The organism is Janthinobacterium sp. 1L-D-8-B-C4 (assembly GCF_057291295.1).
This window is the reverse complement of record NZ_JBXAVX010000003.1, coordinates 284,626-342,296: the sequence shown is the minus strand read 5'-3', so window position 1 is coordinate 342,296 and position 57,671 is coordinate 284,626. Positions and strand designations below refer to the sequence as shown.

General features: G+C 63.3%; 49 protein-coding genes (2 of these 49 only partly in view). 18 read left to right on the top strand and 31 right to left on the bottom strand.

Annotated features, from left to right (window positions below):
- The 9 genes from AC0Z42_RS07420 to AC0Z42_RS07380 all read right to left on the bottom strand — a co-directional run.
- Nucleotides 1–145, bottom strand: the 5' end (the start) of a protein-coding gene (locus AC0Z42_RS07420; RefSeq protein WP_485467587.1) for a chemotaxis protein CheB. Its footprint begins 2,468 nt before the window's first position; only the first 145 of its 2,613 coding nucleotides appear in the window; it begins with the start codon at nt 143–145; its stop codon lies beyond the left edge, outside the window.
- 137 nt (nt 146–282) lie between these two features.
- The gene (locus tag AC0Z42_RS07415) at nt 283–1,713 is read right to left on the bottom strand and encodes an efflux transporter outer membrane subunit (protein WP_485467586.1); all 1,431 of its coding nucleotides are present in this window, start codon (nt 1,711–1,713) and stop codon (nt 283–285) included.
- Nucleotides 1,710–4,946, bottom strand: coding sequence for an efflux RND transporter permease subunit (locus AC0Z42_RS07410; RefSeq protein ID WP_485467585.1), 3,237 nt, complete (start codon nt 4,944–4,946; stop codon nt 1,710–1,712). Before AC0Z42_RS07410 ends, AC0Z42_RS07415 begins: the two co-directional genes overlap by 4 nt.
- Nucleotides 4,943–8,071, bottom strand: coding sequence for an efflux RND transporter permease subunit (locus AC0Z42_RS07405; RefSeq protein ID WP_485467584.1), 3,129 nt, complete (start codon nt 8,069–8,071; stop codon nt 4,943–4,945). The genes AC0Z42_RS07410 and AC0Z42_RS07405 overlap by 4 nt, the downstream gene beginning before the upstream one ends.
- Entirely contained in the window at nt 8,068–9,459 is a 1,392-nt protein-coding gene (locus tag AC0Z42_RS07400) for an efflux RND transporter periplasmic adaptor subunit (RefSeq protein ID WP_485467583.1), read from the bottom strand. Before AC0Z42_RS07400 ends, AC0Z42_RS07405 begins: the two co-directional genes overlap by 4 nt.
- Nucleotides 9,460–9,867: 408 nt before the next feature.
- Complete coding sequence (gene sppA / locus AC0Z42_RS07395) at nt 9,868–11,742, bottom strand: signal peptide peptidase SppA (protein WP_485467582.1); 1,875 nt, start codon at nt 11,740–11,742, stop codon at nt 9,868–9,870.
- Between the two features lie 56 nt (nt 11,743–11,798).
- Nucleotides 11,799–13,277, bottom strand: a complete 1,479-nt coding sequence (locus AC0Z42_RS07390; RefSeq protein ID WP_485467581.1) for a sodium:solute symporter — start codon at nt 13,275–13,277, stop codon at nt 11,799–11,801.
- A 118-nt stretch (nt 13,278–13,395) separates the two neighbouring features.
- Complete coding sequence (locus tag AC0Z42_RS07385; RefSeq protein WP_485467580.1) at nt 13,396–15,345, bottom strand: PhoX family protein; 1,950 nt, start codon at nt 15,343–15,345, stop codon at nt 13,396–13,398.
- 206 nt (nt 15,346–15,551) lie between these two features.
- A complete protein-coding gene (locus tag AC0Z42_RS07380) occupies nt 15,552–16,763 on the bottom strand; it encodes an MFS transporter (RefSeq protein WP_485467834.1) in 1,212 nt (403 codons plus the stop codon).
- Between the two features lie 132 nt (nt 16,764–16,895).
- On the opposite strand from AC0Z42_RS07380, the gene AC0Z42_RS07375 reads away from it, so the two are divergent.
- Nucleotides 16,896–17,129 (top strand): DUF3820 family protein, encoded by a 234-nt coding sequence (locus AC0Z42_RS07375; protein WP_485467579.1) that lies wholly within the window; start codon nt 16,896–16,898, stop codon nt 17,127–17,129.
- On the opposite strand, the gene AC0Z42_RS07370 is transcribed toward AC0Z42_RS07375, so the two are convergent.
- On the bottom strand, nt 17,126–17,866 hold the full coding sequence (locus tag AC0Z42_RS07370; protein ID WP_485467578.1) for a hypothetical protein: 741 nt from the start codon (nt 17,864–17,866) through the stop codon (nt 17,126–17,128). The two genes, AC0Z42_RS07375 and AC0Z42_RS07370, sit on opposite strands and share 4 nt — an antisense overlap.
- A gap of 82 nt (nt 17,867–17,948) precedes the next feature.
- Entirely contained in the window at nt 17,949–18,332 is a 384-nt protein-coding gene (locus AC0Z42_RS07365; RefSeq protein ID WP_485467577.1) for a glutaredoxin domain-containing protein, read from the bottom strand.
- A 124-nt stretch (nt 18,333–18,456) separates the two neighbouring features.
- Between AC0Z42_RS07365 and AC0Z42_RS07360 the strand changes: the two genes are divergently transcribed.
- The 5 genes from AC0Z42_RS07360 to AC0Z42_RS07340 all read left to right on the top strand — a co-directional run bounded on the left by AC0Z42_RS07360 (nt 18,457) and on the right by AC0Z42_RS07340 (nt 23,373).
- Nucleotides 18,457–18,963 carry a sigma-70 family RNA polymerase sigma factor gene (locus tag AC0Z42_RS07360; RefSeq protein WP_485467576.1) on the top strand — a complete coding sequence of 169 codons (507 nt, stop codon included), beginning with the start codon at nt 18,457–18,459 and terminating at the stop codon, nt 18,961–18,963.
- Nucleotides 18,964–19,953: a FecR domain-containing protein gene (locus AC0Z42_RS07355; protein ID WP_485467575.1), complete on the top strand. Its 990-nt coding sequence runs from the start codon at nt 18,964–18,966 to the stop codon at nt 19,951–19,953.
- Between the two features lie 78 nt (nt 19,954–20,031).
- Nucleotides 20,032–22,461, top strand: coding sequence for a TonB-dependent siderophore receptor (locus AC0Z42_RS07350; RefSeq protein ID WP_485467574.1), 2,430 nt, complete (start codon nt 20,032–20,034; stop codon nt 22,459–22,461).
- A 100-nt stretch (nt 22,462–22,561) separates the two neighbouring features.
- Nucleotides 22,562–23,032: a hypothetical protein gene (locus AC0Z42_RS07345; protein ID WP_485467573.1), complete on the top strand. Its 471-nt coding sequence runs from the start codon at nt 22,562–22,564 to the stop codon at nt 23,030–23,032.
- An 8-nt stretch (nt 23,033–23,040) separates the two neighbouring features.
- A complete protein-coding gene (locus AC0Z42_RS07340; protein WP_485467572.1) occupies nt 23,041–23,373 on the top strand; it encodes a hypothetical protein in 333 nt (110 codons plus the stop codon).
- Nucleotides 23,374–23,381: 8 nt separating this feature from the next.
- Here the strand turns inward: AC0Z42_RS07340 and AC0Z42_RS07335 are convergent, their stop codons facing one another.
- On the bottom strand, nt 23,382–24,584 hold the full coding sequence (locus tag AC0Z42_RS07335) for an MFS transporter (protein ID WP_485467571.1): 1,203 nt from the start codon (nt 24,582–24,584) through the stop codon (nt 23,382–23,384).
- A 99-nt stretch (nt 24,585–24,683) separates the two neighbouring features.
- On the opposite strand from AC0Z42_RS07335, the gene AC0Z42_RS07330 reads away from it, so the two are divergent.
- Nucleotides 24,684–25,592, top strand: a complete 909-nt coding sequence (locus AC0Z42_RS07330; RefSeq protein WP_485467570.1) for a LysR family transcriptional regulator — start codon at nt 24,684–24,686, stop codon at nt 25,590–25,592.
- A 63-nt stretch (nt 25,593–25,655) separates the two neighbouring features.
- Here the strand turns inward: AC0Z42_RS07330 and AC0Z42_RS07325 are convergent, their stop codons facing one another.
- Entirely contained in the window at nt 25,656–27,812 is a 2,157-nt protein-coding gene (locus AC0Z42_RS07325; protein ID WP_485467569.1) for a putative bifunctional diguanylate cyclase/phosphodiesterase, read from the bottom strand.
- Nucleotides 27,813–28,000: 188 nt separating this feature from the next.
- A complete protein-coding gene (locus tag AC0Z42_RS07320) occupies nt 28,001–28,939 on the bottom strand; it encodes a LysR family transcriptional regulator (RefSeq protein WP_485467568.1) in 939 nt (312 codons plus the stop codon).
- Nucleotides 28,940–29,103: 164 nt separating this feature from the next.
- On the opposite strand from AC0Z42_RS07320, the gene AC0Z42_RS07315 reads away from it, so the two are divergent.
- The 5 genes from AC0Z42_RS07315 to AC0Z42_RS07295 all read left to right on the top strand — a co-directional run bounded on the left by AC0Z42_RS07315 (nt 29,104) and on the right by AC0Z42_RS07295 (nt 33,582).
- Complete coding sequence (locus AC0Z42_RS07315; RefSeq protein ID WP_485467567.1) at nt 29,104–29,805, top strand: pirin family protein; 702 nt, start codon at nt 29,104–29,106, stop codon at nt 29,803–29,805.
- A gap of 88 nt (nt 29,806–29,893) precedes the next feature.
- The gene (locus AC0Z42_RS07310; RefSeq protein ID WP_485467566.1) at nt 29,894–30,292 is read left to right on the top strand and encodes a DoxX family protein; all 399 of its coding nucleotides are present in this window, start codon (nt 29,894–29,896) and stop codon (nt 30,290–30,292) included.
- 181 nt (nt 30,293–30,473) lie between these two features.
- Nucleotides 30,474–31,127, top strand: a complete 654-nt coding sequence (gene ribA / locus AC0Z42_RS07305; protein ID WP_312434360.1) for a GTP cyclohydrolase II — start codon at nt 30,474–30,476, stop codon at nt 31,125–31,127.
- A 68-nt stretch (nt 31,128–31,195) separates the two neighbouring features.
- Nucleotides 31,196–32,602, top strand: a complete 1,407-nt coding sequence (locus tag AC0Z42_RS07300) for a S1 family peptidase (protein ID WP_485467565.1) — start codon at nt 31,196–31,198, stop codon at nt 32,600–32,602.
- Nucleotides 32,599–33,582 (top strand): FHA domain-containing protein, encoded by a 984-nt coding sequence (locus AC0Z42_RS07295; RefSeq protein WP_485467564.1) that lies wholly within the window; start codon nt 32,599–32,601, stop codon nt 33,580–33,582. Before AC0Z42_RS07300 ends, AC0Z42_RS07295 begins: the two co-directional genes overlap by 4 nt.
- A gap of 72 nt (nt 33,583–33,654) precedes the next feature.
- On the opposite strand, the gene AC0Z42_RS07290 is transcribed toward AC0Z42_RS07295, so the two are convergent.
- Both AC0Z42_RS07290 and AC0Z42_RS07285 read right to left on the bottom strand, forming a co-directional pair.
- On the bottom strand, nt 33,655–34,326 hold the full coding sequence (locus AC0Z42_RS07290) for a CCXG family PEP-CTERM protein (protein ID WP_485467563.1): 672 nt from the start codon (nt 34,324–34,326) through the stop codon (nt 33,655–33,657).
- Nucleotides 34,327–34,515: 189 nt separating this feature from the next.
- Nucleotides 34,516–34,662: a hypothetical protein gene (locus tag AC0Z42_RS07285; protein WP_485467562.1), complete on the bottom strand. Its 147-nt coding sequence runs from the start codon at nt 34,660–34,662 to the stop codon at nt 34,516–34,518.
- A gap of 137 nt (nt 34,663–34,799) precedes the next feature.
- On the opposite strand from AC0Z42_RS07285, the gene AC0Z42_RS07280 reads away from it, so the two are divergent.
- On the top strand, nt 34,800–35,138 hold the full coding sequence (locus tag AC0Z42_RS07280) for an MmcQ/YjbR family DNA-binding protein (protein WP_485467561.1): 339 nt from the start codon (nt 34,800–34,802) through the stop codon (nt 35,136–35,138).
- A gap of 12 nt (nt 35,139–35,150) precedes the next feature.
- On the opposite strand, the gene AC0Z42_RS07275 is transcribed toward AC0Z42_RS07280, so the two are convergent.
- Nucleotides 35,151–35,453, bottom strand: a complete 303-nt coding sequence (locus AC0Z42_RS07275) for a hypothetical protein (RefSeq protein ID WP_485467560.1) — start codon at nt 35,451–35,453, stop codon at nt 35,151–35,153.
- Between the two features lie 61 nt (nt 35,454–35,514).
- Nucleotides 35,515–36,684, bottom strand: a complete 1,170-nt coding sequence (locus AC0Z42_RS07270) for a PQQ-dependent sugar dehydrogenase (protein WP_485467559.1) — start codon at nt 36,682–36,684, stop codon at nt 35,515–35,517.
- Between the two features lie 164 nt (nt 36,685–36,848).
- Between AC0Z42_RS07270 and AC0Z42_RS07265 the strand changes: the two genes are divergently transcribed.
- The 5 genes from AC0Z42_RS07265 to AC0Z42_RS07245 are packed head-to-tail and all read left to right on the top strand — an operon-like array spanning nt 36,849 to nt 44,658.
- Nucleotides 36,849–38,000, top strand: a complete 1,152-nt coding sequence (locus tag AC0Z42_RS07265) for an efflux RND transporter periplasmic adaptor subunit (protein ID WP_485467558.1) — start codon at nt 36,849–36,851, stop codon at nt 37,998–38,000.
- 10 nt (nt 38,001–38,010) lie between these two features.
- Nucleotides 38,011–41,148, top strand: coding sequence for an efflux RND transporter permease subunit (locus AC0Z42_RS07260; protein WP_485467557.1), 3,138 nt, complete (start codon nt 38,011–38,013; stop codon nt 41,146–41,148).
- Entirely contained in the window at nt 41,148–42,575 is a 1,428-nt protein-coding gene (locus AC0Z42_RS07255; RefSeq protein ID WP_485467556.1) for an efflux transporter outer membrane subunit, read from the top strand. Before AC0Z42_RS07260 ends, AC0Z42_RS07255 begins: the two co-directional genes overlap by 1 nt.
- An 18-nt stretch (nt 42,576–42,593) precedes the next feature.
- A complete protein-coding gene (locus AC0Z42_RS07250) occupies nt 42,594–43,274 on the top strand; it encodes a winged helix-turn-helix domain-containing protein (RefSeq protein WP_485467555.1) in 681 nt (226 codons plus the stop codon).
- Nucleotides 43,267–44,658, top strand: a complete 1,392-nt coding sequence (locus AC0Z42_RS07245; protein ID WP_485467554.1) for a HAMP domain-containing sensor histidine kinase — start codon at nt 43,267–43,269, stop codon at nt 44,656–44,658. The genes AC0Z42_RS07250 and AC0Z42_RS07245 overlap by 8 nt, the downstream gene beginning before the upstream one ends.
- Here the strand turns inward: AC0Z42_RS07245 and AC0Z42_RS07240 are convergent.
- From AC0Z42_RS07240 to nuoH, 13 genes are all read right to left on the bottom strand, one after another.
- Complete coding sequence (locus AC0Z42_RS07240) at nt 44,614–47,628, bottom strand: patatin-like phospholipase family protein (RefSeq protein WP_485467553.1); 3,015 nt, start codon at nt 47,626–47,628, stop codon at nt 44,614–44,616. The genes AC0Z42_RS07245 and AC0Z42_RS07240 overlap by 45 nt on opposite strands.
- Before the next feature lie 183 nt (nt 47,629–47,811).
- Nucleotides 47,812–48,324 carry a 2-C-methyl-D-erythritol 2,4-cyclodiphosphate synthase gene (gene ispF / locus AC0Z42_RS07235; protein ID WP_485467552.1) on the bottom strand — a complete coding sequence of 171 codons (513 nt, stop codon included), beginning with the start codon at nt 48,322–48,324 and terminating at the stop codon, nt 47,812–47,814.
- A gap of 13 nt (nt 48,325–48,337) precedes the next feature.
- Entirely contained in the window at nt 48,338–49,051 is a 714-nt protein-coding gene (gene ispD / locus AC0Z42_RS07230; RefSeq protein ID WP_485467551.1) for a 2-C-methyl-D-erythritol 4-phosphate cytidylyltransferase, read from the bottom strand.
- Nucleotides 49,052–49,061: 10 nt separating this feature from the next.
- Nucleotides 49,062–49,757, bottom strand: a complete 696-nt coding sequence (locus tag AC0Z42_RS07225) for a hypothetical protein (protein ID WP_485467550.1) — start codon at nt 49,755–49,757, stop codon at nt 49,062–49,064.
- Nucleotides 49,758–49,776: 19 nt separating this feature from the next.
- The gene (locus AC0Z42_RS07220; RefSeq protein ID WP_485467549.1) at nt 49,777–50,334 is read right to left on the bottom strand and encodes an NUDIX domain-containing protein; all 558 of its coding nucleotides are present in this window, start codon (nt 50,332–50,334) and stop codon (nt 49,777–49,779) included.
- Nucleotides 50,335–50,391: 57 nt separating this feature from the next.
- Nucleotides 50,392–50,718: a DUF2818 family protein gene (locus tag AC0Z42_RS07215; protein WP_485467548.1), complete on the bottom strand. Its 327-nt coding sequence runs from the start codon at nt 50,716–50,718 to the stop codon at nt 50,392–50,394.
- A 3-nt stretch (nt 50,719–50,721) separates the two neighbouring features.
- Nucleotides 50,722–52,224: an NADH-quinone oxidoreductase subunit NuoN gene (nuoN, locus tag AC0Z42_RS07210; protein ID WP_485467833.1), complete on the bottom strand. Its 1,503-nt coding sequence runs from the start codon at nt 52,222–52,224 to the stop codon at nt 50,722–50,724.
- Between the two features lie 17 nt (nt 52,225–52,241).
- Nucleotides 52,242–53,741, bottom strand: a complete 1,500-nt coding sequence (locus AC0Z42_RS07205) for an NADH-quinone oxidoreductase subunit M (RefSeq protein ID WP_485467547.1) — start codon at nt 53,739–53,741, stop codon at nt 52,242–52,244.
- Nucleotides 53,742–53,770: 29 nt separating this feature from the next.
- Nucleotides 53,771–55,873 (bottom strand): NADH-quinone oxidoreductase subunit L, encoded by a 2,103-nt coding sequence (gene nuoL / locus AC0Z42_RS07200; protein ID WP_485467546.1) that lies wholly within the window; start codon nt 55,871–55,873, stop codon nt 53,771–53,773.
- A gap of 46 nt (nt 55,874–55,919) precedes the next feature.
- Nucleotides 55,920–56,228, bottom strand: a complete 309-nt coding sequence (nuoK, locus tag AC0Z42_RS07195; protein WP_065310662.1) for an NADH-quinone oxidoreductase subunit NuoK — start codon at nt 56,226–56,228, stop codon at nt 55,920–55,922.
- Complete coding sequence (locus tag AC0Z42_RS07190) at nt 56,225–56,854, bottom strand: NADH-quinone oxidoreductase subunit J (protein ID WP_308925415.1); 630 nt, start codon at nt 56,852–56,854, stop codon at nt 56,225–56,227. The genes nuoK and AC0Z42_RS07190 overlap by 4 nt, the downstream gene beginning before the upstream one ends.
- A 65-nt stretch (nt 56,855–56,919) precedes the next feature.
- Nucleotides 56,920–57,408: an NADH-quinone oxidoreductase subunit NuoI gene (gene nuoI, locus AC0Z42_RS07185; RefSeq protein ID WP_065310660.1), complete on the bottom strand. Its 489-nt coding sequence runs from the start codon at nt 57,406–57,408 to the stop codon at nt 56,920–56,922.
- 14 nt (nt 57,409–57,422) lie between these two features.
- Nucleotides 57,423–57,671, bottom strand: the 3' portion of a protein-coding gene (nuoH, locus tag AC0Z42_RS07180; RefSeq protein ID WP_485467545.1) for an NADH-quinone oxidoreductase subunit NuoH. It continues 834 nt past the right edge of the window; the window shows 249 of its 1,083 coding nt (coding positions 835–1,083); the start codon falls outside the window, past its right edge — the gene reads right to left on this strand; the stop codon is at nt 57,423–57,425.

Below are 57,671 nucleotides of genomic sequence, written 5' to 3'. Positions count from 1 at the left end.
GCGGCACCTGCGACAGGAAAGCGACAATCGGATCGAGTCCGCCGGCCGAGGCGCCGATGGCCACCACGGGAAAAGTGATGAAGGACGGCTCAACCACGGTAGGCAGACTGTCGGCCCTGGCTTTACTGCGTTTGCTGGTTATCATCGTCTGCAAGATAGCCGCCACGGCAATGCCACGGCCGGCAATTAATAATCTTGCATTCTATCACCCCATTCTTGCGCCACATACGCCTGGATCAGGTGAATCGGGCGCCACACAAAGCGGCGCCAGCATCGCCAGTTTTACTGTGGCGCCGGGGCCTGCCAGCCGCCCCCCAGCGCCTGGATCAGCGCCACCGCCGTGGTCTGGCGGTCGGCCTGCGCCTGCACCAGCTGGCGCCGCGCCGACAGGGCCGTGACCTGCGCCGTCACCACGTCGGTATAGCCGACCTGGCCGGCGTTGTAGCGGTTCAGCATCTGCTGCTCCACTTCATCGGCGGCCGCGGACGCCTGGCGGCGCAGGTCGATCTGTTCGGCCAGCGCACGCGTGGCCGACAACTGGTCTTCGACCGTGCCAAAAGCCGTCAGCACCGTCTGGCGGTAGCGCGCCACGGCTGCTTCATGGCCGGCCCTGGCCGCATCCACGCTGGCGGTGGTGGCGCCCGCGTTGAACACGGTCTGCGCGGCCGACAGGCCCAGCGACCACAGGCTCGACGAAGCGTTGAACAGGTCGCCCACTTTGCTGGCGCCGGAGCCGTACGACCCGGTCAGGTTCAGGCTCGGGTAATAGGCCGAGCGGGCAATGCCGATCTGCTCATTGGCCAGCGCCACGCGGCGTTCGGCGGCGGCGATATCGGGCCGGCGCTGCAGCAAGGTCGACGGCACGCCCACGGGAACCTCAGGCACGGTGATGGTCCACGGCGCCACGGCAAGCGCAAAATCGGACGGCGCGCGGCCCAGCAGAATCGCGATCGCATGTTCTAGCTGGGCCCGCGCGCGCACCTGGCTGGACAGGTCGATCTGCGCATTGGCCAGCTGCGTCTGCGCCTGCAGCAAGTCCGATTTCGCCGCAATGCCGGCACTGAAGCGGTTGCGCGTGATGTCGAGCACGCGCTGGTAGCCTTCGATGGTGGACGTGAGCAATGCGATCTGCGCATCGCTCTGGCGCAGCGAAAAATAATTGATGGCCAGCTCGCCCTGCGCCGACAGGCGCGCCGCGGCCAGGTCGGCGGCGGACGCTTGCGCGGAAGCGTCGGCGCTGGTCACGCCGGCGCGCAGGCGGCCCCAGATATCGGGCTCCCACGAGGCGCCCAGCGCGGCCCGGTAGTTGTTGCTGGTCTGCTGCTCGCCGCCACCGCCCGAACGCGTGCCGCTGCCGGTCAAACTGACGCTGGGGAACAGCGAGGCGCGCTGTTCGCGCACCAGCGCGCGCGCCTGCTCATACGAGGCGACGGCGGCGGCCACGTTCTGGTTCGAGATGTCGATGCTGGCGGCCAGCTGGTTCAACTGCGTGTCGCCGAACAGGGTCCACCAGGGGCCGCGCTCGAGGGTGTCGGCCGGCGCGGCAGGCTGCCAGCCAGCCGCCTCCTTGAACGCCAGCGGCGCGGCAGTCGCTGGCACTTCATACACGGGGCTGACGGCGCAGCCAGCCAGCAAGGCAAAAGCGGCCAGCGCCAGAGCGTGCAACGGCAGGCGTGCGGGAACAAAGAACGTACGATGTTTTACTTGACTCATGATTGTGTGCTCGGGTTATCTGGCCCAGGAATGCGGCTCAATTGCTGCTCGTCGGCGCTGCGCGTGCGCAGTTTGTCGAGCAGGATGTAGACCACCGGGGTGGTCAGCAAGGTCAACAACTGGCTGGCAATCAGGCCGCCGATAATGGCGACCCCCAAGGGCTGGCGTAGCTCGGACCCCTCGCCAAAGCCGATCGCCAGCGGCAAGGCGCCCAGGGCCGCCGCCAGCGTCGTCATCAGGATCGGGCGGAAACGCAGCAAACAGGCCTCGCGCACCGCCTCGATCGCTGTCAGCCCGCGCGAACGCTCGGCCTCCAGCGCGAAGTCGATGATTAATATAGCATTTTTCTTGACGATGCCGATCAACAGGAACACGCCGATCAGGGCGATGATGGAAAACTCCATGCGGAACATCAGCAGCGCCAGCACCGCGCCGACGCCGGCCGACGGCAGGGTCGACAGCACGGTAATCGGATGTATCAGGCTTTCGTACAGAATGCCCAGCACGATATAGATCACCACAATGGCCGCCAGGATCAGCAGCGGCTGCTCCTTGTTGCTGTCTTGGGCGCTCTTGGCCGACCCCTGGAAACTGCCACGCACATTGACCGGCATGCCGATTTCGGACTCGGCCTGCGCCACGGCCGCCTGGCCGTCGCCGAGCGTATAGCCATCGGACAGGTTGAACGACACGGTAGTGGCCAGCTCGCCGCCCTGGTGGTTGATCGAGGTGGCCGTCGAACTTTCGGCAAAGCTGCTGAACGACGACAGCGGCACCATCGTCGCCAGGGTGGTCGACAGCGCCGTGCCACTCGACGGATCGCGCGCGGCCGTGGTGTTCGAGGTGGTGGCGGTGACCGCCGAAGTCACGGCCGAGGTGGTAGTGGTTGTCGCGGCCGCATTCGAGGCCGGCACATACACCGAGCGCAACGCCTCCGGGCTTTGCGCATAGCGCGGCGCCACTTCCATGATCACGTGGTACTGGTTCAGCTCATCGTAGATGGTGGCCACCTGACGCTGGCCGAAGCTGTTGTACAGCGCATTGTCGATGTCGCGCACCTGCACCCCCAGTTCGGTGGCGCGGTCCTTGTCGATCGAGACAAAGGTCTCCACGCCATTTTCCGCCTGGTCGGTATCGACGTCGATCAGGGCCGGCTGCGACTTCATCTGGTCGGCCAGCTTCGCCGCCCATTTCTTCAGGTCGGCCTGGTTGTCGCTGATCAGGGTGTACTGGTAGGTCGAATTGCTCGACCTGCCGCCCATGCGCAGGTCCTGCACCGGGTTCAGGAACAGCGAAATGCCGGTCACCTTGGCCAGTTGCGGGCGCAGGCGGGCGATCACCGCCTGGCCCTTGTCGGTGCGCTGCGACGCCGGTTTCAAGTCGATGAACATGAAGCCGCCGCCCGCCCTGCCGCCGCCCGTAAAGCCCACCACGGTGGCCACTGCCGGATCGTCCTTGATGATATTGACCAGTTCACGCAGCTTGCCCTGCATGGCCTGGAACGAGATGCTCTGGTCGGCGCGCATGCCGCCGTTGATCTGGCCGGTGTCCTGCTGCGGGAAAAAACCCTTGGGCGCGGCCGCGAACAGGTACACGTTCAGGCCGACCACGAACACCAGAATCGTCATCACCAGCGCGGCGCTCGACAAGGCCCAGTCCAGGCAATGTTCATAGCCCTTCAGCAGCTTGTCGAAACCGCGTTCGAACCAGCGCGCGATGGCGCCCGGCTGCTTGTGCTGCTCGCCGCTTTTCAGCAGCCAGGCGCACATCATCGGCGTGGTGGTCAAGGAAATGACCAGCGAAATCATTACCGCCGCCGACAGGGTCACGGCAAACTCGCGGAACAAACGTCCCACCTGGCCGCCCATGAACAGCAGCGGAATGAAGACCGCCACCAGCGACAGGCTGATCGACAGCACGGTAAAGCCGACTTCGCGCGCACCGAGCAGCGCCGCCTTGAAGCGGTCCATGCCGGCTTCGATATGGCGCTGGGTGTTTTCCAGCACCACGATTGCGTCATCGACAACAAAGCCGGTGGCCACCGTCAGCGCCATCAGCGACAGGTTGTTGAGCGAAAAGCCCAGCATGTACATCACGCCGAAGGTGCCCAAGAGCGACACAATCGTGGCCACCGCCGGAATGATGGTGGCGCGCACGCTGCGCAAAAAGGCACTGACCACCAGCACCACCAGCACGATCGACAGGATCAAGGTGAACTCGATCTCGTGCAGCGAGGAGCGGATCGAATTGGTGCTGTCGGACGCCACCTGCAGCTTGATGTCGCCGGGCAGCTGCGCCTGCAGTTGCGGTAGCAGCGCGCGCACGCCGTCGACCGTGGCGATCACGTTGGCGCCGGGCTGGCGCGTGATCAGCACGATCACGGCCGGGTCGCCATTGAACAGGCCCAGGGTATTGTTGTTCTCGACGCCGTCCTGCACTTCGGCCACTTCATCGAGGCGGATCGCGGCGCCGTCGCGCCAGGCTACCACCAGGCTGCGGTAGTCGGCAGCGCTGCGCCCGCCCGAGGCGGAGCTGGCGCCCGAATAAATCTGCAGGCTGCGTTCGTCGCCGGTGACCGCGCCTTTCGGGCGATTCGCGTTGCTGGCCTGGATCGCGGCGCGCACGTCTTCCATCGATACGGCATAGTGGTTGAGCTGGTACGGCAGCAGTTCCACGCGCACCGCCGGCAGCGAACCGCCACCAAGTTCCACGTCGCCCACGCCCTTCACTTGCGCCACTTTCTGCTGCACCAGGTTTGACACCGCGTCATAGATCTGGCCCGGCGTGCGCGTCTTCGAGGTCAGCGCCAGGATGATCACCGGCGCATCGGACGGATTGGCCTTGCGGTAGGTCGGATTGCTGCGCAAGGTGGCCGGCAGGTCAACGCGCGAGGCGGCAATCGCCGCCTGCACTTCGCGTGCGGCCGCATCGATCTTGCGGTTCAGGTCGAACTGCAGGTTGATGCGCGCCGAGCCGGTGCTTGACGACGAGGTCATTTCGTTCACGCCCGAGATCACGCCCAGGCGCCGCTCAAGCGGCGTGGCCACCGAAGAGGCCATGGTGTCCGGGCTGGCGCCAGGCAGGCTGGCGCTGACCGAAATAGTCGGATAATCGACCTGCGGCAGCGGCGAGACGGGCAGCACGAAAAACGCGCCGATGCCCGCCAGCGCGATGCCGATGGTCAGCAGCACCGTGGCAATGGGCCGCTTGACGAAGGGTTCGGACAGATTCACGCGGCGCTCCCTGCCGGCGGCTGGTCACCCGGCTTGTCCAGATTGACGCCATCCTTGCGCTTGCCGGCAAAACGGCGGCCCAGGCGGTCAAAGCCCAGGTAGATCACCGGCGTGGTAAACAGGGTCAGCACCTGGCTGACGATCAGGCCACCAAAAATCGCCAGGCCCAGCGGACGGCGCAACTCGGCGCCTTCGCCCCAGCCCAGCATCAGCGGCACGGCCGCAAACAGCGCCGCCAGGGTGGTCATCAAAATCGGCCGGAAGCGCAGCAACGCCGCCTGGTGGATCGCTTCCTGCGGACTCTTGCCTTCGTCGCGCTCGGCCTCGATGGCAAAGTCGATCATCATGATGGCGTTCTTTTTCACGATGCCGATCAAGAGGATGATGCCGATAATGCCGATCACGCCCAGGTCCTGGCCCGACAACATCAGCGCCAGCAGCGCGCCGACGCCGGCCGAAGGCAGGGTCGACAAAATCGTCAGCGGGTGGATATAGCTTTCGTACAGCACGCCCAGCACGATATACACGCACACCACGGCGGCCAGGATCAGCCACAGCTGGTTCGACAGCGAGTTTTCGTACGCGCCGGCGGCGCCCAAAAAGGTCATCGTCACCGAGGCGGGCAAGGCGATGTCGTGCGCCGCCGCGCGGATCGCATCGACCGCGCTGCCCAGCGCCACGCCCTTGGTGGTATCGAAACCAAGCGTGGTGGCCGGGTACTGCGCCACGTGCGTGATCTGCAGCGGCGACTGCTTTTCGGTAATCGTCGCAAACGCCGACAGCGGCGTCGACTTGCCCGAACCGGTGCGTACCTGCAGGTCGCCCAGGTCGGCCGGCGTGGTGACGATGCCGGGCTGCGCTTCGAGAATCACGCGGTACTGGTTGGTCTCGGTGAAAATCGTCGAGATGATGCGCTGGCCAAAGGCGTTGTACAGCGCGTCGTCGACGGTGGCAGTGGTGACCGACATGCGCGCCGCGCTGTCGCGGTCGATTGCCACGTTGACGGCAGCGCCGGTGGCGCCGGCGTCGGTGGTGACGTTGCGCAGCTGCGACTTTTCACGCATGCGCGCGGCCAGCTTGTTGGCCCACTCGGTAACGATGGCGGTGTTCGCGCCTTCGAGCGAGACGCGGTATTGCGTCGGGCCCGATTCGGCATCGATGGTGAGATCCTGCGTCGGCTGCAAATACAGCGTGACGCCGGCCACCTTGCCCACGCGGTTGCGCAGGCGGTCCATGATGTCGTCCTGGCTGTCGCTCCTCGATCGCTTCAGGTTGATCAGCATGCTGCCCGTGTGGAGCATGGTGTTGTTGGCCGCATCGACGCCGACCAGGGAACTCAAGGTTTCGACGTCCGGGTCTTCCAGAATGGCGCTGGCGGCCGCCTGCTGCAGGCTGGCCATGCGTTCATACGAGACGGCTTGCGAGGTTTCGATGCGCGCCTGCAGCTGTCCCGTGTCCTGCGTCGGGAACAGCCCCTTGGGGATCGTCATGTACAAGATCACCGTCAGGATCAGGGTGGCCAGCGCCACCAGCAGGGTCAAGCCCTGACGCTTCAGGACCCACACCAGCGCATGGTCGTAGCGCACAATCACGCGGTCGAGGAAAGCCTGGATACGCTGGCCGGTGGCACCGATCTTTTCATCGGCATGGCTTTTCAGCCAGCGCGCCGACATCATCGGCACCAACGTGAGCGACACCACGGCGGAAATCAGGATGGTAATCGCCAGGGTCATGGCGAATTCGCGGAACAAACGCCCTACCACGTCGCCCATGAACAGCAGCGGAATCAGCACGGCGATCAGCGAAACCGTCAGCGAGATAATGGTAAAGCCGATCTGCGAGGCGCCCTTCAGCGCGGCGGCCATCGGCGTTTCGCCCTCTTCGATATAGCGCGCGATGTTCTCGATCATGACGATGGCGTCATCGACAACAAAGCCGGTGGCGATCGTCAGCGCCATCAGCGACAGGTTGTTCAGGCTGTAGCCGAGCAAATACATCACGCCACAGGCGCCGATCAGCGAGATCGGCACCGACAGGCTGGCGATCACGGTGGCGCGCAGGCTGTGCAAAAAGGCGAAGATCACCAGCACCACCAGCAGCACGGAGGCGAGCAGTTCGAGTTCCACGTGTTCGACCGAGGCGCGGATGCCCGTGGTGCGGTCGCTCAGCACGTCGAGCTTCATGGCCGCAGGCAAGCTCGTTTGCAGCTCGGGCAACAGCGCCTTGATGGCGTCGACCGTCTTGATCACGTTGGCGCCGGGCTGGCGCTGCACGTTGAGGATGATGGCTGGCTGCTTGCCGGCCCAGGCGCCCAGGCGCGTGTTTTCGGCGCTGTCGACCACGTTGGCCACATCAAGCAGGCGCACCGGGGCGCCGTTTTTATAGGTGATGATCAGGCGCTTGTAGTCTTCGGCCGTGACCAGCTGGTCGTTGGCGTTGATCGTAAACGAGCGCGACGGGCCGTCGAAACTGCCCTTGGCGCTGTTGACATTGGCGGCCGCAATCGCGGTACGCAGGCTGTCCAGGCCCAGGCCATACGAGGCCAGCAGCTTGGTATCGCCCTGGATGCGCACGGCCGGGCGCTGGCCGCCCGACAGCGACACCAGGCCCACGCCATTGACCTGGCTGATCTTCAGCGCCAGGCGCGTGTTGACGATATTTTGCACCTGCGTCAGCGGCATCGTGTCAGAGGTAATGGCCAGGGTCAGCACCGGCGCGTCGGCCGGGTTGACCTTGGCGTAGACCGGTGGCGCCGGCAAATCGGTCGGCAGCAGGGAACCGCCGGCATTGATCGCAGCCTGCACTTCCTGCTCGGCCACGTCCAGGGTCTGGCCCAGGGTGAACTGCAGCGTGATGATGGAGACGCCGGCCGCGCTGGTCGAACTCATGCGCTGCAGGCCGGCCATCTGGCCGAACTGGCGCTCAAGCGGCGCGGTGACCGTCTGGCCCATGACTTCGGGGCTGGCGCCCGGATACAGCGTCTGCACTTGGATGGTCGGGAAATCAACCTGCGGCAAGGCCGCCAGCGGCAGGAACTTGAAGCCCACCATCCCGGCCAGCACGATGGCCAGCATCAGCAGCGCGGTGGCGACCGGCCGCTTGATGAACGGGGTCGATGGACTCATTGCGCCGCACCCTTCGCTGGCGTGGCGGCCGGCGCGGTCGCCGGCGCAGATGCTGCCGGTGCAGACGATGCTGGCGCACCTGCGGCACCTGCAGCACCGTCAGCGTGCTGGCGGCGCTGGCGGTGTTCGCCACTCGCGCCACGCGCGCCCTGGCCCTGGCCGGCTGGCTTGTCGCCGGCCAGGGTGACTTTCGCGCCTTCCTTCAGGCGGTCGGCGCCTTCGGTGATGACCTTCTCGCCCGCTTCCAGGCCGGCGCGGATTTCCACCATGTCGGTGGTGGCCTGGCCTCGCGTGACGATGCGCACGGTGACGGTCTTGTCCTCTTTCAGCACGTAGACAAAGTCGCCGTTGTTACTGTGGCGCAGCGCGGTGACGGGCACCAGCACGGCGCCCGTGATATTGCCCATCTCCAGGCGCACATTGACGAACTGGCTGGGGAACAGCGCCATCTTGTCGTTCGCGTAGCGGGCCTTGGCGCGCACGGTGCCGGTCTGCACGTCGACCTGGTTGTCGAGCGCCGTCAGGCTGCCCTTGTCGAGCGTGATGCTGCGCGTGCGGTCCAGCGCCAGCGCCGGCAGCGCGACATTCTGCGCCTGGCGTTCCTGGATGGTCTGCACCTTGTCCTGCGGGATGGCGAACTGCACGTCGATCGGCGACAGCTGGGTGATCACCACCACGCCGCCGGCGTCGCTGGTGCTGACCAGGTTGCCGATATCGACCACCTTCAGGCCGGCCCGGCCGCTGATCGGCGAGACCACCTTGGTGTAGCCGAGGTTCAGCCTGGCCGTGCCTTCGGCGGCGCGGTCGGTCATCACGGTGCCTTCGAGCTGCTTGACCAGCGCGGCCTGCGTATCGACGTCCTGGCGCGCGATCGAATCCTGGCCCAGCAGGGTCTGGTAGCGCTTCAGGGTCAGGCGCGCGTTTTCCAGCTGCGCTTCGTCGCGCTGGCGCTGGCCGGACGCCTGCATCAGGGCCATCTCGAATTGCGCCGGGTCGATCAGCGCCACCACCTGGCCGGCCTTGACCATCGCGCCCTCCTTGAACTTGAGCTCCTTCAGGATGCCCGACACCTGCGGGCGCACCGTCACGGTCGACGCTGCGGTGACGGTGCCGAGCGCGTCGAGGACTACCGGCAGATCGGACTTGACGGCCGTGGCCACGCCGACGGTGGTCGACGGACCGCCGCGGCGCGCACCGCCAGGACCGCCAGGACCACCAGGCCCGCCGGGGCCCATGGCGCCGGCGCCGCCCGGCGCGCTGGCGCCCGAATGCGTCAGATACCATGCGCCGCCACCGAGGGCGGCCATCACGGCCAGGGCAATCACCGTACCGACGATCCTGGAACGGCGGCTGCGCCGCGCGGGGGTTGGGGTTATCTGCGTATCCATCGCTTATCCTTTTATGAGCCGCTGGCACGGCGTAGTTTTTGAGCGCGCACCGAGTCGGTTCACTCTGGCAGGCGCTGGTTTTTCGGGTATTTTTTACAAGATTAACGGGGAATCAAGAGCTGAAAATCAGCTGAAAAAACATCGTTCTCCATCGAGCGAGGACTCTAGCATAGTCATGTAACTGTTTCATTTCTGTCTGAAACAATTGCGCCTGAAAACAGGCCGCGCTGCACCCTGCAATATCAGCAGGCATCAGGCTTTCAAGGCGGTACGCAGCTGCGCCGGCAATGTGCAGGCAGATACAAATTCGCTACAAATCTCCGGCGGCCTTTACCCGCCTTTACAGACGCCCAATAAAAACAAGCCGGACAAAGCCGGCTTGAGGTAAGACACAGATGAGGATACGTCTTATTTACTACCCATCGGATCGGTGCACAGGCAATGCGTCAGCGCCATGAACGGCTTGCGTTCGCTGGTGATACCGGAGAGCCAGCTAAGGTCGCTGGCGATGCCCAGCGCCGCCTGGGGTGGCAGGCCGGTGGCAGCCAGGCCCAGTTTCACGTGTTCGCCAAGGCCCAGCGAGGCCATCGCCCTGGCGCCAAACATGCCGATCACGCGGTCGACGGTCGACGTTTCGCGCTCGATATACGCCACGCGGTAGTCGGCGCCCAGGTTGGCCCGCTTGGCAGCCGAAGCCAGCGCATCGCGGTAGCTGCCGATGCGGTCGACCAGGTTGCGGTCCTTGGCCTGCAGGCCGGTCCACACGCGGCCCTGCGCCACTTCGTTGATTTTCTCGGGCGTGGTCTTGCGCGCCTTGGCGGCGATATTGATGAAGTCGCCGTACACATGGTTGATCGAACCCTGTATCACTTGCGCGAAGCGCGGGTCGAGCGGGCGCAGCGGGTTGCCGGCGTCGGCCAGCCAGGTGGTCGGCGCGCCGGCCGTGTGGATGCCCAGCTTGTCGATGACTTTTTCGGCCGTCGGCAAGATCGCGAACACGCCGATCGAACCGGTAATGGTGGCCGCATCGGCAATCACTTCATCGGACGAAGTGCTGATCCAGTAGCCACCCGAGGCGGCCACGTTGCCCATCGAGACCACCACTGGTTTACCGGCGGCGCGTGTCAGCTCCAGTTCGCGGCGGATCAGCTCCGAGCCAAACGCGCTGCCGCCGGGCGAATCGATGCGCAGCACCACCGCCTTGATGGCCTTGTCTTCGCGCGCCTGGCGGATCAGGCGCGAGGTGGACAGGCCGCCGATCGAGCCGGCCGGCGCCACGCCGTCGCCGATTTCGCCGGAGGCGATCACCACGCCGACGGCGTCGCCGACCATCGCCGGGTGCAGGCGGGCCAGGTAGTCGCTGTAGCCGACCTGGCGGAAGTTGTTGCCGTCCGCGTCTTTCGCGCCGCGCTCCATCATCAGCTTGCGGATCTCATCGCGCGTTTTCAGGCCGTCGACCAGCTTCGCGTTCAAGGAGGCCTTGGCGATATCGCCGCCGGTCGCTTCCAGCAGTTGCGGCAGGTTGTCGATCGCGGCCATGATGGCGCCGGCCGGCAGCTTGCGGGCTTTTTCCACGTCGGTGGTGTAGGTGGTCCACAGGCCGTTGTTCAGGTAGCGGTCCGCTTCGGCCGCCGCGTCCGACGGGCCGTTGGCGATAAACGGCTCGGCAAAGCTTTTGTAGGTGCCCACTTTGAGCAGGTTGACCGTCACGCCGACCTTGTCGAGCGCGTCGCGGTAGTAATTGCGGTAGCGGCCAAAGCCTTCGATCATCACGCCGCCCATCGGATGGACGAATACCTCGTCGGCTTTCGAGGCCAGCAGGTACTGGCGCTGGTTGTAGCTCGAACCCCAGGCCGTGACCTTCTTGCCGCTGGCGCGGAAGCGTTCAATGCCGGCCCCCACTTCGCGCAAGGACGCCAGGCCGCCGCCTTCGAGCTCATCGAGCAGCAGCACCATCGCGCCCACATTCTTGTCCTTGGCGGCCGTATCGAGCACCGCCAGCACATCGCGCAGCTGCACGGTTTTTTTCACGTCGCCGCTGACATTGGCCAGCACCGCTTCGCGCACGCCGCCCGGCACCTCTTCCACCAACGGACCTTGCAGGTCCAGCACCAGCGTGGTCTTTTCCTGCAGGGGCTTGGCGCCGCCGCCAAAGATGGCGATCAGGATGGCGATCACGATCAGCAGGAAAATCAGATTGAAAACGGCGCGGCGCGTGGCGTCGAGCGCGCGCCAGAAGGCGCCAAAACCGCGGCGCAGCGGAGGAAACGGGTTCAGTGACATTGATTGATGCTCCGTAGAGGGTGAGCTGAAAAAAATCAATATAACTGAAATCCGTATCAATAGTCCTGTTTTGACAACTGCGCCCCGCCCTTTTGCGCCGGCGTGGAAATCAGGAACAGCCCGGCCAGCACCAGGACGCCGTTCAGTATCAGCAGTTCCAGGCCGATGCGGTAATGCGCAAACAGCAGCGATTGCTCCTGCTCGATCAGTGCGCACAGCAGCGGTCCGGCCAGCGCCACCACAGGCACCCAGCGGTCGCGCACGCCGCGCCGGCTCAACAGGCCAAACGCAAAGAGACCCAGCAGCGGCCCGTAGGTATAGCTGGCCAGCTTCAGAATCACCCCTATCATGCTGGGGCTATCGATCCATTTGAAAGCCATGATCAGCAGCAGGAACAGGGCAGTAAAAGCCAGGTGCACGCGGCGGCGCCAGCGCATCTGCATGGCCGGATTCAAGTCCTGCCGGCGCTGCAGGCCCAAAATATCGATGCAAAAGGTGGCTGTCAGCGCCGTCAGCGCGCCGTCGACGCTGGGGAACAGCGCGGAAATGAGCGCAATGAAAAAGATCAGCTGTACCGCCGCCGGAAAATGCCCCAGCACCACCGCCGGGAACAGCTTGTCGCCGGTCGCCGTAACGCCGGCCAGCGGCGCATACAGATGCAGCAGGCCGCCCAAGAACAAAAACAGCAGCAGCACGCCGGTCAGCACCACCGTCAGGCTCAACATGTTCTTTTGCGAGTCCCGCAAGGTGCGCACCGAGATATTCTTCTGCATCATCTCCTGGTCCATGCCGGTCATCGCAATCGTGATGAACATGCCGGCCACGATATGCTTCCATACGAAGGCCGGGCTGTCCGGATCCAGGGTGAACATGCGCGCCAGCCCCTGCGCGCGCATGCGCTCCAGGCTGTCGATCACGGAAATATCCATCTCGCGCAGCAGGAACACGCTGCAGATCACCAGTCCGGCCAGCATGCAGGCCGTCTGCAGGGTATCGGTCCAGACGATGGTCTTCACGCCACCCTCGTATGTATACAGCAAAATCAGCAGCAGCACCACGGACGCAGTCAGCCAGAACGGCACGCCAAAGCTGTCAAGGATGGTCGCCTGCAGGATATTGACCACCAAATACAGCCGCGCCGTCGCCCCCAGCAAACGAGACAGGATAAAGAACGCCGCCCCGCTCTGGTACGAGCGCCGCCCCAGCCGCAACTCCAGGTAGCGATAGATGGAAGTGAGCTGCAGCCGGTAATACAGCGGCAGCAGAATAAACGTGATCGCCAGGTAACCGAGTACATAGCCGATCATCAGCTGCACATAGCCAAACCCGTCACGCCCCACCGCCCCCGGCACGCTGATAAACGTCACGCCGGTCAAGGTGGTGCCGACCATGCCGAAGGCGACCAGCATCCAGTTGCTGTCCTTGTTCCCGATAAAAAAACTGTCATTGGTGGCATGGCGCGAGGTGCGCCAGGCCACGCCGAGAAGGATCAGGAAGTAGGCGAGGACGACGGAGAACAGGATGGCGGGGGACATGGGGGCCGGCGGCAAAGATGAACAGGGGCGTGAATATACAACAAAGCGCCCGCCTCCTTGCGAAGACGGGCGCTTTTTAGTTGCCCTGCCGGTTCACCTCGGCATCAGATGCAGCAGCTTATTTCGACAGTTTAATCTGCGACAGCTCCGCCGTCAGGTAGCCGACCGCGCCACTGAACTTGTTGTTGTAGTTGGTGTTGATCATGATGTTGATCTGGTCCTTCAGCGCCGATGGCAGCGTCGGGAAGCGGTTCCATTCGTCGCCTGGGTGCTGGAAGTTGCTCATCACGTAGGTCCAGCCATTGATCTCGTCAACCGCATGCAGGCCGGTCGATTCCGCGCCGGCCGGGCACGACAGCAGGCGTTCCAGCTTCTTGGTGTCGACGTTGTAACCCCACAGGAAGTTGTTCAGGTGGTTGCCGCTGTCCTCGCCGATAAACAGGGTGCGCAGTTTTTCCGAGAACTTCAGGTTGTCGGGGCTGGCGATCTTGTCCGGGTTGGCGGTATTGCCCAAGGCGTCGCCGGCGATGTCTTCGCCGGCGATCAGCACGCTCGATTCGCTCGGCACCCATTCGCTGTCGATGGCGGCGCCGGTGTCGTCCTTCTGGCCGCCGGCCAGCTTGTGCGAGACCACGGCGCCCGCCACCAGCTTCTTGAACTTGACGTTGTTGCCGGCGACGTACCCCGAGCCGCCTTCGACCATCGAATCCTGGATATTGGCATACGCCGAATAGGCAATCTTGTCCTTGGCGTTGACCGTCGTGCCTTCGTTCTTGGTAAAGGCCATGCTGCCGCCCTTGAGGGCTGCGTAACGGTGGGTTTCCAGAAAGGCGGCGGCTTTTTCCTGGCCGGCCTTGACGCGGACCCAGGCGGTTTTCTTGTTCAGCACGATCTTCGTGTAGCTGGTGTCGTTCGGATCGGTCAGGGTCGAATCCATGATGTCGGTGGCCTTGATGCCGCCGTCGACCAGCGCCTTGATCTCGGCGTGCGTCGCATGGCCGAGCTTGACCCATTGCAGCTTGCCGGTGGTGGTCTCGGTCAGCTGGCTGGTGTATTTGGCGACGTACAAGGTGCCGCCTGCCGCCAGGTCGGCGGCCTTGTCGGCCACGAACATGAACAGGCCGCCATTGGTGTAATCGTCGCCGCCGAGGATGGTGCGCTGGTCGGGCATGACCTGCACCAGTTCGCGCGAGTAGCGGCCCAGGCAGTAGTGCTTCTTGATGCTGCCGGTGCCGTCCGGGTTGACGGAGACCTCTGGCAGGTGGCCGTAGTCATACGGATTGGCGGTGGTGGCATTGCCGAACACGTTCGTGCTGAACTGTTTGAGCACGGCCAGGGTCTGGCCGCCCAAGCCCTGGTCGAAGGCATCGGGTTCGTACTCTTCGCTCGACAGGTGGGTGTTCCATGGCGACAGGCTGGCGCCGCAGGTAATCCACAGGCCTTTGACCGACGAGGTATCGACGTTATGGTATTTCACCATCGACAGCTTGCCGGTGGTCTGGTCCTGGTCCAAGGTCAGCACGGCGATCGGCGACGGCAAGGTGCCGTAGGTGGATGCGCCGGCCTGGTTCAGCGAGTTGTATTCAAACTGCACCACGGCAAACACCGGCTTGCCCTTGACGCCGGTCACGGTGGCGTTGGCGACCGTCAACATCGAGCTGCCGTCCGGCGAGTCCGAGAAGAACTGGCGCTCCCTGCCTGGCACCGAACTGTCGATGATGGGCTGGTTCTTGATGTCGAAGTAGCCGCCCGCGATCACGCTGCCGCCCTTGCCGTCCGGCACGCGGTCACCGGTCAGGAAGAACGGCTGGTAAGCCAGGTTGTAGCTGTTGCTGCTGCCATCGCTGAAATTGACCTTGAGCTTCGAGCCGACGGTGGTGGTGGCCAGCGCGGCAGGCGCGCTGGCCGCTGGCGCAGCCATGCCGGTGAATTCCGCCGTGGTAAACGTCGCAACCGGGGTGCCGGTGCCCGTGCCTGGCGTGGTCACCGGAGGCAGGTCGTTATTTGAGCTGCCGCCACAACCGGACAGGAAGGCGCTGACGCCGGTCAGGCCGGCCAGAGGCAGCATGGGGGCGCCGGCAAACAGTTGCAACAGGCGACGACGGGTAGACTCAGGAGCATAATTCGACATTTTTTGTTTCTTCCGTTATAAATAAATATCGTGGGACAGACCAGCTTGAATACGAGGCCGGATGATAAACAAGTAATATTTCAACTTGATGACCTGCCCATGCAAAAATTCGGAAGAGACGGAGAGCCGGAGTTTACGCTGTCTTAATGACGTGTGGCATGCAGCAATTTTTCGCCAGCCACCCCTACCGATATCGGATGCAAACGATCGAGCCGGCCACTCCACGCCGTCAGGCCGAACGCCCCCAGCACCACCAGCGCACCGATCCAGCCGGTATGGACCAGGCCCAGGTGTTCGACGATCAGGCCGCCACCCCAGGCGCCACCGGCAATGCCCAGGTTGAAGGCGGCGATATTCAGGCCCGAGGCGACATCGACGGCGCGCGGCGTGAAGTGTTCCGCTTGCTGCACCACATACACTTGCAGGCCAGCCACATTACCGAAGGCAACCGCACCCCACAGCAGCACGGTGATGATCACCAGAATCGGGTGCGGCGCGGTAAAGGTCAGCAGCAGCAATACAAGGGCGAGCAGCAAAAAGATCAGTTTCAGGGCCTGCACCGGACCGCGCTGGTCGGCCAGCTTGCCGCCCCAGATATTGCCGAACGCGACCGACACGCCATACACCAGCATCACCAGTCCCACGGCGCTGGCGCCCAAGCCGGCGACTTGCTGCAGGATCGGCGCCAGATAGGTAAAGGCAATGAACGAGCCGCCGTAGCCGACCGCCGTCATGGCGTACACCAGCAGCAAGCGCGGCTGGCCCAGTACCTGCACCTGTTGCAGCAGGGATGCCGGTTTGCTGTGCGCGATGGTGGAAGGCACGTACAGCAGGCTGCCGATAAAGGCGACCAGGCCCAGCGCGGAGACGGCCAGGAAAGTTTCGCGCCAGCCGAAGTGCTGGCCGATAAAGGTACCCAGCGGCACGCCGGTGACCAGCGCCACGGTCAGGCCGGTAAACATGATGGCGATCGCACTGGCGGCTTTTTCTTTCGGCACCAGCGAGGTGGCAATCGTCGAGCCGATTGAGAAAAACACGCCGTGCGCCAGGCCGGTCAGGATGCGGGCGATCACCAGCGTTTCATAGCCGGGCGCTTTCCAGGCCAGCAAGTTGCCTAGCGTGAACAGCACCATCAGGGTCAGCAGCAAAGTCTTGCGCGGCACCTTGCCGGTCAGTGCGGTGAGCACCGGCGCGCCGATGGCCACGCCGAGCGCATACAGGCTGACCAGCAAGCCAGCCGACGGCAGGTTCACGCCCAGGTCCTGCGCGATGGTCGGCAGCAGACCGACAATGACGAACTCGGTGGTGCCGATGGCAAAGGCGCTGATGGTCAGCGCCAGCAGGGCAATGGGGATATTGAACATGGAAAACTCCGATAAAGTTGATAGCACGCAGTATCGGAGTTTTCTTTGTTTCGAAAAATACCTCGCCGGGCAGAAGATACTTGCGCCGATATCAACAATTACCGAATCTGATAAAATACGCTGATGAATTCAGACAAACTGGCGCTGCTGCTGACGCGCGAAATGCCATATGGAAAGTATCAGGGACGGCTGCTGGCCGACCTGCCCGGCCACTACCTGGGCTGGTTCGCGCGCGAGGGTTTCCCCTCGGGCGAACTGGGCAGTTTGATTGCGCTGATGTACGAGCTCGATCACAACGACTTGCGCGGCCTGCTCGATCCGCTACGTCCGCCGGGCTGGAAACGCAAATACGATTAGCTGGAAGAGGCCACGCTTTTCGCCTGCGCCGCCTTGGCCAGTGCCGTGGCATAGGCTTCGTAGACGCCGAAGATCTGGTGCACCAGCTTGCTGCCGCCGGCCAGCACGGCGCCTGTCAGCACCACATCGACGGCAATAAAAGCGCTGTACTGGTCCTGCACCGACAGCGGCAGGCCGGATGCCGAAATCGGCGTCAGCACCATGATCTGGGACAGGAAGCGAAAGCCCACGGCCGAGGTGATCATGCCCAGCGCCAGGCCGACCAAGGTGGTGGCCTTGATGGTTGCCACGGTGTACGGCAGCAAGGCTTTTTCCTCGGCGTCAACGTTCAGGTCCGCTTGCTCGATTTGCTGGCGCGCATCGTCCAGCGCGGTGGTGATGGCGGTCTTGCGGTCGTCCAGCGGGTCAGGCGTGCCGTTGAGTTCGGCCAGCAGATCGCTGACGCGGCGCTTCAGGCGGCCACGCTGGGCCTGCCAGTAGGTGATCGCCTGCTGGTGCGCGGCGACCTCGGGCGGCGCCCACAAGGACACGAATACTTCGATCATGCGCTCGACAAACAGGGCCACCAGCAGCATGGAGCCGAAGATGCCCGGCACCAGCGCCGTGAAATTGGACTGGAACGCCAGCGCGCCGGCCTGCCAGCTTGCCGCCAGCGCCACCGCCGCCACGCACAGCAGCGCGCATGCCACCATCAAGCCCTTGCCCGTCCTGCCTTGCACGCCCTCGTCATTTGCCATGGTTCGCCTTTCGCCTTGCGGCATGAAAAGCTGAACTATAAGCAATGATGACGCGCATGATTGTCACGCATTGTCACGCAGATTAAAACTGGCGCACTTTTTTCGCCAGCATGGTGGACAGCTCGCCTGACGTCACCAGCGCCTGCAACTCGCTGGCGCCGCCGACCAGCACGCCGTTGACGAACACCATCGGGAAAGTCGGCCAGCCGCTCCACATCTTGAGCGCGTTGCGGCGATGCCACTGGCTCAGGTAGCTGCCGTACTGCAAATACGTATAGGGCGTTCCCAGCACGTCGAGGATCTTGCGCGCCTTGCGCGGAAACGGATTGAGCGCCATGCCGACCACCACCACCTGCTGCGCGGCAATCGCCGCCTGCACTTCGCGCACGATGTCGCCATGCTTGCCGCCTATCGAGGCACGGGCGGCGGGATGGATCTGGGTTTCGTCGAGAATGGCGCGGGTCATGGAAGTCCTGTGGGGAAGGCACGTTGCGTGCGGATCGCGCATTGTAGCCTGCGGTAGCGGGCAGTAGCGCGGCACGGTGGAGTTTGCTACAATAATGAGAATAATTCTCAATCAACTATTTACCATGACTGCAGGCACGGCCTCCGCTCTTCTTACCGACATGGTCAGCCAGAACCACGGCTGGCTATTGGGCTGGTTGCGCGGCAAACTGGGCAACGCCTTCGACGCCGCCGACGTGGCCCAGGATACCTATGTGCGCGTGCTGGTCACGGGCCGGATGCCCGAGCAGGCCGAACAGTCGCGCGCCTACCTGGTGCGCATCGCCAAGCACCTGGTGGTGGACCTGTACCGGCGGCGCCGCCTTGAACATGCTTACATGGAAGCGCTGCAGCACCTGCCGCCGGCCCATCTGCCTTCCGTGGAAGAGCGCACCATCATGCTTGAAACCCTGTGCCAGCTCGACGCCGCCCTCGACCGCCTGCCGCTGCGGGTGCGCGAAGCGTTCCTGCTGTCGCAGTTCGATGGCCTGACCTACAGCGCGATCGCGCAGCAGCTGGAAGTGTCGGTTGCCTCGGTGCGCAAATACATGTTGCAGGCCGCGCAGGCCTGCTTTGCCGTGATGGCTGCCTGATTGAACGGCGCCACCGACAGCGCGTCGTCCGAACTGCATCAGCAGGCCCTGGCCTGGCTGGTGACAATGTGGTCCGGCGAAGCGACAAACGAAGAACGGCAGGCTTTGAATCGCTGGCGCCAGGCGTCGGCCGCGCATGAACAGGCCTGGCAGGCGGTGCAGCAGATGCAGCAGCGCCTGCGCAGCGTGCCCGCCAAAACCGCCGGCCCGGTGCTGCGCGCCGCTTCCCGGCGCACCAGCCGGCGCGCGGTGCTGCGCGGCCTGGCGCTGCTGTGCGGCGGCGGCGCGGCGTTGCAGGCCGTGCGCGAGACCGAAAGCTGGCATGCCATGACGGCGCAATACAGCACCGCCACCGGCGAACGGCGCGACATCGTGCTGGCCGACGGCAGCCGCATTGCCATGAATACCGCCACCGCGCTCGACGTGCGCTTCGATGCCGGCCAGCGCCGCATCAACCTGCATCGCGGCGAAATCATGATCACCACCGGCAAGGATCACGGCGTGCCCTACCGCCCTTTCGTGGTCCACACGGCGCACGGCACGGCGCGCGCGCTGGGCACGCGTTTCGTGGTCTGCCAGCATGGCGAACATACGCAGGTGCAAGTCTATGAGGGTGTGGTGGAAGTGCGGCCACGCCTGCACCCGGCAGCGTTGCAGCGCCTGGCGGCAGGCAGCCAACTGCGCCTGAGCGCGCAGCTGGCCGGGCAGGCCCAACCGCTGGCACTTCTTGAGCCGGCCTGGCTGGCCGGCGAACTGGAAGCCGAACAGATGCGCCTGCAAGATTTCCTGGCCGAACTGGCGCGCCATCGGCCCGGCGTGATTGATTGCGATCCGGCCGTGGCGGACCAGCTGGTCTCGGGCATCTACCCGCTGGGCGACACCGACAAGGTGCTGGCCGCCCTGGTGCAGGCGCTGCCGGTACAGGTGCGCTACCGGACCCGCTACTGGGTCACCGTGCAGGCCATCGAAAAAAACAGGCAAAAGCAGTAGCACTTTTTTCTTTTCATACGGGATATCAAGTATCACCCCTATCTTGAACTGAAAAGGACCACCTGCATGCCGCACCCAATGTCACCGTACCCCCTGCGCCGCATGGCCCAGGCCGTTTTGTTCGCCGCATTGTCGATGGGCGCTGGCGCAACGCTGGCCCAGTCGCCGGCAGAAGCCCGGCGCCATGTCGAGATCGCCGCAGGCACGCTCGACAGCGCGCTGAACCGCTTTGCCAGCAGCACCGGCATCCTGCTGGCCATCGACGGCAAGCTGACCGCCGGCAAGACCAGCGGCGGCCTGAACGGCGACTATACCGCGCAGCAGGGCCTGGCCGCCTTGCTTGAAGGCAGCGGGCTGGAAGCCGTGGCCCAGCCGAACGGCGCCTATGCGCTACGCAAGGCGATCGCCACCCAGGCCGGCGCCATGCCGGAACTGGTGGTCACCAGTACGGCCGACACCTCGTCCATCGACCGCGTGGTGATCACCGGCGCGCGGAACGGCAACGACCTGGCGGGCGGAAGAGTGGCGCGCGCCGGCGGCCTGGGCGTGCTGGGCTTTGCCGACGTGATGGATACGCCGTTCAGCACCACCAATTACACCGCCCGCATCCTTGAAGACCAGCAGGCGCGCACCCTGGCCGACGTGGTCGTCAACGAGGCATCGGTACGCACCATGACCTCGACCGGCGGCTTCAGCGAAGACTTCCAGATCCGCGGCTTCAACGTCACCAGCGGCGACGTGGGACTGAACGGCCTGTACGGCCTGACCTCGTCGAACCGCATGCCGACCGCCTTCATGGAGCGCGTCGAAGTGCTCAAGGGGCCAGGCACCCTGATGTATGGCATCAGCCCGAATGGCAGCATCGGCGGCAATATCAATGTCGTTACCAAGCGCGCCAGGGATGAACCCATCACCAGCCTCACAGCCACCTATGAAAGCGCGGCCCTGCTGGGCGGCTACCTGGACGTCGGCCGCCGCTTCGGTCCGGACCAGGCCTGGGGCGTGCGCTTCAATGGCGCCTACCGCAAGGGCGACACCAATATCGACGGCGGCAAGCAGGAATTCGGCCTGGTGGCGCTGGCGCTGGACTACCGTTCCGACGCCCTGCGCTGGTCGGTCGACAGCTACGCCCAGCGCGAAGATACCGACAACTTCCGCGCGCAAACGGGCTTCCGGCCCGGTATTACCCGCTTGCCGAAAGCGCCTTCCGGCCACCGCGCCGTGTATGCCGGCGCCGACCTGGCGCTGCGCGACGCCACCATCGCCTCGCGCCTGGAATACGACCTGTCGTCGCAGATCATGCTGTACGCCGCGGCCGGCTACCACTATGGCGCCAGCGAGCAGGACTTTCCGTCGGCGCGCGGCGCGGACGGCATGGATGAACTGGGCAACCTGCGCGTCAGCAGCGCCTGGTACGACGCCGCAGCGCGCAGCAAGACCGGCGAAGTGGGTGCCCGCGCACGCTTCAACACGTTGGGCGTGAAACATCTGCTGTCGCTTTCGGCGTCGCGCCTGGAACAGGAAGCGGGCAGCTTCTACCTGGCGGCGCCCGCCAGTACCCGGCTAGACTCGAATATCTATGCGCCGGTGCCCGTGTACCAGGTCAGCGGCGAGCGCCTGTCGCCGACCAAGACCTCAGAAACGCAGCTGACCAGCATGTCGCTGACCGATACCGTATCGTTTGCCGACGGCCGCGTCATGCTGACAGGCGGCCTGCGCCAGCAAAAGGTGCAAGCGCAAAACTTCAGCGCCGCCGGCGCGGTCACCAGTTCGTACAGCGAAAGCGCCATCTCGCCGATCGCCGGCGTGGTGGTGCGGGCGCTGCCGAATGTCTCGTTGTACGGCAACTTCACCTCGGGCCTGACGCGCGGCTCGTCAGCGCCGGCCACCACCGCCAATGCGGGCGAGGTGTTCGCGCCGTTCAAGTCAAAACAGTACGAACTGGGCGTGAAGATGGAACACAATCAGGTCATGACGGGCGTGTCGGTGTTCCAGATCGACCGGCCGAACGCCATCACCGACCAGGTCACCAATATCTACAGCATGGACGGCACCCAGCGCAACCGTGGCCTGGAACTGTCCGCCGTCGGCGAAGCCATGCGCAACCTGCGCCTGATGGCCAGCGCCACCGTCTACGACGCCACGCTGAAACGCTCGGCCGGCGCGGTCAACCAGGGCAAGGATGCGATCGGCGTGCCCAAATACACGCTCAACCTGGGCGCCGACTGGGACGTGCCGGGTGTGAGCGGCCTGAGCGTCAATGCGCGCGCCATCCATACCGCCGCCACGCCTTACGATGTGGCCAACACGCTCGATATGCCGTCGTGGACACGGGTCGATGCCGGCGCGCGCTACCGCACCACCATCATGGGCAAGCCGGTGGCCTTGCGCGTCAGCGTGGAGAACCTGTTCAACAAGAACTACTGGCTGTCGAGCAGCACCCTGCTGACCGTCAGCACGGCGGCAGCAGCGCGCACCTTGCTGCTGTCGGCGCAGTTCGACCTGTAAGCCGTCAGCGTGCGCCGCCTTGTCTATCGGGCGGCGCGTGTCCAGATGTTGCATTAGAATTTTTGCATTGATAACACGACCCCTGCCCGGGCATCCCATCATGATCATGCAAAAATTTCTCGGCGTCAGCGCAACCGCGCTCCTGCTGGCAGCAACGGTTGCGCCAGCCGGCGCGGCAAACGGCAACACGGCGCAGTGGACCAGGGCGAAACCGCTGCTGGAAGCGGCGCTGTCCTGCAACCGCATCGACCAGCAGTTCCAACTGGCCGAGCAGGCGCTGGTCAGCGCCGGCTGGAACAGTTCGCAAGGCACGGCCCCGGTGGCCCTGCCGGTGACGCTGCAAGTGTTCGGCTTGACGACACAGCGCATCGCCATCGCCAGGGACGGCGGCGAGCAAACCTATCGCGCCTTTTTACCCGGCGTCAGCATCGCCCAGGCCGTCAAGGCAGCCAAGCTCAAGCTGGGCAAGGATGGCAAGGAATACGGCCGCATGGCCAAGCTGGGCGTATTGACCGCCGGCACCGAAGACGGCGTCACCACCCTCACCTGCATTTTCGACAGCGAGGGCTGAACCAGCCGATGCCCTCCTCTGCCCAACATCCCGCCACGCCCGACGGCCGCTATTTCGTGGTCAGGGGCCGGCTATGGCGCATGAGCAACCCGCAACTGGCGCCCGAGGAAAGAGACAAGCTGGTCAAGCAACTGATGGCGGCGCGCCGGCAGGTCGGCGCGGCCCTGAAGACAGGCGACAAGGAGGCAGAGCACGGCGCACGCGCAGCTGTCGACGAGGCCAAGCATGCGCTGGGCGAGCGCGGTGCCGTGTGGTGGAGCGACGGCGCTCCCGACTACAACCGGAAGATGGTCGTCAATACACCTTATGCCGCATGGCATGCGGCGCTCGGTGCCGAATGAAGACTGGCTCAACGCGCCAGTTGCAGCGCCCGGTTCCGGCGCGCCAGCCACGCCAGCGGCAGCAGCGCCAGCAGCGATGCGGCCACGCCGGCCCAAGGTGACAACGCCATCAGCTGGCGCGACACCATCAGCGCGCCGAGCATGGAGCCGAGCGAAATACCCAGGTTGAAAGCCGAAATATTCAGGCCGGAAGCAAAATCGACGGCCTTGGGCGTATGGCGCTCGGCCGTTTCCAGCATGCCGGCCTGCAGCGCCGGGGACAGGCCGAAGGCGAACACACCCCAGACAAACAGCATCACCACCATCAGGAACTGCGAGCTGATCGCCAGCGCCACGCCGACTTGCGTGGCCGCCAGCAGCAACAGCATCAGGCGCAGCGCTTTTTGCCAGCCGTAATGGCTGGTCAGATAACCGCCGCCCAGGTTCCCTGCAAAGGTGGCGGCGCCAAACACGATCAGCAAGGCGCTGGCCATGTTGGCGGAAAAGCCGGTAATGTCGGTCAATATCGGCGTGATGAAGGTAAACGCGGCAAAACTGCTGCCGAAACCGAACACGGTGACCGCCATCATGGTAAGGATGGGTCCGCTGCCCAGCGCCGCCAGTTGCGTGGCAGCCTTGCCGCCCGCCCCGTACGCCAGGCTTGCCGGCAGCCAGTGCGCCATCGCTCCCAGCCCCAACGCGGCGAGTAGCGCCACGGCAAAGAACGGCAAGCGCCAGCCCATCAGGTTACCGAGGAAACTGCCGAGCGGCACGCCGACCACCATCGCCAGGGTCAGGCCGGCAAACATCACGGAAATTGCCCTGCCCGCCTGGGCTTTCGGCACCAGGTTCGCCGCCACCGTGGCGCCGATGGCAAAAAAAGTGCCATGCGCGATGGCGGTGATGACCCTGCCGGCCAATAACAGTTCGAAGGTATGCGACAGCGCCGCCAGCAAATTGCCAGCTAAAAACACCGTCATCAGCCCCAGCAACGCCAGCTTGCGCGGCAAGCGCGACAGGCCGATCACCAGTAGCGGCGTACCGATGGCCAGCGCCAGCGCGTACAGGCTGACCAGCGAGCCGGCCGATTCGATGGGTATGCGCAAATCCTTTGCAATCGCCGGCAGGATGCCGACGACAATGAATTCGGTCACGCCGATGGCAAAGGCGCCGACCGCCAGCGACAGTACGCCGGGTGGCATCTTGCTGGCAACAGGGGAAGAGGTAGTCATGGAAAGGTCCGGTGGTCGATTCAGGCTTGCCAGTGTAAAGGCCGGAACACTTTTGATATAGACTTCCATAATCGAAACACCTATGAAATGGATTCCATAATGTCCAGGCAAGATATCAATCGGTCGTTTGAAATGGCCGTGTTTGTCACGGTGGTGGAAGCGGGTGGCTTCACGGCTGCGGCGCACAAGCTGGCGCTGACGCCATCAGCCGTCAGCAAGCTGGTCAATCGCCTGGAAGCCCGGCTCGGTGCGCGCTTGCTCCAGCGCAGCACGCGCCAGCTGCACACCACGCCGGAAGGTGACGCGTTTTACGTGCAAAGCAAGCGCATCCTCGACGATATCGATGGCGCCGAGCGCGAAGCGGCGCAAGGCGCGGCGCCGCGTGGGCGCCTGCGCATCAACTGCTTCGTGCCGTTCGGCGTGCGCCATCTGCTGCCGATCCTGCCCGAATTTGCGCAGCGCTATCCCGACATCGTGCTCGATGTGATGGTCAGCGACGCGGTCGTCGACCTGCTCGAAGACCGCACCGATATCGCGATACGTACCGGCAAGCTGAAGGAATCGAACCTGGTGGCGCGCAAATTGGGCGAGGACACGATGGTGGTGGTGGCCTCGTCCGCTTACCTGGCGCGCCACGGCATGCCGCACACGGTGGATGAGTTAAAAAAGCATAATCTGCTGGCCTTCAATTTCCGCTGCCAGAACGAGACCTGGCCGTTTCTCGATGGCGCAGGCGGCATGCTGCAGATCGCGCCGCAGGGCAATACGCACATCAGCGACGGCGACAGCATGCGCCAGCTGGTGCTGGCCGGCATGGGCCTGGGACGCTTTTCACGCCTGCATGTGCAGCCCGATATCGACCGGGGCTTGCTGCTGCCACTGCTGGAAGACTTCAACCCGGGCGACAAGGAAACCGTCCACGCCGTCTTTGTCGGGCCAGGCCAGCAAGTGCCGGCGCGCGTGCGCGTGATGCTTGACTACCTGCTGGAAAAGGTCAGGCTGGGCTGAGTCGATGCTGCCGAGCGCAAACAAGCCGGCGGGCAAGCTGAACATGGCGTGGTATCGACTTCACTACATCATCTCTTCCAGATGCAAATGCTTGCCTTCATCGAGCATGATTTCGAACTCGCCTGCCGTGACAGCCGGGCTGAACAGATAGCCTTGCAGCTGGTCGCAGCCCAGGCTGCGCAAAAAGCGCATCTGCTCCGGCGTTTCCACGCCTTCGGCGACGATTTCCTGGCGCAATTGCTGGGCCATGGTGACGATGGCGCGCGCAATCGCGCAGTCGTTTTCCTCGTAGGGCAAGCCGATCACGAAGGCGCGGTCGATCTTGAGCGTGCTGATGGGGAATTTCTTCAGGTAGGCCAGGCTGGAATAGCCGGTGCCGAAGTCGTCCAGCGCCAGCGCCAGGCCCATCGCCACCAGCTCATTCATGATCTCGATCACCTTGTCGGCGCCGCGCATCAACAGGCTTTCGGTAATTTCCAGCATGATCTGGTCGGGCCGCACCTGGTAGCGCTCCAGCACGGCCGCCACGCGTGCCGGCAAGTGGGCATCGAACTGGCGCGCCGACAGGTTGACGGCGATCACCGGCATATGCAGGCCCCGGTCTTCCCATTCGCGAATCTGGCGGCAGGCTTCATCAAGCACCCAAGTACCCAGTTCCAGGATCAGGCTGGTTTCCTCGGCGACCGGAATAAAGACGCCCGGCGAGACCATGCCGCGCAGCGGATGCTTCCAGCGCAGCAAGGCTTCCGCGCCGACAATCTGTCCGCTGGAGAGGCTCACTTTCGGCTGGTAATGCAGTTCCAGTTCCTGGTCGCCCAGTGCCAGGCGCATTTCGCTTTCCAGGCGCAGATGCTCCTTGGCGCGGCGGTTCATGTCTTCGCGATAAAACAAAAAGGTCGGCTCGATGGTTTGCGCCGCTTTCGCCACGGCCACGTCGGCAAAGCGGAACAGCGCCGGCGCGTCCATGCCGTCTTCCGGATACACGGTAATGCCGATGCTGGCGCCCACGTACAAGGCGTGGCTGTCGATGCGGATCGGCGCTTCAAGCAGGTTCAGCAGCTTTTGCGCCACATTCGCCGCATGCTCGCGCTTTTCGATATGCAATAGCGCGACGACGAACTTGCTGTTGTCGACGCGCGCCAGGATATCGGCATCGCGCAGCGCGCCACGGAACAGCTGGCCGATGGCGATGACCAGCTGGTCGCCCACTTCGTGGCCCAGCGTGTCGCTGATCGAGCCGATCCGGCTGATGTCGATCACCATCAGCGCGCCATGGGTTTCCTGGCGCTTCGCTTCGGCCAGGCCCTGCACCACCAGCTGGTTCAGCAGGCAGCGGTTGGGCAGGCCGGTCAGGGTATCGTAATTGGCCATGCGCTGCATGCGCGCCTCGGCGTCCTTGTGCACCGAGATATCGGAAAACAGCGAAAACACATGGCTGATTTCGCCGTATTCGTTGCGCACCACGCTGATCGTCACCGCTTGCGGAAACAGTTCGCCATTCTTGCGCCGGCCAACGATTTCGCCGCGCCAGGAACCGTGGCCGCGCATGGCGGCGCGCACCTTGGCGCGGAACTCGGCATCGTGCACGCCCGAGCGCAGCAGGTCCGGCGTACGGCCGATCGCTTCGGACGGCGAATAGCCGGTAATGCGGCTGAAGGAACTGTTGACGGAAACGATGCGCTCGTCGGCGTCGGTGATCAGCACGCCCTGCTCGCTGTCTTCGATGATGCGCGCGTGCAATTTCACCTTGTCAATATCGGGCAGCGGTTCGGCCAGCATCGACAGCCGCACGGCCGTGCCGCAGGTCTTGCCGGACTGGTCGAGAATGGCGTGGCGCTGCATGCGCAGCCAGGTCAGCACGCCCGACTTCTTGCGGCGCAGCACATCGACCGGCGTTTCGGCTTGTGCCGGCAGCAGTTCCACCGGGCTTGCCTGCACCTCGTCGGGCGGGTACAGGAACAGGATGTGCTGGCCCAGCGCTTCGAGCTCGGCATAGCCGAACATCTGGTCGGCGCCATGGTTCCAGCCGATCAGATAACCGTCGAGGTCGATTTCCAGCAAGGCGTCGGCCGGTGTCAGGCGCAGCAAGGGCCGGCTGGCGCCGCGCAATTGTTCCAGTTCACCTTGCAACTGGGCCAAGGTGGCGGCCAGTTGCAAACCGCCCTGCTGCTGCGCTTCATGGCTCAGGCGCAAACACTGCGCAACCCTCGCCTCAAGCACGGCGCCTCCGCACGACAGCACACGGTGGAAGGCATAAAGTGGGCTCTACAGGGAATGTCATCATCAAAATCCCGTGATCGGGCTTGGAGTTTGGCGCAAAATGCTGCGAATATAGTAACCTGAAATTGTTGGCCTATGTCAACATTTTGCGGTATCACAGAATGAAAGCGGCGCGCCCATGCCGTAGGTCAAGCAGACGGCAACGGTGGATCGCCGGGCAAATAGCGCATCAGGCGGGCGAACAGTTCCGGCTCGCGCATGCGCGCCATCCACCAGCGCAAGGCCGCGCCGTCTTCGCCCACGCGCCAGGCCAGGTAGAACGTCTCGGCCGGCTTGGGCTCTTCCACCGCCTTTTCCACCAGCAGGCCGCGCGCGATGGCGGCGCGCGCGCAGGGGCCCGGCAAAAAGCCGAAGCCCAGGCCCAGCAGTTGGTAGTCGAACTTGACTTGCATGCTGGGGACCGTGAGGGCATCTTGCCCCAGCAGCAGCCCCACCGTGCGCGGCGCCAGCTGGCGCGCCGAATCGGCCACCACCACGGCGCGGTGATGCTGCAGGTCGCCGCGCGTCAGCGGCCGGTCGATGGCGGCCAGCGGGTGCGTGGGCGCCACCGCAAACACGAAGTCAAGCATGCCCAGCGGCTGGGCGATATAACCGCCACCGGGCGGGCCGTCGCCGGGCGCGCCCACCAGCAAATCAACCCGGCGTTCCAGCAGCGCCTCCCAGGTGCCGGACAAGGTCTCCTGCACCAGGCGCAGGCGCGTCTGCTGCGCCACCTCATAAAAGGCGGCGATATCGCCAGCCAGCGCCAGCGCGGAAAACACCGAATCGAGGCCGATCGCCAGTTCCGTTTCCCAGCCCGAAGCGACGCGCCGCACGCGGTGTTCCAGGTCCTGCGCGGCTTTCAGCAGGTAGCGCCCTTCTTTCAGCAGTTCCTGGCCGGCCGCCGTCAGCATCACTTTCGGGCCATTGCGCTGGAATACCTGCACGCCCAGGTCGTCTTCAAGCTTGGCGACTGTATAGGAGATGGTCGAAGGTACCTTGTGCAGCTCCTTGCCGGCCGACGAGAACGAGCCACGGCGGTCGATGGCGTCGACAATTTGCAGGGCTTCCAGGCTGAGTCTTAGCATTCGATTTTTTCGATCATAGAGCGGTAATTTTTCCGTTTTTCTTTCTGCGATAGCAGGCCTATACTCTCTTCATCGCATCACGAAAGACAAAGAAAGCCCGGCAACAGGGGCAACGGTCCTTCGAAATTATCGCACATTAACCTGTCAAGAAATGGAGCCTTACCATGTTACAAATCCGTCATAGCGAAGAACGCGGCGCAGCAAACCACGGCTGGCTCAATTCCCACCACAGCTTTTCCTTCGGCAGCTACCATGATCCGAAACACATGGGCTTTGGTCCTTTGCTGGTAATTAATGAAGACCGCGTCACGCCGGGCCAGGGTTTTGGCACCCACGGCCACCGCGACATGGAAATCATCTCGTATGTGCTTGACGGCGCGCTGGAACACAAGGACAGCATGGGCACCGGTTCGGTGCTGCACTACGGCGATGTACAGCGCATGAGCGCCGGCAGCGGCGTGCGTCACAGCGAGTTCAACCACTCGCAAACGGACGGCCTGCACTTCCTGCAGATCTGGATACAGCCGAACGTGACGGGCATCGCCCCTAGCTACGAAGAGAAACATTTTTCGCCGGAAACCAAACAGGGCAAGCTGCGCCTGGTTGCCTCTTCCGACGGTCGCCAGGGTTCGGTGCTGATCCACCAGAACGCCTCGATCTACGCCAGCATCATGCAGGAAGGCGATGCGCTGGAACATGTGCTAGACGAAGGCCGCAGCGCCTATGTGCACCTGATCCGCGGCAGCCTGGTGGTCAATGGCACGCCGTTGAAAGCCGGCGATGCGCTGAAACTGACGCAGGAAGCCAAAGTAACGCTGGACCACGCCGAAGATGCGGAATTCCTGCTATTCGACCTGCCTTACTAAAACGATGTCGTTGAACCGGTTGTAGCGCGCCTGCCACTGGCCCGCTACAGCCAGCCCCCTCAAAAATAAGAAGAACCTGGATCTCATCATGAAAAACAATACCGCCCTGCTGTACCCTGCTGGCCGCGCCGCGCTTGGCGTGCTCTTCTTTGTCTCCGGCCTGCTGAAAATCGGCGGCTATGCCGGTGTCGCCGGCTACATGAGCAGCATGGGCCTGCCCTTCGCCACTGTGCTGCTGGCCGGCGTGATCGCGCTGGAAGTGGGCGGCGGCCTGCTGTTGATTACTGGCTGGCAAGCACGCTGGGCGGCCCTGGCGCTGGCCTTGTTCCTGATCCCGACCACGCTGGTGTTCCACGCATTCTGGGCTGCCGACGCCGCCCACTACCAGGATCAACTGACCAACTTCCTGAAAAACCTGTCCATCTTTGGCGGCATGCTGTTGCTGGTCGAGCGCGGCTTTGCAAAAGCTACCGCCAGCGTGAAGTGAGCAGCGCTCCTTGCAAATGGCCATCGCGTCCCTAAGTACAGGGAGATAACCAGGCATTGCATCAACCAAATAACAGCGACGGAAACCGTTTTCCCGCTTTTTGGTATGATGGCAAGGCGCGCCGGCACCGGAGTGGTGCGGCGCGCCTTTTATTTTTACACTTACTTATATGAGCACAACCATGCAAAGCGGCGCGGACATCCTGGCGACAGGCGAATTGGATTACACGACTTCCTGTGCACTGCCAACGCCGTGGGCCCAGTTCACCCTGCACGCCTTTGTCGAACACGCCACCGGCAAGGAACACCTGGCCATGGTGCTGGGCAATGTCGGCGACGGCGAACCGGTGCTGGCGCGCGTGCATTCCGAATGCCTGACCGGCGACGTACTGTTTTCGCAGCGCTGCGATTGCGGCGCCCAGCTCGAAGGCGCGCTCAAACGCATCGCCGAGGAAGGCCGCGGCATCTTGCTGTATCTGCGCCAGGAAGGACGCGGCATCGGCCTGATCAACAAGATCCGCGCCTATCGCCTGCAGGAAGCAGGCGCCGATACGGTGCAGGCCAATGAACAGCTGGGCTTCAAGGCCGATGCCCGCAACTACACCTTGTGCAAGCCGATGTTCGAACAGTTCGGCATCCATAGTCTGCGCCTGATGACCAACAATCCGCGCAAGATCGCGGCGATGGAAGCGCTGGGCGTGACGGTGGCCGAGCGGGTGCCGCTGCTGGTCAACCGCAATGCCTTCAACCAGCATTACCTGAACACCAAGGAAAGCAAGCTTGGCCACATGATGACACCGGCCGAAGCGCCAGCGCTGGAAGACGGCGCCCTGTAAGTTTTGCCACGCGGGCCGGGCGCGTGGCGCCTGGCGCGCCACCTGCTTTCTTCACGCCCCAAGGATGCATGAAATTATTTAACACTGCCTTGTTGCTCGCCGGCTTGTCTGCCGCCGCCGGCGCGCACGCCGCCCCGGCCCCTGCCGCTCCCCCTGCCGCCGCTGCGGCGCCAGCCTCCCCCGTCAAACCGCCGCTCGCCACGGCAGCACCGGCCGCCACCGAGCACGCCGCCCTGCCGCCGCCATCGTCGGCCGCGCAAAAGCTGTACACGGCCGCGCGTGCCGACATATTGCAAGTGCGCGTGCTGCTGAAAAACGGCCGTACGCAGTCGTCGGTCGGTTCGGGCTTTTTGATCGGCACGGGCGACCTGGTGGTCACCAATTACCACGTGGTGTCGCAATTCGCGCTCGACCCCGACACCTATGTCGGCGAATGGGTGGACACGGCCGGCCAGCGCGGCAACGTCGAATTGCTGGCAGTCGACGTGCTGCACGACCTGGCCGTGATTCGCGTGAATCGCCACGGCACCGGCTTTTTCAAGATGCCGGCGCAACTGGCCACCCTGACGCAAGGCCAGTACCTGTATTCGATGGGCAATCCGCTGGACCTGGGCTTTGCCATTTCCGAAGGTGCCTACAACGGCGTGGTGACCCGCAGCTTCTACGACCAGCTGATGTTTACGGGCCCGATCAATTCCGGCATGAGCGGTGGGCCCAGCGTGACGGCCAGCGGCGACGTGGCCGGCATCAATGTGTCGAAACGCCTGGACGGCGAACTGGTCAGCTTCCTGGTGCCGGCCCGCTACGCCCAGCAGTTGCTGGAGCAGGCAGCGCGCCTGGTCAAGCCGCCGAAGGACTTCAAGCCGGTAGTCACCGCGCAATTGCTGGCGCATCAGGACTCCATGCTGGCGCGCCTGCTGGCAACACCGCTGAGCCTGAAAGCCATGGGGCCGTACCGGGTGCCGGTGCGCGAATCGGAACAGATGCGCTGCTGGGGCCGTTCGAACGTGAAGGCCGACAAGCCCTATACGATCGACAACACCAGCTGCGCGATGGAGTCGGCCATCTTCATTTCCGGCGCCCTGCAAACGGGGCAGGTATCGATGCGCCACGAGTTCTTGCGCAGCAGCGAACTGGGCGCCTTGCGCTTTGCCGAACTGGCCAGTACCTCGTTCAAGAACGAAAGTTTCGGCAACTACAAGAGCGCCCACCTGACGGGGCCGCATTGCACCGAGCAGTTCGTCAAGAACGCCACCTTGCCGCTGCGCGCCGTCATGTGCGTGCGCGCCTACCGCAAATTTCCCGGCCTGTATGATTTTGCCCTGCTGGCCGCCAGCACCGATGAGCCACTGATGAACCTGCAAAGCCGCATCGACGCGCGCGGCGTATCGTATGCCAACGGCCTGCGCGTGACGCGCACCTTCCTTGAAGCGCTGAGCCGCGCGCCATCAAACACACGGGCGGTCAAGCCATGAGAGCGCCCTACTACATCGAAACCCTGGCCGCCAATGGCGAAGTGCAGCAGCGCCAGCGCCTGGAATCCCTGCCGATCCGCATCGGCCGCGGCTACAACAACGACTTCATCCTCGACGATGCGCATACCGCCGCCGAGCACGCGATCGTCGAGGACGACGGCGAGGGCGGCCTGCTGCTGCGCGACCTGGGCAGCCATAACGGCGTGATCCACCAGGGCAGGCGCCAGCCGGCCGTGGCCATGGACAGCGACACCGTGGTGCGCCTGGGCCACACACGGCTGCGCGTGCGCGGCGCCGACCAGCCGGTGGCGCCCGAACGCAGCGACACCACCATGCATGGTTGGGAAGGCCTGCGCCCGGCCGTGGCCGGGCTGGCCATGATCGCCGTCTCGGCCGCTTTTGCCAACTGGCTGGGCGATGCGGAAGATTTCGAGCCGATTTCCTACCTGATGATCATCGCCTACGCGGTGGCCGGCGGCCTGGCCTGGGCGGCGATCTGGGCCGTGGCCAACCGCCTGTTCGGCCAGACGGCGCGTTTCGGGCGCCATGTGTTCATCATCGGCTGCGGCCTGGTGGCGATGGAGGTGTGGGAACTGGCCAGCAGCATGGTGGCCTATGCGCTGTCGCTCGAATCGCTGACGCGCTACGGACGCCATATGTTCATCGTCATCGTCTGCGCCATGATCTTCTTCCACCTGTGGACCATCAAGCCGCAGCACCCGCGCCGCTTCGCGCTGACGGGCGTGGTGCTGGCCATCATCGGTTCGACGTTGATTCTTTTGAGCAATCTGCAACTCAGTGGCCGCCTGTCCGACGAACTGTATATGTCGGTGCTGTATCCGCCGGTGCTGCGCGTCAGTCCCGACCATACGACCGAGTCGCTGTTCAAGGATGCGCAGGCGTTGCAAAAAGGCGTCGATGCCGAACGCGGCAAGAGTGGCAGCGGCGATGAGGACAGCGAGGACGACAGCGGCGAATAAACCGTGCGCGCAATAAAAAGCCCGCTGGCGCGGTATTGCGCCAGCGGGCTTTTTTACTGCTGTCGAGGCAGCTTAGGCCTGGAACTTGACCGCCTGCACGCTGCGCCGGCCCGTAAAGGCCAGCAGGCCGAGGCCAATGAGCAGCATGGCGTAGGTCGATGGTTCCGGCACGGCCGAGACCGAGGCCAGGCCGTCGGTGGAACTGAAGCTGGCGTAGCTGCTGCTGCCAGCTTTGAACTGGGCTTGCTGGAAGCCGTCGCAGCAGCTTTCCAGGCCATAGATGCTCAAGGTGTGGTTGCCAGCGGCCACGGTGCTGCCGCCGCTCAGGAAGCCATTGCTGTTGTTGTAGTTGCCGTTCCACCACATGTCATTGGTGCCGACGTCCAGCGCCACGCCGTCCAGGAACAAGGCGCCGCCTTGCGAGAAGTCGACGCCGGTGCGAAAGCTCCAACTGCCGGCCTGGGCGGCGGTCACGCCGAAATCGATGGTTGAACGAAACGCGATGTTCGTCGAGCTGCCGAACAGGCTGCTGTTATCGAGGGCGTTGTAGCTGGCAACGGTCTTGCTGCCATAGCCCAGCGAAGGCTTGGCGACAGCGGTATCGACCACGGTTTTGTAGTCGGCAGCGGTTTTCTGCGCGCCGGCGGTGGAAAAGCCGGTGGAAACCGTGATGGTGCTGGCGTTTGCGTGGGCAAAAGCGGCGACGGCGATCAGGGACAAAGCAAATTTTGGCAAGTTTTTCATGATATATCCAGTTTTAAAAGCATGGGAGCGCTTAGAGCTGAATTCACGCTGCATTGAGGCGTGTCGGCGGTGCGCTGCAAACTGCAGGGATGAGCGGCCGGTGGCATGAAACCCGCGCAGAAGGCGGACTTGCGGCAGCGCGATTGCGCCACAAGCGTCCTGGAAAAGGGTCGGGTTTCCAGAACAGGATCAAACGATTGACGGGTCAGGCAAGACAATGAGGCTATTGTAGCTGAAAATTCTCAAATGCAAAGAATTTTTCTTTTTGCCATCAAAAATATTATTATGATAATCAACGAAATACCAGGCAGCAAGGAAAAATGCGGCTTGCGGCATGGTGAAGCGCCTTGAGTGAGGCGGCCAGGATGTCGCGCAGACGCCACATTCTTTTCTTGCATGCCGGCCCCACGCGGCGAGGCAACATGGCAAAATGCAGATACGTTACTGTCTGTGCGATGAGGGAGAAAGAGGAAATGGTCGACCTGGAAGAACTACGCTATCTGGCATTGTCATTTCCCGATACCACCGAGGAAGAGCACCACGATCGCCCGGCCTTTCGCGTCGGCGGCAAGATCTTCGCCACCCTGCCCGACGATGAGCATATCAATGTGCTGCTCGATGCGGAAGCGGCGCATATCGCTACCGTCATCTCGCCGGTCGGCTGCGAAAAGCTGCTGTGGGGCGAGCGCCTGGCCGGCATCACGGTGCGCCTGGCAGACGCTGAACTGGACATGCTGGCGGCAGCGCTGACGGCGGCCTGGCGGCGCAAGGCGCCAAGCGACCTGGCAAAAACCATTTCGGCCAGCTCATAGTCATGGCCAGCGTCAGATGCGTCCGCGCCTGAATTCACCAAGGAATTTTTTCACTTCGGCCGGCGTCATCGGCACGTCGGCGTCGCCATGCCAGGCATACAGATAAGGCGTGCCGCCGAGGCGGTCGGTCAGCTTGGCCGACAATAAAAACCGGCTGCCCAGCGGGTAGCGCTGCAGGTCCGCCAGGCGGCGCGAGCATTGCACCGCCAGCTCGGGCGAAAAAGCTTGGCCCGGCACCGGGCGCAGTTCCACTTTGCCCAGAATCTCGCGCGATTCAACGGCGACTTGCCGGTATGCATACGTATCACGGGCCATGGATCACTCTTCCTGAACAAAGGCGCCATCTTAAAGCACGACGGCGCCTTTGTTGACTGGTTTATTGCGCAATGATGCGCAGCAGCTTGCCGTTGCTCTCGTCCGTCAGCGCATACAGATAGCCGTCCGGCCCCTGCTTCACGTCACGCACGCGTTCGCCAATCGCCAGGCGGTCCTGGCCAGTCACCTTGCCAGCTGCATCGAGCGCCACGCGGCGGATATCCTTGGCCGCCAGGCCGCCGCTGAAAACGCTGCCGCGCCAGGCCGGGATCTTGTCGCCCGAATAGACGGCCAGGCCCGATGGCGCCGGCGACGGCACCCAGGCCACGCTCGGATTGATCATGCCGGCCACTTCGTGCTTGCCGACCGGTTCATGGGTTTTATAGTCGGCGCCATAGGTCTGCAAGGGCCAGCCGTAATTACCGCCGGCCACCACCAGGTTCAGCTCGTCGCCGCCGTAAGGCCCGTGTTCGGTGGCCCAGATGCGGCCCGAGACCGGATCGCGCGCCAGGCCCTGGATATTGCGATGCCCCATCGACCAGATTTCCGGCAGGGCGCCCTTGGCCGCCAGCGGATTGCCGGGCGCCGGCTTGCCTTCGTCGGTCAGGCGCAGTATCGAGCCCAGGTGGGTGGCCGGGTTTTGCGCTTGCTCGCGCGCCAGCCGGTCACCGATGCGCAGCGGCGGGTTGCCGCCGTCGGCCACGCTCATCAGCAAGGTGCCGTCAGGCAGCCACAGCAGGCGCGAGCCGAAATGCTGGCCGCCGCTCTTGTCGGTCGAGACCTTGAACAAGGTCTTGATGCCGCCCACCTTCTTGCCATCGAACACGCCCTGCACCAGGGTCGTGCGATTGGCCTCGCTGGTGCCGGTCGACACCGTCATGTAGACGCGCGGATTGGGCTTGGCCGCATCCTGCGGGTGCAGCACGATATCGAGCAGGCCGCCCTGCCCGCCCGTGAAAATCGGCGGCATGCCTTCAAGCGCCACCTGGTCGAATTTCTGGCCGTTCAGGATATGCAAGGTTCCCTCTTTGCTGGTGACCAGCGCGCGGCCGTCGCCGAGCCAGGCAATGCCCCACGGCTGGCGCACGCCTTCGGCCACCGTAACCGCCTTCCAACCTTGTTTGGCGGCTGGCGGCTCGCCGCTGGCGGCCAGTTCGGCGTGGGCCGGCAAGCTCATCGCCAGCATGGCGGCGGCAATCGCCGTGGCGCGCAAAGAACGAAAATGGGACATGGTTTTCTCCTGAAGTCGTGACATGGATGGCAAGCGTACAGCCTGGTCATGCAAGCATAACCCAACATTAAAAAAATTTAATCTTCCGCAAAGGCTGGCGTAAGCGGCGCGCTGGCATAGTGCATCGCAACAATCCACCGCGCCCGCCTTATTGGAACCGTCACATGCCCTCCCTGCTCCGCCTGCATCCCTACGCCCCTCTTTGCCTGCTGGCCCTGGCCGCCTGCAGCCCTGCCCCCAAACCTGCCGCAAGCGTCACGCCGGAAGTATCCGTGCTGACGGTGCGCCATGGCGCGGTGCCGCTCAGCGTCGAATTGCCGGGGCGCACGGCGCCGTTTTTGATCGCCGAAGTGCGTGCACGGGTCGATGGCGTGGTGCTCAAACGCAGCTTTACGGAAGGCGCGGACGTGCGCGCCGGCCAGGCGCTGTACCAGATCGACGCCGCGCCCTACCGCGCTACCCTGGCCAGCGCCGAGGCGCAGCTGCAGCGCGCACAGGCCAACCTGGTCAGCAACAATGCGCAGCTGGAACGTTATCAGGTGCTGATCAAGGGCAATGCCGTCAGCAAGCAGGCGTATGACAACGCACTGGCGGCGCAACTGCAGGCGGCCGCCGACGTGGCCGCAGCGAAAGCAGCCGTCACCAGCGCCGGCATCAACCTGGCCTACACCAATGTGACGGCGCCGATCGCCGGGCGCTCGAGCGTGTCGCAAGTGACGCAAGGCGCCTACGTGCAGGGCGGCGCCGCCACCTTGCTGACCACGGTGCAGCAGATCGACCCGATGTATGTGGACTTGCAGCAGTCGAGCGCCGAGGGCCTGGCCCTGCGCCGCCAGCTGACCGAAGGCAGCCTCAAAAGTGGCGGCAAGGAGCAGGCCAGCGTGACCCTGAAGCTGGAAGACGGCAGCAGCTACGCCGAGCGCGGCACGCTGGAGTTTTCCGGCGTGACGGTCAACCAGGCCACCGGTTCGGTGACCCTGCGCGCGCGCTTTCCGAATCCCCGGCATTTGCTGTTGCCGGGCATGTTCGTGCGCGCCGAAGTGAAACAGGGCGTGCGCGAAGGCGCCATGCTGGTGCCGGCGCCGGCCATCACGCGCAACCCGCAAGGCGAAGCGACGGTGATGCTGGTCGACACCGCTGGCAAGGCGCAGCAGCGCACGGTGGTCGCCACCACCCTCCTGCGCGGCCAGTGGCTGGTGGAAAGCGGCCTGAAAGACGGCGAGCGCGTGATCGTCAGCGGCATCCAGAAGCTCAAGCCCGGCGGCGCCGTCAAGGTACTGGCAGAAACCCCGGCTGCCGCCGTGGCACAGAACTGAGGCCGGCCGCATGTCCCATTTCTTTATCCGCCGCCCCATCTTCGCCATCGTCCTGTCCCTGATCATCATGCTGGCCGGCGGCATCGCCGTCTTCAAGCTGCCGGTGGAACAGTTCCCGCCCGTCTCGCCACCGGTGGTGCAGATCGCCGCCACCTTCCCCGGTGCTTCCGCCGAAACCCTGCAAAACACGGTGATCCAGGTCATCGAGCAGCAGATGAGCGCAATCGACAACCTGCTGTACATGTCGTCCACCAGCGACGACACGGGCCAGTCGACCACCACATTGACGTTCGCGCCGGGCACCGACCCCGATATCGCCCAGGTACAGGTACAGAACAAATTGCAATCGGCCACCTCGCGCCTGCCGGCCGAAGTACAGCAGTCGGGCCTGCGCGTGACCAAGTCGACCAGCGACTTCCTGATGGTGGCCGGCTTCGTGTCGGACGACAACAGCATGAGCAAGTTCGACATCTCGAACTACGTGGCCTCGAATATCCAGGACCCGCTGAGCCGGATTCCCGGCGTGGGCAGCATGAATCTGTTCGGCACCCAGTACGCGATGCGCGTCTGGCTCGACCCGGTGAAGCTGACCAGCTATGCGCTGACACCGCTCGACGTGAACCAGGCGATCCAGACGCAGAACGTGCAGATCTCGGGCGGCCAGCTCGGCGGTTCGCCGTCGGTGCCGGGCCAGATGCTGAGCGCCACCATCACCCAGGCCACACTGCTGCGCACGCCGGAGCAGTTCGGCCGCATCCTGCTGAAAGTCTTGCCCGACGGCGCCAGGGTGCGCCTGGCAGACGTGGCGCGCATTGCGCTGGGACCCGAAAACTACAACGTCGACGTGCGCTACAGCGGCAAGAGCGCCTCGGGCCTGGGCATCCAGCTGGCGCCGGGCGCCAATGCGCTGGCCACCGCCGAAGCCGTGCGGGCGCGCCTGATCGAGCTGGCGCCCTACTTTCCGCGCGGCCTGCGCGTGGTGTATCCGAACGATGTCACGCCATTTATCGAAGTGTCGATCCATGAAGTGGTGAAGACCCTGATCGAAGGCATCATCCTGGTGTTCCTGGTGATGTATTTGTTCCTGCAAAACGTGCGCGCCACATTGATCCCGTCGATCACGGTGCCGGTGGTGCTGCTGGGGACCTTCGGCGTGATGTCGGCGATGGGTTTTACCATCAATACCCTGTCGATGTTCGGCCTGGTGCTGGCGATCGGCCTCTTGGTCGATGACGCCATCGTGGTGGTGGAAAACGTCGAGCGCGTGATGCATGAAGACGGCCTGGCGCCGTTCGAAGCGACGCAGAAAGCCATGGGCCAGATCAGCAGCGCGCTGATCGGCGTGGCCCTGGTGCTGTGCGCCGTATTCGTGCCGGTGGCGTTTTCCAGCGGCACGGTGGGCGCCATCTACCGCGAGTTTTCCTTGACGGTGGTGGCCTCGATGCTGCTGTCGGTATTCGTCGCATTGACACTGACGCCGGCGCTGTGCGCGATGGTCTTGAAGCGCCCCGATCCCGGCCATGCCGACAAAAAAGGTTTCTTCGGCTGGTTCAACCGCGCGTTCGATGCGCGCCGCGATGGCTACCTGGGCGGCGTGGCCGGCATCGTGCGCAACCGTGGCCGCTGGCTGCTGATGTATGCGGCACTGATCGGCGTGGTGCTGTGGCTGTTCATGCGCCTGCCGGGCGGCTTCCTGCCGAACGAAGACCAGGGCTATATGTTCGTGCAGGTGCAGACCCCGGCCGGCAGCACGCTCGAGCGCACCGGCGCCGTGCTCGATGAAATCAGCAGCTATTTGCTCAAAGACGAGGCGTCGATGGTCGACGCCACCCTGATGATCAATGGCGCCAACTCGAACGGGCGCGGCCAGAACCTGGGCCGATTGTTCGTGCAGCTCAAACCCTGGGGCGCGCGCAAGGACGCCAGGCTGGCCGTCTCGGCCCTCGGCGCGCGCATCGCCGCCCGCTATGGCAACTACCAGGGCGCGCTGATCACGCCGATCGAGCCGCCGCCGATCCGAGGCCTGGGTTCCGCTTCGGGCTTCTCGTTCCAGCTGCAGGACCGCGGCAACCTGGGCCACGCGGCGCTGGCCAAGGCGCGCGACCAGTTGCTGGAACTGGCCCGCCAGGACCCGGACCTGATGCAGGTGCGTTTCACCGGCCAGGCCGACAATCCGACCTATAAAATCAATATCGACCATGAAAAAGCAGCAGCGCTGGGCGTGTCGCTGAGCGAAGTGGACCAGACTTTTTCCACCGCCTGGGGCTCGAAATACATCAACAACTTCTTTGACACCGACAACCGCATCAAGCGCGTCTACGTGCAGGCCGATGCGCCGTTCCGCATGAACCCGGACGATATCAAGCTGCTGCATGTGCGTAACAAGCAGGGCGACATGGTGCCGTTCTCCGCATTTGCCACGGCCGAATGGGCCTGGGGCTCGCCCGCCATGCAGCGTTATAACGGTGTCGAAGCGGCCGAGATCCTCGGCAAACCGGCCGCCGGCAAGAGCACCGGCCAGGCGATGGCCGCGATGGAGCGGCTGGCGCAGCAACTGCCGCAAGGCATAGGCTACGAATGGAGCGGCATTTCCCTGCAGGAATCGAAAGCCGGTGCCCAGGCGCCGCTGCTGTATGCGCTGTCGATCCTGGTGGTGTTCCTGAGCCTGGCCGCGCTGTATGAAAGCTGGTCGGTGCCGGTCTCGGTGATCCTGGTGGTGCCGATCGGCGTGCTGGGGGCTTTGGGAGCCGCCAGCCTGTTCGGCATGTCCAACGACGTGTACTTCCAGGTCGGCTTGCTGACCACCATCGGCCTGTCGGCCAAGAACGCGATTCTGATTGTCGAGTTCGCACGCGAACTGCAGCAGCATGGCGCAACGCCGCTGGCCGCCGCCATGGAAGCGGCCAAGCTGCGGCTGCGCCCGATCATCATGACCTCGATGGCTTTTGTGCTGGGCGTGCTGCCGCTGGCGCTGGCCTCCGGCGCCGGCGCAGCGAGCCAGAAGGCGCTCGGCATCGGCGTGATCGGCGGCATGCTGAGCGCGACCTTTTTGGCCACCTATATGATTCCGTTGTTTTATGTGCTGGTGGCCGGCAAGGTGAAACAGCCTGCCGCCACGCCAGCGGCCGCCGTCGAAGGAGCGCACTGATGACCAGTCTGAAAACCGTATTGGCGGCAGCCGGGGCGCTGGCCCTGGCCGGCTGCGCGCTGCAGGAACCGTATCAGCGCCCTGAGGCGGCGCCCGCCGCCTACCCTGTCGGCGCGGCCTACGCAGCCGAGGCGCCGACCGCTGCCCGGTCGGCGTTCGATACCGGCTGGTCCGAATTTTTAGGCGACGACAGCCTGCGCCGCCTGGTGCGCATCGCGCTCGACAATAACCGCGACCTGCGCGTGGCGATGCTGCGGGTCGAGCAGGCGCGCGCCCAGCTGCGGCTGCAGCAAGCGGCCCTGGTGCCGCAAGTGGGCCTGGCGGCCTCTGGCAGCAACAGCAAGAACAATTCGTCCAGCACCGATGACGCGAATCGCAACCATGGCGTCAGCTACAACCGCAGCGCCGGCCTGTCGGCCTCGTGGGAGCTCGACTTTTTTGGCCGCCTGAATGCACTTGACGATTTGGCGCGTGAACAATACCTGGCCACCGGCCATGCGCGCCAGGCGGCGCAGATCGTGCTGGTGGCCCAGGTCAGCGAGCAATACCTGTCGATGCTGGCGTTTGGCGAGCAGCTGGCGGTCAGCATCGACACGCAAACGGCGGCGCGCGAATCGTACCGCATCGCCAAGCTGCGCTATGACACCGGCACCGGATCGGAACTCGACGCCACCCTGGCGCAAGGCGTGGTGCAGCAGGCGCAGGCCAACCAGGCGTCATTGACGCGCCAGCAGGCACAGGCAAAAAATGCGCTGGTGCTGCTGTTGGGCCAGCAGTTGCCGGCCGACCTGGCGCCACCGGTGCCGCTGCGCGAACTGGCCTTGATGGCCGATATTCCGGCCGGCCTGCCGTCGGACCTGCTGCTGCGCCGGCCCGATGTGCAGCAGGCCGAAGCGCTGCTGCGCGCCGAGAACGCCCGCATAGGCGCCGCGCGCGCCGCATTCTTCCCACGTATTTCGCTGACGGCCACGGCCGGCACAGCCAGTTCCAGCCTGGGCCAGTTGTTCAATGCCGGCTCCGGCGCCTGGTCGTTCGCGCCGCAATTGCTGCTGCCGCTGTTCGACGGCGGCGCCAACCAGGCCAACCTCGATGCGGCGCGCATAGGGAAAGATATCGGCGTCGCGCAATATCAAAAGAGCGTGCAAACGGCGTTTCGCGAAGTGGCCGACGGCCTGGCCGCGCGTGGCACCTATGAGGCAGAACTGGCGGCGCGGCAGGCCTACAGCGACACCCAGCAGCGCCGCCTGGCGCTGGCCGAGCTGCGCTACGACAACGGCGTCGACGATTATCTGAGCGTGCTGAACGCCAAGACTGACCTGTACAATGCGCAGATCGCCCTTGTTGCGGCGCGCCTGAACCGCTGGAACAGCCTGCTGGAACTGTACCGAGCGCTCGGTGGCGGCTGGCGCGAACATGGCGCGACCTGAATCAAGACGAGGCTGGCAGTGAAATTATTATTAGTGGAAGACAATGAGCGCGTCTCGCGTTTCGTCATCAAGGGACTGGGCGAGGCCGGGCACACGGTCGACCATGCCGACAACGGCCGCGACGGCATGTACCACGCCGTCAGCGCCACCTACGACGCCATCATCATGGACCGCATGCTGCCCGGCGGCATCGATGGCCTCGCCATCGTGGAAACCCTGCGCAAGAGCGGTAACCGCGTGCCGATCCTGATCTTGAGCGCGCTCGATGGCGTGGACGAGCGCATCCGTGGCCTGAAAAGCGGCGGCGACGATTACCTGATCAAGCCGTTTGCGTTTGGCGAGTTGCTGGCTCGGCTGGACGCGCTGCTGCGCCGCTCGCAGGAAAAAAGCGTGGAGACCAGTCTCGCCCTGGGCGGGCTGTCGATTGACCTGCTGACGCACAAGGTGGTGCGCGACGGCAAGCAGCTGACCTTGCAGCCGCGCGAATTCAAGCTATTGGAATACCTGCTGCGCCATGCCAACCAGATCGTCACGCGCACCATGCTGCTGGAAAATGTATGGGACTACCATTTCGATCCGCAGACCAATGTGATCGACGTGCATATCAGCAAGCTGCGCCAGAAGATCGACGCCGGCTTTCCGACCCAGCTGCTGCGCACCGTGCGCAGCGCCGGCTACATGCTGAGCGACCATGCCTAAGGCGTTTTCGCTGCTGCGCGTACCCGGCTTTTCCGCGCGCACCATCGCCACCGGCTACGTCGCCGTCAGCCTGCTGGTGCTGGCGATGTTTGCCGGCCCGCTGTGGTACGCCTGGAAAACCAATGTCCAGGAGGTGCGCACGGAACTGCTGCAAAGCGATACCGAGCGCCTGTCGAAACTGTTTGCCAGCAATGGCCCGGGTGCATTGTCGGTGGCGATCGAAGCGCAGACCAGCGGCACCTACCAGGGCGTGGGCCGGCTGATGCTGTTCCTGGCGCCGAACGGCGTCAAGCTGGCCGGCAACCTCGATGCCTGGCCGACGGGCGCACCCAGCCATACCAGCCCCTGCGCTGCCACCTTGCTGGTCGACGGCATCGAACGCCGGGTCGAGCTGACGCACACGGTGCTGCCCGGCGGCTACCGGCTGCTGCTGGCCAGCAATCTCAACCGTTTTGAAAAACTGGAAAAGCTGTTCGTGCGCGGCCTGCTCGGCTGCGCTTGCGCAGTGCTGCTGGTGGCCGTGCTGGGCGCCCTCTTGATCCGGCGCGTGCTGCTGCGCAAGGTCGACAGCATCAGCCAGACCACCGCCGCGATTATCGCCGGCAAGCTGACGCAGCGACTGCCCACGCCGCACCAGGGCGACGAGCTGGAAATGCTGACCCATACCGTGAACGGCATGCTGGACCAGATCGAACACCTGGTGCACAGCGTGCAGGACGTGTCGAACGCGATTGCCCACGACCTGCGCACGCCGCTGTCGGAGCTGCGCGCGCGGCTGGAAGAATTGTCCGTCACGCGCCCGCCCGCAGCCGAGACCTATGCCGAGATCGACGCCGCCATCAACGACGTCGACCGCGTGATGGCGATCTTCAACGCCCTGCTGCGCCTGGCCGAAATCGACAGCGGCACGCGCCGCGGCGGCTTCGTGCCGGTCGACCTGGCCAGGCTGGCGGCCGAAGTGACGGAGTTTTACCTGCCGGTGGCCGAGCTGAACGACGTCAGCCTGACCTTTCTGCCGCAGGGCATGCTGCACACCGTGGGCGACCCGCTGCTGCTGGCGCAGGCCTTGGGCAACCTGGTGGAAAACGCCCTGAAATATGCGCCGGCCCACGGCCATATCGCGATCGGCGCGCGCCGCGCAAGCGAACTCGATATCGAACTGACGGTGGCCGACAACGGCCCCGGCGTGCCCGAAGGCGAACGCGCGCGCGTGGTGGAACGCTTCTACCGCAGCGACAGCAGCCGCGGCACGCCCGGCGTCGGGCTGGGCCTGGCGCTGGTGTCGGCGGTGGCGCAACTGCATGGCGGCATCTTGCGGCTGGAAGACAACCGGCCGGGGTTAAGGGCGGTGCTGTGCCTTGCCGTGCCGCGCCTGGCTTCCTAGCAGCACTTTTTTGCCACGCAGCCGTGACTTGGCCGTACCCTGGCGCCGGCGTGCGCTGCGGCGTGGCGCGGGCGGCGCTGACGCCAGGGCGTTGCCAAGGCGGGTGACGAAGCTGGACGTGTCGCCAGCCAGGCCGGCCCTGGTTGCCGCGCCGGTGGCAGGCCCCAGCGCGCGCGTGGCGATATGGCGCCCGAGGCTGCGGTAGCTGTCGAACTGGTTTTCATCGAACCACTGGTCGGCCGTCGACTCATGTGGAAACTCCGGATGAAGCTTGCTGTAATTGAAGACATCGGCGTTCTCGCCGCCGGTCAGTACCGGCTTCAGATACAGCAGCACGCCTTGCTGGTCGCCGCCGTCGGCCTGGTGATAATGAATGCGCCCCGTGACATAGCTGCTGCCCGTCGCCGCGCCGGCAACCTTGCTCTGGATGCCGCCGATTTCAAGCGTGATCGGCACGTTGAAATCCGTCAGGCACTTGCGGATGGCATTGCCCAGGTCATCGAAACTGTGATTGTCGTCGCAACTCGCATCGACCACCACGATCAACTGGCAGCGGCGGCGCACCAGTTCATACAGGCCCAGGTTTTCGAAATGCCCGCCATCGGACAGGTAGATGAACTGGGAGCCGGCATTGGTCAGGCCGAACAGCTCCTTGACGATACTGGCCAGGCCGATTCGCGGCGACGAGCGGGTCCAGCTTTTCCTGGCCGGATTCGGCGACCAGCGGCCCAGGCGCAGATTGAACAGGGTCATCAGGAAACTCAGCGGCGGCGAAGAATGGTAGCCCATGTTCGGGCTGGCGGCGGCGCCAGACACGGCCACGGCGGTACCGAGCTTGATGCCGTTGTCGAGATCATCGCCGGCAACAGCACTTGACGCATAGTAGCGGGTTGGCCGGAAGCCGCCACAGCCTGCGGCCAAGCCCGGCAGCTCGAAGCCGCAGTAGGCGGGGCTGAAGAAAAAATTGGCGGCCTTGCGCGTTTGCCACGCCAGCTCCTGGCCCTGCACCAGATTGATGGCGGCATTGAAGATATGGTAAGGCTTGGGCACCGGCCCGGGCGGCTGGGGGACCGCGCCGGGATTGGCCGTGGCGGCTTGCGGGTACAGCAAGTCATGCAGCGCGACGTCGTCTAGCGGATCGAAGCCGGTAAACGGATGCGGCATGCGGTCCTTGTTCGAGGCGCCGAAATAGGCCCGCGCAAGGCGCAAGCGGTACATCATGTACAGTGAAAATTTATTGATATCGAGTCGACAGCCGAGCAGCAACGCCGACAGCAGGCACGCCGACATCATCAGCGCAAGGTTGCCGGGCGCGATCGCCTGGTTCACCAGCGTATGGCCGCCGAAAAACCGCGGCAAGCGCTGAAATTCATCCAGCGACGCCGGGTAGTCGATAGACGGCAAGCCCTGCGCCGCCACTGCCATCAGGCCCATGGTCAGCAAGCCGACAAACAGGATGCTGAAGGCGTAGGGAGCAAGCTTGGCCACCAGCTCCAGCCGCCCCCTGTTGCCCGGGTCGCCAGTCGCCCTGCTGCCGCCTGAGCGCAGGCCGAGGTAGGTCAGCAGGCTGGTGCCCGCCGCACTCAGGGCGGCCGTGGTGGTGTAGCTGTCAAACGCCCACGCCAGCAGGGCCGGCAAATAAAAAGTGGAAGCGCAGGCCAGCAGCCAGCCGGCCGCCAGTATCATGGTCCAGGCGCCTTGCCTGGCCCACCATTCGCGGCTCGCATCACTGTACAGCCGGCCAATCAAGCCTATCATCAGCGTCATGACAAGGCCAAACAGGACCAGCATGGCCGGCAGGCCGAACGTCACCAGATGCACATCGGACAAGCTCGCCATCGCGGCATCGCCGGCCAGGTGGCAGACCCAGATCATCAGCAGCGTGCCCGCCGCCAGCGCGCCGATCGCGAAGGCAAGGTGGCCAAATGCCTCGCGGGCCGTCTGCCACCATCGCCGGCCGGGAGGCACAGGGCTGGCCTGCGTCCCGGCGGGGTTGGCCGCGCGCTGGTTCAGATACTGGGCAGCGCCCCACCCTGCCGCCCAGACAAGGAAATAAACCGTTCCGGGCGCCAGCAGCCATAGGGCACGATAATTGAATGACTGCAAATCCCCGACAAAAGCATTCATGCCGCTGTGATGCGTAACAAAGGCGATACTGCCGAAGAATGCGGCCAGCATCAACGGCAGGCACACCGTCCACAGTATCCAGCTCTGTTTTTGCATGCGCGCATATTTTTTGAGCGCCGGCCCTTTCAGTGAAACATTGAGCGCCATGCTGGCCACGCTGAGCAGGAAGATCGCCAGGGCGGTCCACAGCACCCATTCGCAACACGCCCGGCGCAAGTCCGTGACCAGCAGCAGAAGGAAGCGTGGCGCCAGGAACAGCAGCGACATCGTGGTGACCAGCATGATCATGTTCAGCAGCGTGTTGCGGACATAGGTGCCGATCAGGGTCCATGTATCGGCGCTGAACATGCCGATTCTGGGCGTCAGGTAGTTGCTGTACTTGCGCAGGAATTGTACTTCCCTGGGCTCGGCTCTCGGTGTGGGGCCTTCGCCGCTACTACGCAGCAGCTTTTCAACTTCCTCGACACCGCCCGGCGTGGCGTGTATCCATTTGCTCAGCCAGCCACCGATATAGCCGCCGCCGGACACCGTCGACAGATAATCGAACTTGCTGAGCAGACCCAGGTCGGCCAGCGCCTGCAACACGCCAAGATTGAAGGTGGCGCTGCGAATGCCGCCACCGGACAAGGCCAGGCCCGCCAGTTGCTGCCGTGCAGCCGCGCGGTACAACCGTTCCAGCTGCAGCGATGACGATGCGCCGTCGTCGTCGGCAAGCGGCACAGGCGCTTCGCGATCCAACTGGTTCGCCGCACTGGCCGCGCTACCGGGCTCCGGCGCCAGCATCGCCATTTCCCAAGCAAGCACCTGCGCAAAGGTGTATGCAGGCTCTTCTTCTTTTTTCATGGCTGCTCCCTGGCGCAGCGCGGCTGGGTGTGCAGGCTGGCTTCGTCACGTGGCCGGGAAGGCGTGACGCATCCCGCCCACTCACCTTAGTACAAGGCGGCGGGCCGGCAAAGCGTTGTATTGCCTGGTTTATTGACTTGCCGCAGATGATGGGTGGTGCTGCCGGATTACGCGGCTTTGCCGCTAGTCCGACCTGCCGGGCAGCAACAGCGCCACCGCCTCGGCCGCAATCCCCTCCTCGCGCCCCAGGTAGCCGAGCTTTTCATTGGTCTTGGCCTTGATGTTGACCTGGCCGACGGTAACACCCAAGTCTGCCGCCACATTGGCGCACATGGCGCCGATATGCGGCGCCATCTTCGGGCGCTGGGCGATGATGGTGGCGTCGATATTGCCGATCACATAGCCGGCGGCCTTCACGCGCAACACGGCCTCGCGCAGCAGGGTGCGCGAATCGGCGCCCTTGAACTGCACGTCGGTGTCGGGGAAGTGGCGGCCGATATCGCCCAAGGCCGCCGCGCCAAAGATGGCGTCGGTGATCGCGTGCAGCAGCACGTCGGCGTCGGAGTGGCCCAAGAGGCCCAGGTGATGCGGGATCTTCACGCCGCCGATAATCAGGTCGCGGTTTTCCACCAGCGCGTGGCAGTCGTAGCCCTGGCCGATACGGAACGGTAAAACGGGAGTGGTGGTGGTGGTCATGCGGTCTTTCTGTTCAGGAAACGAAATCGGGGTTGGCGAGGTACATCTCTGCCGTTTGTATATCGCGCGGCAGGGTCACCTTCAGGTTGCAGGGATGGCCTTCGACCAGCTTTGGCGTCAGGCCCAGCGCCTCGATGGCGGACGCGTCGTCTGTAATCGCTTGCGGGTCGGGTGCTTCCGACAGGGCGCGGCGCAGCAGCGCGTAGGAAAACATTTGTGGCGTCTGTGCCAGCCACAGGCCGTCGCGCGGCACAGTGACGGCCGAAAGACTGCCCTGCCCGGCCCGCTTGACGGTGTCGACCACCGGCAAGGCCAGCAGGCCACCGGCCGCATGCTCGCCCACCTCGGTGATCAGTTTGGCGATCAACGCAGGCGTCAGGCCGGGCCGGGCCGCATCGTGTACCAGCACCTGATCCATATCCTGCAGCACGTCTTGCAGCGCGTGCAGGCCGTTCAGGATGCTGTCCATGCGGGTCGCGCCGCCGCAGCGCAGCACCGTGACGCCGTGCGCGGGTATCACGCTGTCGATCCAGCCATCGTCCGCGCTGACCACCACATAGGTATGGTCGATCAGCGGACTCGATAAAAAGGCGTCGAGCGCGTGGCGCAGCATGGGCTTGCCGGCGATGCTCAGGTATTGCTTGGGGCTGCCGGCGGCCATGCGCGCGCCCACGCCGGCGGCGGGGATCAGCGCAATATGGCGCTTGGTCATTACTGGTTGGTTCATAGGACTTTCTTTACTTGCCAGCCGGCGCCTTGCCGGCCAGTATATTCTGGATTTCGCCATTGCAGGCTTTGCTGAGGCGCGCATATTCCTGTGGCGAATCGATGGCCGCCTGCAGGGTTTCCACCTTGCGCATTTCTGCCTTGATATACGGCAGCCAGCCTGTGTCGATCTCGCGCGCCAGCGCCGCCTTGGCGGTGCCGCGCGGCGCATACAGCGGCCGCGCTTCGAACCGTTTGGCCAGCGCGGCGCGCACGGTTTTTTCCACGCGCGGCAAATGGTCCATATAGGTTTTCATATGCCGCAGCTCGTGTTTCAGTATCTCATCATACGCGCAGGTACCGGGCGGAAATTCACGACCGATATAGATGATCACCGGCGCATAGGTCAGGCTGACGCCGATCTGCGGCGCCACGCATTCGTAGCCGCTGGCGGGATCGAGCAGCATCGGGCCGGCCAGCGCGATTTTCACTTGCGAATCGGTCTTGGTCAGGCCCAATACAAAAGCATTGCTGCGCGCCACGCCCTTCATGGCGGTCAGCGCGCGGTATGGCAGATGGGTGTCGATGGAGTAACCATTCTGCTGCGCCGTCAGTACCGACACCGTCTTGCTGATGGTGTCTTCGCAGCGGACCTGGAACGGCGTGCGCGCGGCGGCCTGCGCACCACCAGTGGCCAGCAGCAAGGTCAGCATAACCGGCGCGCGCATGAGGAATTTACTCCAACGCTCAGGCCGGCTGCCAGGCGCCGCTGGTGATTTTCTCGAGCCAGAAGATGCCGATCACGGTTTTCACGTCGGTAATCGTGCCGTCCTTGACCCAGTCCAGCAATTGCGGCACGGTGGCCGTAAAGGTTTCCAGGAATTCGCCTTCGTCAAGCTGGCGCTCGCCGGCCACCAGGCCGCGCGCCAGGAACAGTTCGAGGTGCTCGTCCGAATAGGCAATCGCGTTATGGATGGTCGAGACAAAGTGCCAGTCGCTGGCCGTATAGCCGGTCTCTTCCAGCAGTTCGCGCCGGGCGCAGGCCAGGTGTTCCTCGCCCGCGTCGATCTTGCCGGCCGGGAATTCGATAAACACTTTGCCCAGCGGATAGCGGAACTGGCGCTCCATCAGCACCGTGCCATCGTCGAGCAGCGGCAGGATCACCACGGCGCCCGGGTGCAGGATATATTCGCGCGTGGCGATCTTGCCATCAGGCAGGCTGACATGGTCGCGCTGCACCTGCAGGAAACCACCGGTGAAGACGGTCTCGCCGTCGACTTTGGTTTCAGTCAGATTCGTGTCCATAAATTTCCTTTTTTTCAATAAAAAACGGCGCCAGAGGCGCCGCTTTCGGAGTAGTTTTTAGCGGCGTTTGCGCAGGTAGCGTGCCACGAAGCCCGGGAAGGCCAGCACCAGGAACAAGCAGCCGGTAATGGCATAGAACTCCCAGGTTTGCGGAAAAGCATTGCCCAGGCGCGCTTCGAGCATGAAGGCCACGCTGCCGACGATGAAGTACAGTATCACCATCTCCAGCAGGCGCAGCGCCAGCGGCTTGCGCCAACCCTTGCCGTCGACTGGCGCCGCGTGCTTCAACGGCACGGCGGCAAACAGCTTATCGTTAAAGAACGGCAGGTTGGCTGCCAGGATGCCCATGGCAATCACCAGCCAGCTCGATACCGTGGCATCCATGTCTTACGACACCAGCGTTTTGGAAATTGCTGTAGCACAGGCAGCCAGGATGCTCTGTGGCAGCACGCCCAGTACCAGCACCATGGCGCCGTTGGCGGCCAGCACGATGCGCATGTCGCCATGCACCACCAGCGCGTGGCTGTCGGTCGGCTCGTCGAACCACATCATTTTCACCACACGCAGGTAGTAGAAAGCGCCGATCAGCGAGAACAGCACGGCAACGATGGTCAGCCAGATCTGGCCCGTGCCCAGCACGGCGGCCAGCACCGAGTACTTGGCCATGAAGCCCATCAGCGGCGGCACGCCGGCCAGCGAGAACATGAACAGGGTCATCACCAATGCGAAGATCGGGCTGCGTTTGCCCAGGCCCTTGAAGTCGGCCAGTTCTTCCGCCTCGAAGCCATTGCGGGCCAGCAGCATGATCACGCCGAAGGTACCCAGCGTGGTGAACACATAGGTGACGACGTAGTACATGGCCGCGCCGTAGGCGGTGGCAGCGCCGGTGGCGTTCAGCACGCCGGTCTCTTCGGTGAAGGTACCCGACATCAGGCCAAGCAGCACGAAGCCCATTTGCGCGATGGTCGAGTACGCCAGCATGCGCTTCAGGTTGGTCTGCGCAATCGCCGTGAAGTTACCGATCGCCAGCGACAGCACGGCCAGGATCATCAGCATTTGCTGCCAGTCGCGTGCCAGTGGCAGAAGGCCTTCGCCCAGCAAGCGCAGGCAGATGGCGAACGCCGCCAGTTTTGGCGCCGCGCCCAGCAGCAGGGTCACGGCCGTCGGCGAACCCTGATAGACGTCAGGCACCCACATGTGGAATGGCACCACGCCCAGTTTGAAGGCCAGGCCGGCAACCAGGAACACCAGGCCGAAGACCATGATGGTGTGGTTTTCCTTGTGTGTTTCCAGGATGGCGCGTACCGCGTTCAGGTCCAGCGTGCCGGTCGCGCCGTACAGCATCGAGATACCGTACAACATGAAGCCGGAGGCCAGCGCACCGAGGATGAAGTATTTCATCGCCGCTTCGGTGGCCTTGGCGTTGTCACGGCGCAGCGCGATCAGTGCGTACAGCGACAGCGACATCAGTTCCAGACCCAGGTAGATGATCAGGAAGCTGTTGGCCGAGATCATGATCATCTGGCCCAGCAGTGCGAACAGGGCCAGCACGTAGAACTCGCCGCCCAGGTTACCTGACAGCATGGTGCGGTCGGTGGCATAGCTGCGCGAGTAGATCAGCGTCATGGCAACGGCGCCATACGAGAACAGTTTCAGCAAGTTCGACATCGGGTCCGACACGAACATGTTGTGGAACGTGTAGACGGTGGTGCCAGCGGTAAAGTCGCCCACGGTCAGCAAGGCGCAGCCGGCCAGGGTCAGCAGCGACAGCGCATAAGTGATCGAACGCTTCGCCGCAGGCAAGAACATGTCGATCAGCAGGATCGCCGAAGTGGCGATCAGCAGAAAGATCTCCGCGTACAGCGGGACCAGGTTAGGTGCATTATTCATCATATTGATCTTCGTATTTAAGGCAACTTGCTGGTGGCGACATGCTGCAGCAGGTCCGTCACCGACGTTTGCATCGTGTCGGTGAACGGGGCTGGATACAGACCCATCACGAGCACGGCGATGGCCAGCACGGCAAGCATGAAGAATTCACGTTTGTTGATGTCGGTCAGTTCTGCCACATGCTTGTTCTTGATCTTGCCGAACACCACGCGCTTGGCCATCCACAGCGAGTATGCCGCGCCCCAGATCAACGCCGTTGCAGCCAGCAAACCGATCCAGAAATTGAACTGCACCGCGCCCAGGATCACCATGAACTCGCCGACGAAACCGGAGGTTGCCGGCAAGCCGCAGTTGGCCATCGAGAACAACACGAAGAAGGCGGCAAATTTCGGCATGCGGTTCACCACGCCACCGTAGTCGGCGATGTTACGGGTATGCATGCGGTCGTACAGCACGCCGATGCACAGGAACATCGCGCCGGAAATAAAGCCGTGCGACACCATCTGCACGATACCGCCCTGCACCGAGATGTCGTTGAACATGAAGAAGCCCAGGGTGACGAAACCCATGTGGGCGATCGACGAATAGGCGACCAGTTTTTTCATGTCGGTCTGTACCAGAGCGACCAGGCCGACGTAGATCACGGCGATCAGCGACAGCGCGATCATGAAGCCCGACAGGTAGTGGCTGGCGTCCGGCGTGATCGGCAGCGAAAAACGCAGGAAGCCGTAGGCGCCCAGTTTCAGCATGATGGCGGCCAGCACGGCCGAACCGCCGGTAGGCGCTTCGACGTGGACATCCGGCAGCCAGGTGTGGACCGGGAACATCGGCACTTTGACGGCAAACGCCATCAGGAAGGCGATGAAGATGAAGATCTGTTCGCGCATCGACAGCTTGAAGGCATGCCATTCGAGGATGTCGAAGGTACCGGTCTTCGAGCGCAGGTAGATGATGGCGACCAGGGTCAGCAGCGAACCGAAGAAGGTGTACAGGAAGAACTTGAACGACGCGTACACGCGGTTCGAACCGCCCCAGATACCGATGATGATGTACATCGGGATCAGGGTTGCTTCAAAGAAGAAGTAGAACAGCAGGCCGTCCATGGCGCAGAACACGCCGATCATCAGGCCCGACAGGATCAGGAAGGCACCCATGTACTGGGCGATACGCTTCTCGATCACTTGCCAGGCCGAGATCACCACGATGACCGTGATGAAAGCGGTCAGCGGCACGAACCACAGCGACAGGCCGTCGATACCGAGCGAGTACCAGATATTGAAAGTGTCAATCCATGGTGCTTTTTCAACGAACTGCATGCCGTGCGCGGCATTGTCGAAGTGCTGGATCAGCGGCAAGGTGCACAGCATGCTGAGCACCGCGCCAGCCAGCGACAGCCAGCGGGTAAAACCCGCTTTGCTGTCACGGCCGAGAGCCAGGACCAGGACGCCGCAAATGATCGGCACCCAGATCGACAGACTCAGGTAAGGAGGTAGTGTAGAAATCGTAGACTGCATCATGGTTCTCAGTATTCTTTTATCAGGTCAGCTTACTTAGCGGGCCAGAATGGCAGGAAATAGATCAGGGCGGCCAGCACGCCGAGGATCATCACGAACGCGTAGTGGTAGATGTAACCCGTCTGCAACACACGCGACAGCGACGAGATCCAGCCAACCACCTTGGCGCTGCCATTGACCAGCAGACCGTCGATGAGCTTCTTGTCACCGAAGTTCCACAGGCCATTGCCCAACACGCGGGCGCCGCCGGCAAACACGACTTCATTGAACTTGTCCATGTAGTACTTGTTGTCCAGCAGGGTGTGGATCGCGTGGAACTTGGCAAAGAACCAGGCTGGTACGCGCGGGTTGACCATATAGCAGTAGTAAGCGGCAACAACACCGGACAGGGCCAGCCAGAACGGCGCGGTCGACAAGCCGTGCAGCGCCATTGCCATCGCACCGTGGAACTCGTGCGACAACTCTTCCATTGCAGGATGGTTTTCGCCGACAAAGATCACGCCCTTGAAGAAGTCGCCATGCAGCATCGGGCCGATGGTCAGGTAGCCGATGATGGCCGAAGGAATTGCCAGCATCACCAGCGGGAACCAGACCACGAATGGCGATTCATGCGGCTTCTGGCCAGGCTCCAGACCGTGGTGGGCGTGGTCGTCTTCTTCCTCTTCTTCATGATGGTCGTCATGCGCATCGCCGTGGGCGCCGTGGGCAGCCTTCGGTGCATGGTGATCATCGTGACCATGCGCATGCGCCTGGCCGAAACGTTCCTTGCCATGGAAGACCAGGAAATACATGCGGAACGAGTAGAAGGCAGTGACGAACACACCAGCCAGCACGGCGAACTGGGCAAAGCCCGCGCCCCAGATATGGGTTGCTTCGACCGCTTCGATAATGCTGTCTTTCGAGTAGAAACCCGAGAACAGTGGCGTACCGATCAGGGCCAGCGAACCGATCAGCGAGGTGATCCAGGTGATCGGCATGTATTTGCGCAGGCCACCCATGTTGCGGATGTCCTGGTCATGGTGCATGCCGATGATCACGGAACCGGCGCCCAGGAACAGCAGTGCCTTGAAGAATGCGTGCGTCATCAGGTGGAACACGGCTACCGAGTAGGCGGACGAGCCGAGCGCGACCGTCATGTAGCCGAGCTGCGACAGGGTCGAGTAAGCAACCACGCGCTTGATGTCGTTCTGGATAATGCCCAGGAAACCCATGAACAGCGCCGTGATCGAACCGATCACCAGGATAAAGGACAAGGCGGTGTCGGACAATTCGAACAGCGGCGACATGCGCGAGACCATGAAGATGCCGGCCGTTACCATGGTTGCGGCGTGGATCAGTGCCGAGATCGGGGTAGGACCTTCCATCGAGTCAGGCAGCCACACGTGCAGCGGGAACTGCGCCGACTTGCCCATCGCGCCGATAAACAGGCAGATGCAGGCAACGGTCAGCAACGGCCAGTCGCTACCAAGCATGGTCATCTGTGCCAACGCATCTTTTTGCGCGAACACTTCCTGGTAATTCATGGTGTGGGCGTTAGCCAGCAGCAGGCCGATGCCCAGGATAAAGCCGAAGTCGCCCACGCGGTTGACCAGGAAGGCCTTCATGTTGGCCACGATGGCGGTCGGACGCTGGTACCAGAAACCGATCAGCAGGTAAGACACCAGGCCCACGGCTTCCCAACCGAAGAACAGTTGCAGGAAGTTGTTTGCCATCACCAGCATCAGCATCGAGAACGTGAACAGCGAGATGTAGGCGAAGAAGCGGTTGTAGCCTTCGTCGTCCTTCATGTAGCCGATCGTGTAAATGTGCACCATCAGCGAGACAAAGGTGACCACGCACATCATCATCGCCGACAGCGAATCGATCTGGAAGCCCACTTCCATCTTCAGGGTGCCGATCGTCATCCAGTTATAGATCGTGCCATTGAATGTCGCGCCGTCCATCACTGCCAGCAGCGTCTGCACGGACAGGATGAACGCGATCAGTACGCCCAGGATCGTCGCGGTATGCGACGTCTTGCGACCGACCAAATTACCCAGGAACTGGGTGCCAAGCAAACCTGCAATCGCGGCACCGGCCAGCGGCGCCAGCGGTACGGCAAGAAGGAGGTTAGGGTTGAGGAGTTGCCCCGCCATGATGAACCTTAATCGTTATTATTCGAGAGATCGAGTCTGAAAAACATCAGCCTTTGAGGCTGTCCAGGTCTTCGACGTTGATGGTATCCAGATTACGGAACATCACCACCAGAATAGCCAGACCGATAGCCGACTCAGCGGCAGCAACCGTCAGGATGAAGAAAACGAAGATCTGACCGGCCGCGTCACCCAGGAAATGGGAAAACGCGATGAAGTTCATGTTCACCGCCAGCAGCATCAATTCGATTGCCATCAGCAATACGATGATGTTCTTGCGGTTCAGGAAAATACCGACGATCGAGATTGCGAACAGGATCGCGCCCAGGACCAAAAAATGTGTGAGCGTAAGTGTCATGGTGTCTCCTTAACTTCCGGCGCCGCAGGACGCTCGACGACCGGATCCATCTTGATGATCTTCAGGCGATCATTGCGCTTGACGCGTACCGCATCGCCAGGAGCAAAATGCTTGGTGTCCTTGCGCTTGCGCAACGTCAGTGCAACTGCGGCAACGATCGCCACCAGCAGCACCACGGCGGCGATTTCAAACGCAAACACATACTGGGTGTAGATCAGCAGGCCCAGTTCCTTGGTGCCGCCCAGGTTGATGTTGGCCGGTGCGATGCTCGGCGAGAAATTGCGGAAACCATGCCACAGCACGGCGGCCATTTCCAGCACGATGATCACACCCACCGTTACCGACAAAGGCAGGTAGCCCCAGAAACCTTCGCGCATGCGGTCGATATTGATATCGAGCATCATGACCACGAACAGGAACAGCACCATCACGGCGCCGACATACACCAACACCAGCACGATGGCCAGGAATTCAGCTTGCAGCAGCATCCAGATGCCTGCTGCGGAAAAGAAGGACAGCACCAGGAACAGTACTGCGTGGACCGGATTACGGGCCGTGATGACGCGCGTCGCTGCCAGAATCAAGATCAGCGAGAAGGCGTAAAACAAAATTGTTTTAAAGTCCATAAAAAACCCAATAGACGTACAGATGAACGAGGGGCGCGCCGCAGCCACTGGCTGCGGCGCATCCATCAGCGATAAGGTGCGTCGGCGGCACGTGCGGCGGCGATTTCGTTTTCATAACGATCACCCACGGCCAGCAACATCTCTTTCGTGTAATACAAATCGCCGCGTTTCTCGCCGTGGTATTCCAGCACGTGCGTTTCGACGATCGAATCGACCGGGCAGGATTCTTCGCAGAAACCGCAGAAGATGCACTTGGTCAAATCGATATCGTAGCGCGTGGTACGGCGCGAACCGTCGTCACGCTGTTCCGATTCGATCGTGATGGCCATCGCCGGGCAAACCGCTTCGCACAGTTTGCAGGCGATGCAACGTTCCTCGCCGTTCGGGTAGCGGCGCAGCGCGTGCAAGCCACGGAAACGCGGCGAGATCGGTGTCTTCTCTTCCGGGAACTGCACCGTGATCTTGCGCGAAAACATGTACTTGCCGGTCAGCGCCATGCCCTTGATCAGCTCGCCTAACAGGAGACTGCTGAAAAAATCTTTTACCTTATCCATTCGTATGCACTCTCTTACTTCCAAATATTCCAGGATGTCTGCATCCAGGCAGCGACGAAGACCAGGTAGACCAGCGTCAACGGGATAAACACTTTCCAACCGAGGCGCATGATCTGGTCATAACGGTAGCGGGGGAAAGTACCACGCACCCAGACGAACAGCGAGACGATAAAGAAGGTTTTTGCAAACAGCCAGAAGAAGCCGCCGAAACCGCCCCAGAATTCGAGGAAGGCAAACGGTGCGGACCAGCCGCCCAGGAACAT

Bases quoted from the DNA above. Each gene is read 5' to 3' on its own strand.
- ribA (WP_312434360.1), top strand. From the start codon at position 30,474: ATGCAAAGCGGCGCGGACATCCTGGCGACAGGCGAATTGGATTACACG.
- AC0Z42_RS07360 (WP_485467576.1), top strand. From the start codon at position 18,457: ATGACTGCAGGCACGGCCTCCGCTCTTCTTACCGACATGGTCAGCCAG.
- AC0Z42_RS07220 (WP_485467549.1), bottom strand. From the start codon at position 50,334: ATGGACACGAATCTGACTGAAACCAAAGTCGACGGCGAGACCGTCTTC.
- AC0Z42_RS07400 (WP_485467583.1), bottom strand. From the start codon at position 9,459: ATGGATACGCAGATAACCCCAACCCCCGCGCGGCGCAGCCGCCGTTCC.
- AC0Z42_RS07270 (WP_485467559.1), bottom strand. From the start codon at position 36,684: ATGTCCCATTTTCGTTCTTTGCGCGCCACGGCGATTGCCGCCGCCATG.
- AC0Z42_RS07310 (WP_485467566.1), top strand. From the start codon at position 29,894: ATGAAAAACAATACCGCCCTGCTGTACCCTGCTGGCCGCGCCGCGCTT.
- AC0Z42_RS07285 (WP_485467562.1), bottom strand. From the start codon at position 34,662: ATGCCGCAAGCCGCATTTTTCCTTGCTGCCTGGTATTTCGTTGATTAT.
- ispD (WP_485467551.1), bottom strand. From the start codon at position 49,051: ATGAACCAACCAGTAATGACCAAGCGCCATATTGCGCTGATCCCCGCC.
- AC0Z42_RS07245 (WP_485467554.1), top strand. From the start codon at position 43,267: ATGCCTAAGGCGTTTTCGCTGCTGCGCGTACCCGGCTTTTCCGCGCGC.
- nuoL (WP_485467546.1), bottom strand. From the start codon at position 55,873: ATGGCGGGGCAACTCCTCAACCCTAACCTCCTTCTTGCCGTACCGCTG.
- AC0Z42_RS07255 (WP_485467556.1), top strand. From the start codon at position 41,148: ATGACCAGTCTGAAAACCGTATTGGCGGCAGCCGGGGCGCTGGCCCTG.
- AC0Z42_RS07365 (WP_485467577.1), bottom strand. From the start codon at position 18,332: ATGACCCGCGCCATTCTCGACGAAACCCAGATCCATCCCGCCGCCCGT.
- AC0Z42_RS07290 (WP_485467563.1), bottom strand. From the start codon at position 34,326: ATGAAAAACTTGCCAAAATTTGCTTTGTCCCTGATCGCCGTCGCCGCT.
- AC0Z42_RS07375 (WP_485467579.1), top strand. From the start codon at position 16,896: ATGAATTCAGACAAACTGGCGCTGCTGCTGACGCGCGAAATGCCATAT.
- AC0Z42_RS07275 (WP_485467560.1), bottom strand. From the start codon at position 35,453: ATGGCCCGTGATACGTATGCATACCGGCAAGTCGCCGTTGAATCGCGC.
- AC0Z42_RS07390 (WP_485467581.1), bottom strand. From the start codon at position 13,277: ATGTCCCCCGCCATCCTGTTCTCCGTCGTCCTCGCCTACTTCCTGATC.
- nuoN (WP_485467833.1), bottom strand. From the start codon at position 52,224: ATGAATAATGCACCTAACCTGGTCCCGCTGTACGCGGAGATCTTTCTG.
- AC0Z42_RS07330 (WP_485467570.1), top strand. From the start codon at position 24,684: ATGTCCAGGCAAGATATCAATCGGTCGTTTGAAATGGCCGTGTTTGTC.
- ispF (WP_485467552.1), bottom strand. From the start codon at position 48,324: ATGACCACCACCACCACTCCCGTTTTACCGTTCCGTATCGGCCAGGGC.
- AC0Z42_RS07225 (WP_485467550.1), bottom strand. From the start codon at position 49,757: ATGCGCGCGCCGGTTATGCTGACCTTGCTGCTGGCCACTGGTGGTGCG.
- AC0Z42_RS07295 (WP_485467564.1), top strand. From the start codon at position 32,599: ATGAGAGCGCCCTACTACATCGAAACCCTGGCCGCCAATGGCGAAGTG.
- AC0Z42_RS07320 (WP_485467568.1), bottom strand. From the start codon at position 28,939: ATGCTAAGACTCAGCCTGGAAGCCCTGCAAATTGTCGACGCCATCGAC.
- AC0Z42_RS07205 (WP_485467547.1), bottom strand. From the start codon at position 53,741: ATGATGCAGTCTACGATTTCTACACTACCTCCTTACCTGAGTCTGTCG.
- AC0Z42_RS07260 (WP_485467557.1), top strand. From the start codon at position 38,011: ATGTCCCATTTCTTTATCCGCCGCCCCATCTTCGCCATCGTCCTGTCC.
- AC0Z42_RS07345 (WP_485467573.1), top strand. From the start codon at position 22,562: ATGATCATGCAAAAATTTCTCGGCGTCAGCGCAACCGCGCTCCTGCTG.
- nuoK (WP_065310662.1), bottom strand. From the start codon at position 56,228: ATGACACTTACGCTCACACATTTTTTGGTCCTGGGCGCGATCCTGTTC.
- AC0Z42_RS07300 (WP_485467565.1), top strand. From the start codon at position 31,196: ATGAAATTATTTAACACTGCCTTGTTGCTCGCCGGCTTGTCTGCCGCC.
- AC0Z42_RS07190 (WP_308925415.1), bottom strand. From the start codon at position 56,854: ATGGACTTTAAAACAATTTTGTTTTACGCCTTCTCGCTGATCTTGATT.
- AC0Z42_RS07370 (WP_485467578.1), bottom strand. From the start codon at position 17,866: ATGGCAAATGACGAGGGCGTGCAAGGCAGGACGGGCAAGGGCTTGATG.
- AC0Z42_RS07340 (WP_485467572.1), top strand. From the start codon at position 23,041: ATGCCCTCCTCTGCCCAACATCCCGCCACGCCCGACGGCCGCTATTTC.
- AC0Z42_RS07280 (WP_485467561.1), top strand. From the start codon at position 34,800: ATGGTCGACCTGGAAGAACTACGCTATCTGGCATTGTCATTTCCCGAT.
- AC0Z42_RS07265 (WP_485467558.1), top strand. From the start codon at position 36,849: ATGCCCTCCCTGCTCCGCCTGCATCCCTACGCCCCTCTTTGCCTGCTG.
- AC0Z42_RS07405 (WP_485467584.1), bottom strand. From the start codon at position 8,071: ATGAGTCCATCGACCCCGTTCATCAAGCGGCCGGTCGCCACCGCGCTG.
- AC0Z42_RS07215 (WP_485467548.1), bottom strand. From the start codon at position 50,718: ATGGATGCCACGGTATCGAGCTGGCTGGTGATTGCCATGGGCATCCTG.
- AC0Z42_RS07335 (WP_485467571.1), bottom strand. From the start codon at position 24,584: ATGACTACCTCTTCCCCTGTTGCCAGCAAGATGCCACCCGGCGTACTG.
- nuoI (WP_065310660.1), bottom strand. From the start codon at position 57,408: ATGGATAAGGTAAAAGATTTTTTCAGCAGTCTCCTGTTAGGCGAGCTG.
- AC0Z42_RS07350 (WP_485467574.1), top strand. From the start codon at position 20,032: ATGTCACCGTACCCCCTGCGCCGCATGGCCCAGGCCGTTTTGTTCGCC.
- AC0Z42_RS07315 (WP_485467567.1), top strand. From the start codon at position 29,104: ATGTTACAAATCCGTCATAGCGAAGAACGCGGCGCAGCAAACCACGGC.
- sppA (WP_485467582.1), bottom strand. From the start codon at position 11,742: ATGTCACTGAACCCGTTTCCTCCGCTGCGCCGCGGTTTTGGCGCCTTC.
- AC0Z42_RS07240 (WP_485467553.1), bottom strand. From the start codon at position 47,628: ATGAAAAAAGAAGAAGAGCCTGCATACACCTTTGCGCAGGTGCTTGCT.
- AC0Z42_RS07415 (WP_485467586.1), bottom strand. From the start codon at position 1,713: ATGAGTCAAGTAAAACATCGTACGTTCTTTGTTCCCGCACGCCTGCCG.
- AC0Z42_RS07385 (WP_485467580.1), bottom strand. From the start codon at position 15,345: ATGCTGCCTCTGGCCGGCCTGACCGGCGTCAGCGCCTTCCTGTCCGGT.